Origin of the sequence: Aeromonas sobria (assembly GCF_000820145.1) — a bacterium.
Classification (GTDB): Bacteria; Pseudomonadota; Gammaproteobacteria; order Enterobacterales; family Aeromonadaceae; genus Aeromonas; species Aeromonas sobria.
Map to the genome: position 1 here is coordinate 1 of NZ_CDBW01000026.1, position 57,671 is coordinate 57,671.

Here is a 57,671-nt window from a genome sequence, read left to right on the forward strand (position 1 = left end):
GGCGTTGTTTCCCAAATCAGCCAGCAAGTCATGACTTCCCCAGCCCCGGGTGACCGCTACACTCGGGGCTTTCTTACAGGCAGACCAAGGGTGTTCAGTTTATTTATCGCGCTCACATACGCAATCACTTCTCCCACTTGACCATTGTATTTTCGCAGGGTGATTTGGCCTGCCATTAACTGTTTGAACCGGAACATCGCTGTCTCTGCCAGCGAACGACGGTGATACCCCGATATCTTCTTCCAGTGCGCCAGCCCTTCCTTGCACATCACCTGCACCGCCTCATTTCTCGGATGGCCCTTTTTCCATAGCCCTGCGTTCTTGCGAGGCGGGATACACGCCGTCGCCCCTTTACGCGCAATCAACCGATGGCTGGCTTTGTTGTCATAGGCGCCATCCGCGTAAACACGCCCCAGCTTGCGACGCAGAGGATTGAGCAAGGTCGGCAACACCTCTGCGTCATGCACATTCTCCAGCGACACTTCTGCCGCCATGATATCGTGAGTCACCGGATCTACCGCCAGATGCAACTTGCGCCAGACTCGACGTTTCTCAGCGCCGTGTTTTCTGACTTTCCACTCGCCTTCACCAAACACTTTCAGACCTGTCGAGTCGATAACCAGGTCGGTAATGCGCCCCTTAGGGGGCTGCCGATAGGCCACCTTCACTGTGCGTGCACGCTTGCTGACACAGCTGTAGTCCGGGGCACACAGCGGCACATTCATCAGCTCGAACAGGGAGTCGAGTAGCCCCTGAGTGGCTCGCAGCGTGAGGCTGAAAATCCCTTTGAGCATCAGAAAGGTACCTATGCTCTGGTCGGTGTAGAGCTGGCTGCGTCCCCGCCGCCCATGATGGTCGTGGTGAAACCAGTTGCTCATGGCCTCGGCATCAACCCAGAAGGTGAGTGAACCACGGTTAATCAAAGACTTGTTGTATTGAGGCCAGTTGGTGATGGGGTGAAGCGACTTGCCCATGATGCAGACTTGAAGAGGATGGTGGTGATCAGATCACTGGGTTTCCAATTAGTTCCATTCAAGCTGCATCGATTTAGGAAACAACGCCCTCAGCACCTACAACCGCCATTCGCCAGAATACCGCCCCGCACACGCCCGTCTTTATCCTTGGTAAAGCTGGTGATTCGCTCGCTCAGCAGTTGGCCTGTCATGGTCTCGTTGAAACCGTTCAGGCCATTGCGCAGGGCCGCGAACTCATCGTCTTGCGGCGTTTGGGGTGTGGTTAATTGCATACGGGTTCCTGCAGTACGGGGTCGTGGCTCCGTCAAAGGGTTAAAGTAATACCCATTTGGACTCAATTTGCTCAAGTTTTCTCGTCTACTGTGGCAAAAGTTCATTGCATTGCGGCCAGCCAATATCCCTTGCGACTTGCATCACCCAATCATGAGGCGCAGACTGTTTGGCCTTGTTTTTATGCGATTCGATTCAAGGCAACCATCATGACTCCAGCCATCAACCTGCTGAAGAAGCTCAAAATTCCCCACAAGCTCTACCCCTACGAGTGCGAAGCCCACGACGATTTCGGCAAGCATGCCGCGACCCAGCTCGGGCTGCCGGAGGCGCAGGTGTTCAAGACTCTGGTTGCCCATCACGACAAGCAGGCGGTGGTGGCCATCGTTCCCTCATCCGGCATGTGCAGCCTGAAGCAGCTGGCCAAGGCGACCGGCCTCAAGAAGGTGGAGATGATGAAGCCGGCGGAGGCGGAGAAGCTGACCGGTTACAAGGTGGGTGGTATCAGCCCGCTGGCTCAGAAGAAGCTGCTGCCCACCGTGCTCGATGAGTCGGCCCTGCAGTTTGACGAGATCCTGGTGAGCGGCGGCAAGCGCGGCCTCTCGGTCGGGGTGGCGCCACAGGATATGCTGACCTTGATGAAGTGGATCGCTGCCCCTATCGGTGAAGAGTGAGATGGGCGAGCAGTAAGAGGAGTCATGAGCAGAGCCACGCTACCGCTCAGGCTCTGAGCCCTCCCATTATCGTACTGTGTTCAAGGGGATACGGGCAGGTCTATACTGGATAGACCTTGTTGTGTGAGCTTGGCCAACATGTCGCGACTGCTGTTCTGCCTCTTATTGTTCCCTGCTGTTTTGCTGGCCGCAACCCGTTACACCTATGTCAGCCCGGAGAGCGAGCGGGATCCGCGCACCACCTATGACCGGGAGTTGCTGCGCCTCGCCCTCGACAAGACCCGTGATCAGTTTGGTGACTATCTGCTGGAGCCTGCGCCGCCTATGACCAAGGCGCGCGAGCGGCTCAGCCTGCAGCTCGACAGTTTTCCCAACTTCTTTGTGATGGACAGCTACAGCCGGACCCGCGAGCGGTTGGGGTTGGCCTATGTCCGCTTTCCCATCCATCTGGGCATCGTCAGTTACCGGATCTGTTTTGTCAGCCCGCAGCAACAGGCGGCAGTGGCCAGGGTGACCGACCTCAAGGGGCTGCGTCAGTTCACCTTCGGCCAGGGTCGGGGCTGGCTGGATGTGGATATCTTGCGTCACGCCGGGCTCGAAGTGGTGGATATCGAGGGATATGAGCTGCTGTTCAAGATGGTGGCGCGGGGCCGTTTCGATCTCTTCTGTCGCGGGGTGAGCGAGCTGCGCAGCGAGCAGCTCACTCATCAGGAGATTGAGGGGCTCAAGGTCGATGATGCCCTGATGCTCTACTACCCCTTGCCGCGAGTCTTCTACACCAACCCCCACAATCGCGAGGCGCTCAAGCGGGTCGAGCAGGGGTTGCAGTTGGCGTGGCAGGATGGCTCGCTCCAGGCGCTGTGGCGCAAGAGCTTTGGCCCAGCCATCGCCTTTGCCAAGCTGCCAGAGCGACGCCTCATTCGGCTGGAAAACCCCTTTCTCAAGGGAATAAGCTTCGATTACCGCCCCTACTTCTACAATCCGCAAACCGATCGCTTCGGTGATCAGTGAGGCTGCTGCCGCTGGCGGCAGAGATCCAGCCAGGCTTCGGCGGTGCGCGACAGATAGCGCTCGCTCGGCCAGATCACCCCGAGTTGCCAGCTCAGTTCGGGCTCCAGCGGCCGCAGTACCAGCCCGTCCGGGGTCAGCCGGTTGCAGACCGGCTCCGGTAAAAAGGCGATCCCCATGCCGCTGCGTACCATGGCGGTGAGAAAATCCCACTGGCTGCTGCGCGCCGCCACTTGCGGCACAAAGCCCGCGTTCTGACATGCCTGCTCCAGTCGCTCGCTCAGGGTGAAGGCCTGGGTATAGAGCAGGAAGGGCTCCTCCTGCAGGGACTCCAGCCGCAGCGGCGTATCGCCGCGCCAGCGGGGTTGATCCGGCAGTACCACCCTAATCGGGTATTGATCCAGCTCCAGCGCGCTGAGGGCGCCCCCCTCTTTGGTCGGCAGCATGGTGATGGCCAGATCCAGCTCACCTTCCAGCACCGCCTGCTCGATGCGGCGACCGCCGTACTCCACCAGCGTCAGCTCCACCTTGGGATAGCGGGTACGATAGGCGCGGATCAGATCCGCATAGACGTGGCCGACCATGGGGGGAATGCCGAGGGTGAGGCGACCGTGTTGCAGGCTCTGCAGATCCGCCAGTTCAGCCTCCAGCTGCTGCATCTCCGCCAGAATGGTCTGGGCGCGGTTGAACAGTACCTGGCCGCTGTCGGTCAGGGTGAAGCGGCGCCCCTCCCGGTTGAGCAGGGGCTGGCCCAGCTCCTCCTCGATATTGCGGATCATCTTGCTGATGGTGGGCTGGGTGACAAACAGTTTTTCAGAGGCGCGGGTAAAGCTCTGCTCTCGCACCAGCTCGACAAAATAGCGCAGGGCACGAATATCCATGGACTCTCTCGACTCGTGTGGGCGGGTATGGGATGAAGCATGCCTTTTTGGCATGAATTTGATAATTTTAATTCATTATTTGAAGGTTTGGCGCATCTCTATACTGTGAACCGGTTCACAGAAAGACGATGTTCATGAAAACCCTCTGCTTGCGCTGGTTACAGACTCCCTTCCAGATTGTGTTGCTGGCGGCCATCTGGCTGTTGGCCGATACCGCGGTGCGCACCCTTCATCTGCCACTCCCGGCCAACCTTACCGGCATGCTGTTGCTGCTGGCCTGCATCCTGCTTGGGGTGGTCAAGGTCGAGTGGTTCCGTGCTGGGGCCCGCTGGCTGCTGGCGGAGATGCTGCTGTTCTTCGTTCCTGCCGTGGTGGCGGTGGTCAACTATCAGGATCTGCTGTTGCAGGAGGGGTGGCGGATCATGGTGGTGCTGCTGGTGAGCACCACGCTAGTGCTGGGCACCACAGCGCTGGTGGTGGATCGGGTCTATCGCCTTGAACTGAAACTGGCCCGCCGGAGTCGCCGTCATGTCTGATACCCTGCTCGGGCTGCTCTGCTTCGCCCTCACCCTGATCTTCTACTACGCCAGCAAGTGGCTCTATGGCAAGAAGCGCATCCTGCCGCTGATGCCGCTGCTGCTGGCGCCGACCCTGCTGGTGGCCATGGTGCTGCTGTTCCACATCCCCTATCAGGATTACATGGCCCAATCTCACTGGCTGCTTTGGCTGCTGGGACCGGCCACCGTCGCCTTCGCGGTACCGGTGCACGAGAATCGCCAGCTCATTCGTCGCCACTGGCTGTCGCTGTCGGTGGGGGTGGTCGCCTCGGTCATCATGGCGGTTGGTAGCACAGTGCTGCTGGCCCGCTGGCTGGATCTTTCCGACATGCTGCAACGCAGTCTGGCGATGCGCTCTATCACCACCCCCTTTGCGGTGGAGGCGACCCGCGCCATCGGTGGCCAGAGCGATCTCACCGCCCTGTTTGTGGTGCTGACCGGAGTGATCGGCATGGCAGTGGGGGAGAGCGTGCTCACCGTGTTGGCTATTCGCAGCCGTCTCGGCAAGGGGGCGGGTTTTGGTGCCTCGGCCCACGGTGCTGGCACCGCAAAGGCCTATCAGATGGGGAACGAAGAGGGGGTGGTCTCCAGCATGGTGATGATGATCGCCGGTATGGTGACCGTGTTGCTGGCGCCCCTGCTGGGGCGGGTGTTCTGGTAATCCCCGATAGCGGTTGGCGCACTACACTCAAACCATCAGGTTGTATGGATACTGTTTATGACTCTTTGCTGGCGCTTGCTATTTTGCTTGTTGGGTGGCGTTTTGTTACCAATGCCCGCCCTGCAGGCCGCCGCTATTTTTACTCATCCCAGCCCTGAAAGTGATCAGGATACACGGGCACTCTACTACCGTGATGTGCTGCAGCTGGCGCTGGAGAAAACCCTCGATAGCCATGGTGACTACCAGTTGCGGCCTGCCCCGCAGATGAACCGGGTTCGACTTCGTCTTGAAGTCCGGCTGGGCACTTATCCCAACTTCTTCTCGGCCGATAGCCAGCGCACCCCTGATGAAATGCTATTCCTTGATTATGTGCCTTTCCCCGCCGAGCTTGGCATCTTGGGTTATCGCATCTGTTTTGTCAGCCCCCAGCGGGAGCGTGAGGTCGCCAATATCACCCGATTGGAGCAGTTACAAGCACTGCAGCATGGACAGGGACGTGGCTGGCAGGATGTGTTTATTTTGCACCATGCGGGTATGCAGGTGCAGGAGGTAGACAGTTATGAGCGGTTGTTCAAGTTAGTGTCGCGTGGGCGGATAGACCTGTTTTGTCGTGGTGCCAACGAGCTGTATACCGAGCTGGAACAGCGCCCGGAGCTGGGGCTGCGGGTCGACAAGCAGGTGCTGATCCATTATCCCTTCCCCCATCTTTTCTACACCAACAAGGATAACAAGCAGGGGGTTATCCGTATTACCAAGGGGTTGCAATTAGCTTGGCTTGATGGATCTTTGCAAAAGCTCTGGGCGAGTTATTTCAGAGCCGGCCTTGAGCGGGCCAATTTGCCGGCCCGTCAGCTGTTTGAGCTGGAAAATCCGCTATTAACCCCCCTCGGCGTTGACCTTACCCCCTACCAGTATGACCCCATTCGTCAGCAATTCGGCAAGGGGACGCCCTGAGCGAGCAGGCAAAGAAAGGGGAACCTCACGGTTCCCCTTTTGCATGCCAGAGCAGCGGCAAGAGCTTACAACATCTGCTTGAGGCGATAGAGCAGGTCGAGCGCCTGACGGGGGGTCAGCTCGTCCGGGTGCACCCCTGCCAGCTCTTCCACCACCGGATGGGGCTGCGGGGCGAGGGTCACCGGGGCCGGGCGGGTTTCACCGGCGGCCACCGGGGTGGCGCTTTCCAGCTCGTGCAGTTTGTGACGGGCCTGCTGGATCACCGATTTCGGTACCCCCGCCAGCGCGGCGACTTGCAGACCGTAGGAGCGGCTGGCCGCCCCCTCCTGCACCGCATGCATAAAGGCGATGGTGTCGCCGTGCTCCACCGCATCCAGATGGACGTTGGCCAGCCCCTCCATCAGCTCCGGCAAGCGGGTCAACTCGAAGTAGTGGGTGGCGAACAGGGTGTAGGCGCCAATCTTGCTCGCCAGCTGTTCGGCGCAGGCCCACGCCAGCGAGAGGCCGTCGTAGGTGCTGGTGCCGCGACCAATCTCGTCCATCAGCACCAGACTGCGGGCGGTGGCGTTGTTGAGGATATTGGCGGTCTCGGTCATCTCCACCATAAAGGTGGAGCGGCCGGAGGCGAGATCGTCCGATGCCCCGATGCGGGTGAAGATGCGGTCGATGGGGCCGATGCGGGCGCTGTCGGCGGGCACGAAGGCGCCGATATGGGCCAGCAGCACGATCAGCGCGGTCTGGCGCATGTAGGTGGATTTACCGCCCATGTTGGGACCTGTGATGATCAGCATGCGGCGGCTACGCTGCAAATTGATCGGGTTGGCGATAAAGGGATCGCTCATCACCTGCTCCACCACTGGATGGCGGCCCGCCTCGATCAGGATCTGATCCTCGTCGATGAGGGTTGGGCAGCGGTAGTCGAGGCTCTCGGCCCGCTCCGCCAGATTGGCCAGCACATCCAGCTCTGCCAGTGCGGCAGCGGACTCCTGCAGATCGCCGAGGTGAGGCAGCAGGCTATCGAGCAGTTCTTCGTAGAGCCGCTTCTCCAGCGCCAGCGCCTGGGACTGGGCGGTGAGCACCTTGTCCTCGTACTTTTTCAGCTCGTCGATGATGTAGCGTTCGTTGTTCTTGAGGGTCTGGCGGCGGATGTAGTGGGCTGGCACCAGATGGCTGTTGGCGCGACTCACTTCGATGTAGAAGCCGTGTACCCGGTTGTAGCCCACCTTGAGGGTGTTGATGCCAGTCAGCAGCTTCTCCCGCTCCTCGATACGGGCCAGGCTGGCCGTGGCCCCGTCGGCCAGATCCCGCAGCTCGTCCAGCTCCTGATTAAAGCCGTCACGGATGACGCCGCCATCGCGGATCAGCACCGGCGGTACCTCCATCACCGCGCGCTCCAGCAGGTCGAGCAGCTCGGGGAAGGTGCTGGCGCGCTCGGCCAGTTGCTGCACCGCTTCGTGTTCGTTGTCCGCCAGCAGGCGCTGCAACTCGGGCAACTGGGCGAAGGCCTGACGCAGGCGGGTGAGGTCGCGCGGACGTGCTGAACGCAGGGCCAGACGAGCCAGTACCCGCTCCACGTCGCCGACTTGGCGCAGCAGACCGCCCAACTCGTCGTAGAGGTTCTGCTCGATGAGCTCCTTGATGGTGCTCTGGCGACCTTTCAGGATCACCCGATCGCGGATCGGCTGGTGGATCCAGCGCTTGAGCAAGCGGCTGCCCATGGGGGTGGCGGTGCGATCCAGCACCTCGGCCAGGGTATTTTCATAGCCCCCCGCCAGATTCTGGGTCAGCTCCAGATTGCGGCGGGTGGCGGCATCCATGATGACTGCGTGATCGGGCTGCTCGAGGCGCACGCTGCGGATGTGGGGCAGGGCAGTGCGCTGGGTGTCTTTCACGTATTGCATCAGGCAACCGGCGGCGCACAGGGCAGTCTCGCTCTTGTCGACGCCAAAGCCCACCAGATCCTGGGTGCCGAACTGCTGGCAGAGCAGCTTGCGGGCGGTGCCCAGCTCAAACTCCCACTCAGGGCGGCGACGCAGGCCACGACGACCCTCGATATGGTGCAGGAACTCGAACGATTCGGGATAGAGCAGCTCCGCCGGATTGGTGCGTTGCAGCTCCGCCAGTAACGTCTCTTCCTTGTCGAACTGGTTGATGAAGAAGCGGCCGGAGCCGATGTCCATGGTGCCATAGCCGAAGCGGCGGCCATCGTGGTAGACGGCAGCGATCAGGTTGTCCTGTCGTTCACTGAGCAGCGCCTCATCGGAGACGGTGCCCGGGGTGATGATGCGGATCACCTTGCGCTCCACCGGCCCCTTGCTGGTGGCGGGATCCCCCACCTGCTCGCAGATGGCGGCAGATTCGCCGAGCTGCACCAGCTTGGCCAGATAGCCTTCGATGGCGTGATAGGGCACTCCCGCCATCGGGATGGGGCTACCCGCCGACTGGCCGCGCTTGGTCAGGGAGATATCGAGCAGCTGGGAGGCCTTGCGGGCATCGTCATAGAACAGCTCGTAGAAGTCGCCCATCCGGTAGAACAGCAGGATCTCCGGGTTCTCGGCCTTGAGGCCAAGGTACTGCTGCATCATGGGCGTGTGGGCGCTCAGATTGGCGCCGGAAGCGGAGCCAGTGGCGCCGCTGGCTTGGTGTTGTGCGGTCATGTTCTGTTCCAGAAGGGGCCTCTGCGGGCCAGTGTCTGCGGTGATGAGCCTTGAGCTTGATGGCGCCATTCTACACATAAGCGCCGCGACGGGGGAGCGGGTGTTCCGGGCGCGGCAGCTCTGTGGTGTTGAAGGCGTGACACCGGAGCGACCCCCCATTGCTGCAGGCAAGCGCGGTCTGCCGTGGTTGCGGGGGGCGGTAGCGGGATCGCATAATGTGCCTCTTGAGTGGATCAGCAGGAGTCGTGATGAAACTGGATACAGAGATAGAGCAGCTTGCCATCGAACTGGGGCGTGCCCTCGGTCAGCGGGGCTGGCTGGCGGCGACCGCCGAATCCTGTACTGGCGGCGGGGTGGCCAGCGCCATCACCGATATAGCGGGCAGCTCCGGCTGGTTTGATCGCGGTTTTGTCACCTACACCAACGAAGCCAAGCAGCAGATGCTGGGGGTGAGCGGCGAGACTCTTGCACAGCATGGCGCGGTGAGCGAAGCCGTGGTGCTGGAGATGGCCCGTGGCGCGCTGGCTCACTCGTCGGCTGCCATCAGTGTGGCCATCAGCGGCATCGCCGGCCCCGGTGGCGCCACCGAAGACAAGCCGGTCGGCACCGTCTGGTTCGCCTGGGCTGACCGCAACGGCCGTCACCACTCCCTGCTTGCCCGCTTCGACGGGGATCGCCGACAGGTGCGCCAGCAGGCGGTGAGACAGGCCTTGTCGGGTCTGTTGGCCCTGCTCAGATAAATTGGGCTTGATACTGTATGAATAGACAGTATACTTAGCCCAACTTCACTTCTTACTCACGATTTCCAGCGGAGATTGGCATGGATCAGAACAAACAGAAGGCACTGGCGGCTGCGCTGGGTCAGATTGAAAAGCAGTTCGGCAAAGGTTCCATCATGCGTCTGGGCGACAGCAAGACCATGGATATCGAAGCCATCTCTACCGGTTCCCTCTCGCTGGACGTGGCGCTGGGCATTGGCGGCCTGCCGTGTGGCCGTATCGTCGAGATCTACGGCCCGGAATCTTCCGGTAAAACCACCCTCACCCTGCAGGTGATCGCGGAAGCCCAGAAGAAAGGCAAGGTCTGTGCCTTTATCGATGCGGAACACGCCCTCGACCCTATCTATGCTGCCAAGCTGGGCGTCAATGTTGACGACCTGCTGATCTCCCAGCCGGATACCGGTGAACAGGCGCTGGAAATCTGCGACATGCTGGTACGCTCCAACGCCGTTGACGTCATCATCGTCGACTCCGTGGCGGCCCTGACCCCGAAAGCAGAAATCGAAGGGGAGATGGGTGATTCCCACGTCGGCCTGCAGGCTCGTCTGATGTCTCAGGCGCTGCGCAAGCTGACCGCCAACATCAAGAACGCCAACTGCCTGTGCATCTTCATCAACCAGATCCGGATGAAGATCGGCGTGATGTTCGGTAGCCCGGAGACCACCACTGGTGGTAACGCGCTCAAGTTCTACGCCTCCGTGCGTCTGGATATCCGTCGTATCGGCGCTATCAAGGAAGGCGACGAAGTGGTCGGTAACGAGACCCGCGTCAAAGTGGTCAAGAACAAGGTAGCTCCGCCCTTCAAGCAGGCTGAATTCCAGATTTTCTACGGTGTCGGTATCTCCAAAGAGGGCGAGCTGGTGGATCTGGGGGTCAAGCACAAGCTGATCGACAAAGCCGGTGCCTGGTACAGCTACAACGGCGAGAAGATTGGTCAGGGCAAGGCCAACGTCATGAAGCTGTTTGCCGAGAACAAGACGATGGCCGCCGAGATCGAGGTGCGCTTGCGTGAGCTGCTGCTATCCGGTGCGGCTCCCGCCGAAAAGCCGGTAGTGGCTGACGAAGAGCTCGAAGATGAAAGCGAACAAGAGTTCGAATAAGGTATAAGGAGGCCGGGTTGATACCCGGCCTTGTCATTTATGGTCGATGAATCTCTCCCTGAACCCGTTGAACTCTCCTTTGAAGAGCTGTTTGCTGCCGCCCGCGCTTTTGCCATGCGCAGTCTGGCCCGCCGCGAGAGCGCCGAGTCTGAGCTGGCCAACCGGCTGCGCCAGCAGGGCTTCAAGGAAGAGGTGATTGCGGCGGTGGTTGACTACTGCCGCGGTTACAACTGGGTCAACGACGAACGTTACGGCTGCATGGCGGTACGGGCCGGTGCGGCCAAGGGGCATGGCCCCATCAAGATCCGCTTTGATCTGCGCCGCAAGGGGCTCGACGATATGCAGATCGATGCCGCCTTCGATCAGCCGGAGCTGGACTGGTTCGAGCTGGCGTTTGCCCTGCTCGAACGGCGCGCCCGGGTGGCTGATCTGGCGGATTTCAAGCTGCGGATGAAGTGGCTCAAGTATCTGCTGGGGCGTGGCTTTACCCAGGATCAGGCGCGCTATGCGATCTCAGCCCTGCAAGAGTCGGCCGCAGAGTAGCGGGGCCGGTGCCTTGTCGCGTGATGCAAGGTCGTGAGACAACGCGGTGCCCGCCCTATTGTTAGACATATTGATCACGGGATGGTGTTGCTGTTTCGGCATCGCGCTGATGGAGAGCCGCAGGCCGTGCCGCTCGTCACGGTTACGGCGTTCCGGCATCTCTCTTTCCTTTTCCTGGCACCATGCAGTGATGCCCCTTATGTTGCCTCTATAGGATTTTTCCAGCCCATTCAGTGGCTTGGGTGTCGGGTATGGCAAAAGGCCGATTCTTCCGTGCCACTCGCCTATTTTCCTCTGCTTTTGGCTTGATCTCTGGCTCAAAAAGCCGCTGTTTGCCTCCCTTTTCTCTTCGTATCCGTTTATGCGCGCTTTTTCGCCCGTGACAGGCTGGTACGTTTTACTTTGCCCCGCAGAAAACTTACATTAATGCGATTAAAAGTCCGTATTCGAATCAAGCAGGGTTTTCCATGTATATGTCCACGTCAGAGATACGCGCGGCGTTTCTCGAGTATTTCCGTTCCCAGGAACACCAGGTTGTCTCCTCCAGCTCGCTGGTACCGCATAACGACCCGACTCTGTTGTTTACCAACGCGGGTATGAACCAGTTCAAGGATGTGTTCCTTGGCGCCGAGAAGCGTGCCTACAACCGCGCCACCACGTCCCAGCGTTGTGTCCGTGCCGGTGGTAAACACAATGACCTGGAAAACGTCGGCTATACCGCCCGTCACCACACTTTCTTCGAAATGCTGGGTAACTTCAGCTTCGGCGATTACTTCAAGCATGACGCCATCAAGTTTGCCTGGGCGTTTCTGACCGAAGTGCTGCAGCTGCCGAAAGAGCGCCTGTTGGTGACTGTCTACGCGACTGACGATGAAGCGTTCGATATCTGGGAAAAAGAGGTCGGTGTACCGGCCGATCGCATCGTGCGCATCGGTGACAACAAGGGTGCACCTTATGCGTCCGACAACTTCTGGGCTATGGGGGATACCGGCCCGTGCGGTCCTTGTACCGAGATCTTCTATGACCACGGCGATCACATCTGGGGTGGCCGTCCCGGCTCACCGGAAGAGGATGGTGACCGTTTCATCGAGATCTGGAACGTGGTGTTCATGCAGTTCAACCGTCAGGCTGACGGCACCATGGAGCCGCTGCCCCGTCCGTCCGTGGATACCGGTATGGGTCTGGAGCGTATCTCCGCCATCATGCAGGGTGTGCACTCCAACTACGAAATCGACATCTTCCAGGCGCTGATCAAGAAAGCGGCCGAGATCGTCGGTACCACTGATCTCAGCAACCAGTCTCTGCGCGTCATCGCCGACCACATTCGTTCTTGTGCCTTCCTGATCGCAGATGGCGTGATGCCCTCCAACGAAGGTCGTGGCTATGTGCTGCGCCGCATCATCCGTCGCGCCGTGCGCCACGGTCGCAAGCTGGGCGCTACCGAGGTCTTCTTCTTCAAACTGGCTGCCGAACTGGCGGTGCAGATGAAGGATGTGGGTGCCGAGCTGATAGCCCAACTGCCGCTGGTCGAGCGCGTGCTGCGCATCGAGGAAGAGCAGTTTGTCCGCACCCTGGATCGCGGTCTGCTGCTGCTGGAAGATGTGCTGGCCAACCTGGGCGACGCCAAAGTCGTGCCGGGTGAGGTGGTGTTCAAGCTGTATGACACCTACGGCTTCCCGGCCGATCTGACTGCTGACGTGGTGCGCGAGCGCGACATCAGCATCGATGAAGAGGGCTTCACCGTCGAGATGCAGAAGCAGCGTGCTCGTGCCAAAGAGGCATCCAGCTTCGGCGTGAACTACAACGAGATGCTCAAGCTCGACTTCGAAACGCCGTTTACCGGTTACCAGAACCTGAGCGAGCGCACCCGCGTGCTCGGCATTTACAAGGGCACCGAAGAGGTGAGTGGTCTGATAGCCGGTGACGAAGCCGTCATCGTGCTGGAGCAGACCCCCTTCTACGCCGAATCCGGTGGTCAGGTAGGTGACAGCGGTACCCTGAAAGTGGACGACGGCATCTTTGCCGTGACCGATACCCTGAAGGCGGGTAAGGCGATCATCCATAAGGGTTACATGGAGCTGGGCACCCTGGAGAAGGGCGCCGAGGTTGAAGCTGTGGTTGATGATGCTCGTCGTCAGGACGTGGCGTTGAACCACTCGGTGACGCACCTGTTGCATGCCGCCCTGCGTCAGTCGCTGGGGGATCACGTGACCCAGAAAGGTTCTCTGGTGGGGGCTGAGCGTATGCGCTTTGACTTCTCTCACTTCGAAGGGCTGACCATGGCGACCATTCGTCGCATCGAAGAGCTGGTCAACGCCCAGATCCGTGCCAACCATGAGATCGACACTCAGGTGATGGATCTGGATGCAGCCAAGTCTGCCGGTGCCATGGCGCTGTTTGGTGAAAAGTACGAAGATGACGTGCGTGTCGTGCGCATGGGCGACTACTCCACCGAGCTGTGTGGTGGTACTCACGCCAAGCGCACCGGTGATATCGGCTTCTTCAAGATCATCGCCGAGAGTGGTATCGCGGCAGGCATTCGCCGTATCGAAGCGGTGACTGGTAAGGGCGCTATCGACTTCATGCACCAGCTGGCCGAGCAGTTTGAAGAGGCTGCCGCGCTGGTGAAAGGCGATCAGTTCTCCATCGGCAGCAAGGTGCGCCAGATGTTGGATAAATCCAAGATGATGGAGCGCGAGCTGGAGCAGCTCAAGGCCAAACTGGCGGCTCAGGCCGGTAGTGACTTGCTGAGCCAGGTGATCGAGATTAACGGTCAGAAAGTACTGATTGCCGCGCTGGAAGGGGCCGATCCAAAAGCCCTGCGTGGCATACTGGACGAGCTGAAAAACCGCATGAAGTCCGGTGTCGTCTTACTGGCAACCAGCGGTGATGACAAGGTCAACCTGATCGCCGGTGTCACCAGCGATTTGACCAGCAAGGTCAAGGCTGGTGAGCTGGTCAATCTGGTTGCCCTGCAGGTGGGTGGCAAGGGCGGTGGCCGTCCAGACATGGCTCAGGCGGGTGGTACTCTGCCGGAAGCTGTGCCTGCGGCGCTGCAATCTGTTCACTCCTGGCTGGAAGAGCGCCTGTAAGCAGGTGAGGTGATCTGTGGCACTCTATGTACAGAAGTACGGCGGCACGTCGGTCGGCACTCTCGAGCGGATCGCGGCGGTAGCGGAGCGGGTTCAACAGACCCGCGCCCAAGGACATGATGTGGTGGTGGTTGTCTCTGCCATGTCGGGCGAAACCAACCGGTTGCTGGGCATGGCCCAGCAGCTGGACCCTGATGCCAACCGGCGCGAGATGGATGTGCTGGTCTCCACCGGTGAGCAGGTCACCATAGCGCTGCTGGCGATCGCCTTGAATCAGCGTGGTTGCCCGGCGGTCTCAATGACCGGTGATCAGGTGCGTATTCATACCGATTCCGCCTATGGCAAGGCGCGTATCACCCACATTGACACCGAACGGGTTCAGACTGAGCTGGGGGCGGGCAAGGTGGTGGTGATCGCCGGTTTCCAGGGCCGTGACGAGCATAACGCCATCACGACGCTGGGCCGCGGTGGCTCGGACACCACTGCGGTTGCGGTGGCGGCGGCCATCAAGGCCGATGAGTGCCAGATATTTACCGATGTGGATGGGGTGTACACCACGGATCCGCGCATCGAACCCAAGGCCCGGCGTCTCGATACCATCACCTTCGAGGAGATGCTGGAGATGGCCAGTCTGGGGGCCAAGGTGCTGCAGATCCGCTCGGTGGAGTTTGCGGGCAAGTACCGTGTCCCGCTGCGGGTGCTGTCGAGCTTTATCGCTGGAGAGGGAACCTTAATCACATATGGAGGTGAAAGGATGGAAGCTCCCCTGGTATCCGGGATCGCTTTTAACCGCAACGAGGCCAGCCTGACCATTCTGGGCGTGCCTGACAGACCAACCGTTGCCGCGCAGATCCTCAATCCGATCAGCGACGCCAACATTGATGTCGACATGATTGTGCAGAACACCCTGGGTGATGGCACTGCCGACTTCACCTTTACGGTGAATCGTGATGACTATCGTCGTGCCCGGGCATTGCTGGAGGAGACCGCCACTGCGCTGGGCGCCTCCTGTGTCCAAGGGAATGGCGAGATAGCCAAAGTCTCCATTGTCGGTGTCGGCATGTGGAACCACCCCGGGGTTGCTCGCACCATGTTCAAGGTATTGGGCGAGGAGGGGATCAACATGCAGTTGATCTCGACCTCTGAAATCAAGATCTCTGTGGTGATTGACGAGAAGTACCTGGAGCTGGCAGTGCGGGCCCTGCACGCGGCTTTCGGGTTGGATCAGGCACCCCAGGAGCAGCCCTTGGGCTAACAATCTCTGATTGATTTAGTTTCAACCATTTACCATATCGGTATCTTTGTAAGATAATGTCGCATATCGATATAAAAACAAAACAAGATACAGGAGCAAGCGAATGCTTATTTTGACTCGTCGTGTTGGGGAAACCCTGATGATTGGTGATGAAGTGACTGTCACCGTATTGGGCGTTAAAGGTAACCAGGTCCGTATCGGTGTCAACGCACCGAAAGAGGTCTCTGTTCACCGTGAAGAGATTTACCAGCGTATTCAGGCTGAAAAAGTGCCGGCACAACCCAACTTCTAAGTAGCGGTTGATGACTGTGACAAGGCGACACCTTATGTGTCGCCTTTTGTTTTTCTGATAGCTGACATTGCCTTGCAACGGGCAAAACGGCGCCCTAAGTAGTGATATTGCTTGAATATTCCACGCTTTGACCAAATGCTGAGCGAACGCGCTTTTTTCTCCAAAAAAGTGTTTGACTAAAAATCCCTGTGAAGTATTATCAGCCCCGCAAACGGAGAGGTGGCCGAGAGGCTGAAGGCGCTCCCCTGCTAAGGGAGTATGCGGCTTATACCCGCATCGGGGGTTCGAATCCCCCCTTCTCCGCCATTTGCGCCCGTAGCTCAGCTGGATAGAGTACCTGGCTACGAACCAGGTGGTCGGAGGTTCGAATCCTCCCGGGCGCACCATATTTAGACTCAAGCAAGAGTCATGTGTTGACCATCAGCAAGTCGGCACTTTGAAAAAGGCTTACTGATAAGTAAGCTTTTTTTATCGTTTTAAAACAGAGCGCCCGTAGCTCAGCTGGATAGAGTACCTGGCTACGAACCAGGTGGTCGGAGGTTCGAATCCTCCCGGGCGCACCATATTTGAAAGCAGTATCAAAAAGTTTGTGAGCGCCCGTAGCTCAGCTGGATAGAGTACCTGGCTACGAACCAGGTGGTCGGAGGTTCGAATCCTCCCGGGCGCACCATTTTTGAAAGCAGTACTAAAAAGTTTGTGAGCGCCCGTAGCTCAGCTGGATAGAGTACCTGGCTACGAACCAGGTGGTCGGAGGTTCGAATCCTCCCGGGCGCACCATATTTGAAAGCAGTATTAAAAAGTTTATGAGCGCCCGTAGCTCAGCTGGATAGAGTACCTGGCTACGAACCAGGTGGTCGGAGGTTCGAATCCTCCCGGGCGCACCATATAGACAGCCTCGACTCAGGTCGGGGCTGTTTTTTTATATGCGAAATTCACCTCTGCGGTGCGGATCTGCTTCCGTGGTGACGGGTCGTCCACTGTGCTGTCGATCTGCTCTTGCCATCTCTTCTGCTTCGCTTCCCGCTATTGGGTACCGGTTTTCTGACCAGGGTTACCCCCTATCTCTATTACCGCTTCTGCCTGCGCTCTGTATGTCTGTTGCTGCAACGGCGGATAGCGTGCCATGTCATCGCTCAGGGCGTAACAGCCAACCCCTTGTACCGCCAGCAGTGGTGTTTTACGGGTAATAAAAAAGGATGCCGCAGCATCCTTTTGACGTGAGAAGGTCAACTCAGCTTTTCAGCCACTTGCGAATACGATTGGCATCGCCGATCGGGGTGCGTTTGCCCACCGAGTTGAGCAGCACAATGGCAAGCTCCTGGCGGTCGGGCTTGGCGCGCATCACCAGACAGCGGCCCGCTTCATCGGTAAAACCGGTTTTGGAGAGGCGCACATCCCAATCCGAGTTTTTCACCAGCGGGTTGGTGTTGTTGAACATCAGGCTGTAAGCCGGTGAGCTGAACCGCATTTCCCGGTTCTCATCCTGGGTGAACTGGCGGATCAGTGGTTGGCGATAGGCCGCTGCTGCCAGCTTGCCCAGATCCTGGGCGGTAGAGACGTTACGGGTCGAGAGGCCGGTGGAGTCGTAGAAGTGGGTATTGCGCATCCCGAGCGCTCTGGCCTTGTTGTTCATCGCCCGCACAAAGGCACTGCGGCCACCCGGATAGTGACGCGCCAGTGCGGAGGCCATCCGGTTCTCTGAGGACATTAGCGCCAGATGCAGCGCATCGCGGCGGGTCACCTTGGTGCCCATGCGGATGCGTGAATGGGTGTGTTTGACCCGATCCAGATCGTTCTTGTCAACCGTCAGGGTCTGACTGAGATTCTGTTTGGCATCCAGCACTACCAACGCGGTCATCAGCTTGGTGAGGGAGGCAATGGGGCGCACCTTGGTGGCATTTTTTTGATAGAGCGTCTTGCCCGTGTTGACATCAAGAACCAGCGCGCTGCTGGAGCGAACATCCAGTTTGGCAGGGTTGGGGGCGGCGTTGACCCCAGGCAATCCCAGCATTCCCATCAAGCCGACAACCAGCGCTACTGCGCGAATCCGATACCGCATACAACCGACTCCATTCCCATCCAAAAAAGGCGCTAGATTCACTCATTTTTGCCCCTGCTTTACAAGGGCCTTTCGAGACTATTTATCCTGTTTGCGCAAAAGCGCGATCAAAAAAGCCCTCGGGTGAGGGCTTTTAGGTTTGGGTGACAGATCAATCTCGTGGCTGTACTGCCCTGCGTTTGCTGATCCAGCGCCAGACCAGTGCCACCATGCCACCCACCAGCAGCACCACCGGCAGATAGATGATGATGTTGAGGAACTGGGTCTGGTATTCCGCTGCCAGCTTGGTATGGCTCAGATAATAACCGAAACCGACCAGCGGGCAGATCCACATGATGGAGCTGATCAGGTTGACGATGAGAAAGCGCCCCTGCGGCAGCTCGGTGGCACCGACGATATAGGGGTAGGCGGTGCGCACGAAGGCGATATAGCGAGCGGTGATCAGGGTGATGATCCCGTACTTGTCCAGCAGGTGGTAAACCTTCTGCTGGTGTCGCTCTTCCACATGGGACATCAGCCGATGGTACATCTGGGTGTGGCCGAGGACGCGCCCTTGCATATAGCCAAGCCAGGTGCCGACAAAGGTGGCCATGATCAACAGCGGGATCACCCCGAGGGACAATACGTCTTGATAAATCAGCACGCCGGTGAGGATCAGCAGGCTGTCACCGGGTAGAAAGGCGGTAGGGATGAATCCGTTTTCCAATACCAGAAACGTCAAAATCACACCACAGATCATGAAGGCCATCTTGGGATCGGAAAGGGTGTTCAGATCATGATTCATAAAGGCGTGAGCCAGTTGGTAAAACTGCTCCATCTTGCAAACTCCGCAGGTTAGCTGGGTTGATCGGTCAAGGGCATGGCAAGCACCTTGTCGATGCGCAGACCATCCATGTCAACTATCTCCAGTTGCCACTGTTCCAGTGTCACCAGATCTCCGGTTTTTGGAACACGACCAAGGAGCAGCATGATAAGCCCTCCAAGGGTGTGATAGTGATGTTTTTCTTCTTCTGGCAGCCGAACCAGCTCCAGGCAGTCCTTCAACTCCGGCAGCGGGATCAGGCCGTCGAGCAGCCAGCTGCCATCGGCACGCTGGAATGCCCAGTTATCAGAGCCATCCTCCTGCTGGAAATCCCCCGCCAGTGCCTCCAGCAGATCCTGCTGGGTGACCAGACCTTGCAGCTCGCCATATTCATCAACCACCAGCACCATGTGCTCGGCATGGGAACGAAAATGGTTGAGCAGCTCCAGGCCGTCCAGGGTCTCGGGCAGCAGGCTACCCTCCTCGGTCAGGGCCGCCAGATCGATGGGCTCGCCCTTGATATAGGCCAGCAGCAGGGTGTTCACGTTGATGATCCCCACCAGTTCCGACAGGCTGCCATTGCAGACCGGGAAGAAGTTGTGGCGGTATTCCACCAGTCGTTGCAGGTTGACCGCCAGCGGCTGGGCCAGATCCAAATAGTGGATATCGCTGCGTGGCACCATCAGTGAGGAGAGGCTGCGTTCGTCAAGCCGAAACACGTTGCGCAGCATAGTGTGCTCGTGGTCTTCGATCACCCCGGCTTCCGACCCTTCCACCAGCATGGCGTGGATCTCCTCCTCGGTGACGTTGCTATTGCCATTCTGGTTGACCCGCAGCAGCCGCAGGCCGGCATTGGTCGAGGCTGACAGCAGCCAGACGAAGGGGCGGGTCAGGGTGGCGAGCCAGTGCATGGGGCGAGCCACCAGACAGGCGATGCGCTCGGCATTCAGCTGCCCCAGCCGTTTGGGCACCAACTCCCCCACCACGATGGAGAGGTAGGTGACAACCACAATGACGATAACGGTAGCGAGCAGGCCACTACTTTTAGCCGAGAGTCCCCACTCCTGCAGCCAGAGCGAGAAGGGCTGAGCCAGCAGGGACTCGCCATAGATACCGTTGAGCAGGCCGATACTGGTGATGCCGATCTGCACAGCGGAGAGAAAGTTGGTTGGATCTTCGCCCAGCTTGAGGGCGATAGCGGCGGAACGGTTGCCTTCACTGGCCAGCTTGCCAAGGCGCGCTTTGCGAGCGGTGACGATGGCGATTTCTGACATGGCAAAAATGCCATTAAGCAAAATCAATCCCAACAGGATCAAGATTTCCATACTGCAGTCGTGCCTCTTAGAGAGAGAGAAGATCGTGGGCAGTGTAATGAATTTGGCGCAGATGTGCTTGTGAAAGCAGGTGTTGCAGCAGGTTCATTTTATGACGTTGGCTTGGCATGGCTGGCAGAGATGATCCGGATGGGGTGGGCTGATGCAAAAGGGCGGGAAATCCCGCCCTTGGTATGGTCTGTCAGGCTGATCTGATCAGAACTGCTGGAACCAGCGCTGGATCTGGGCCGGATCCTTGCTCTGGGTCAGAGAGAGCATCAGCAGGATGCGGGATTTTTGCGGGTTGAGGGTGCCAGAGGCCACAAAGCCGTATTTGGCATCATCGATCTCGGCATCCAGAGTGGTGGCGCCAGTCGGTACACGGGCAGAGCGCACCACGCGGATACCATCCTTGCTCGCCTGGGTCAGGGTATCGAACAGGGTGTGGTAGAGGTTGCCGTTACCCACGCCAGCACTGACGATGCCGTCGAATTTGGCATCGACCATTGCCTTGGCCGGCAGATCGGTGGCGTTGGCATAGTTGTAGACGATGCCCACTTGCGGCAGCTTGTCGAGCTTGCTCACATCGAACGGGGTCTTGCTGGTGTGCAGGCGGGCCGGGGTGCGCTGATAGTCGATCTTGCCGTTGTGGATGTAACCCAGCGGGCCGAAGTTGGGAGAGGCGAAGGTCTGCACCCCGGTGGTGTTGGTTTTGGTGACGTCGCGGGCATCCAGCACGGTATCGTTCATCGCTACCATCACGCCACGGCCCTTGGAGCTCGGGTCGGAGGCGGTGACCACGGCGTTATAGAGGTTTAGCGGGCCATCGGCACTCATGGCTGTGGAGGGGCGCATGGCGCCAACCAGCACCACCGGCTTGTCGCTCTTGACGGTCAGGTTGAGGAAGTAGGCGGTCTCTTCCATGGTGTCGGTGCCGTGGGTGATGACGATGCCGTCCACGTCATCCTTGGCCAGCAGCTCGTTGACCCGCTTGGCCAGCTTGAGCCACACCTCGTCGTTCATGTCCTGGGAGCCGATCTTGACCACTTGCTCACCCTGGACATCGGCCACGTTTTTCATCTCGGGCACGGCGGCAATCAGGGTTTCGATGGCGACTTTACCCGCCTCGTAGTTGGATTGGGTGGCAGACTGACCCGCACCGGCGATGGTGCCGCCAGTGGCCAGAATGTGGACGCTGGGCAGGGCCATCGCCATGGGGGAGAGGGTCAGGCCAACAACGGCGGCGATCAGGGTCTTGCGGATCGGTAAGGTCATGCGGCAAATCCTTCTGATAGGGGAAATTGCAGCGATTTTGCGCTTTCTGTAGCGGTTTGTTGTGATAAAACTCACCAAAAGACAGGTGAGTACAGATTTTTAACCTGTTTTATACCTCTATAGAGATAAATTAACCTACCTGAAAGCCCTGGGCTTCGATCAGAGCGATCAGCGTTGCTTTGCTCAGATCACTTTCGATAACGGCCTTGCTGCTGGCGAAATCGACGGTAGCTGTAGCGACAGCGCTCTGGGCCAGCAGGGCTTTTTGCAGGCTGGCGGCGCAGCCACCACAGGACATGCCGGACACGGTGAGTTCGATGGTCATGGTGTATCTCCTCTGTTGATGAACGCCAGCCTAAAGCTGCCGCCTCCGGCAAGGTCAAGATGTCAGTACATCAACCCGGATAGTTCATCAGGGTTGCCTCCAGACTTGCAGTGACCTGCGAGTCCGGGGTCGTGGTGGCGATGATGATATTGAGTGCCTGCACCTAGCCGACTCCGGCAAGGCAAAGATATCAGTACATCAGTCCCAGATAGTTCATCAGGGTTGCCCCCAGGCTGGTGGTGACCAGTGAGCCGAGAGTCGTGACGGCAATGATATTGGCTGCCAATGCACTGTCGCCTCCCATGGCACGGGTCATCACATAGCTGGCTGCGGCGGTCGGGGTGGCGCTGATCAGAAACAGGATGCCCAGCTCTAGATGACTGAAGCCGAGCAGGGCCGCCCCCATGGTGAAGGCGGCCGGGATCAGGCACAGGCGCATCACCGCAGCCCAACCAGCCAGCGCTGCCCCACCGCGCAGGGCATCAAGGCTGAGGGAGGCACCGGTACAGAGCAGTGCCAGCGGCAGCGTCATGTTGGCGAAGTAGCTGCCGGTGGTGAGCAGCAGTTGCGGCATCTTGATGCCGAGCAGGGTAAATGGCAGCGCTGCCACAATGGCGATGATCAGCGGATTCTTGATGATGCCGAGCAGGATGGGGCGGATACCGGTGGCGCCGCCTAGGCTGCGGGTGAGGGTGATCACCGCGAGAATGTTGTAGAGCACGGTCACCGCGCCTACATAGAAGGCTGCCGCCCCCAGCCCGTCATGGCCGTAGGCGTTTTGCACATAGGCGAGCCCGATGATGGCGCTGTTGCCGCGAAAGCTCCCCTGCACGAAGATGCCGCGCAGCCGCTGCGCCGTGATAAAACGCCCGGCCAACAATTCGAGCAGCAGGTAGCTGATGACGGTGGCGAGCAGGCCATAGCCGATAAACCAGAGGCTTGGCATGGTGGCGAAATTGGTACCGAGAATGCTCAAAAAGAGCAGGGCGGGCAGGGTGACCTGAAACACCAGCCGGGAGGCCGACTCGATAAAAGGATCCGGCAGCAATCCCAGCCGCTTGAGCCAGATCCCGAGCAACAGCACCACGCAGATGGGGCCTGTGATGGAGAGGGAGAAGAGCAGACTGGCCAGCAGATCCATGATAGCGTCCTGTGCTGTGCCCACACGCCCTGGTGGCGGGGCAAGAGTGCATTCTAACGCCATGGGCTTGTATTCGCAGGGGTTAATCACAACAATGTGGGCATTTCCACCGCCTAGCCTCCTGTGAGCCAATTCATGGACAAGAAACTGACCATCCTCGATATCGCCCGACTGAGTGGCGTCGGCAAGTCGACCGTCTCCCGGGTGCTTAATCAGGATCCCAAGGTGAAGCAGGAGACCCGCGAGCGGGTGGAGCAGATCATCGCCGAACACGGCTTTGTGCCGAGCAAGTCGGCGCGGGCCATGCGCAGCCAGAGTCAGCAGGTGGTGGGGATCATCGTCTCGCGGCTCGATTCCAGCTCTGAGAATCAGGCGGTGCGCGGCATGCTGGAGACCCTCTACCAGCGCGGCTACGATGCGGTGCTGATGGAGAGCAAGTTCTCCCCTGCCAAGGTGCAGGAGCATCTGGCGGTGCTGGAGCGACGCGGGGTGGATGGCATCATCCTGTTCGCCTTCAATGACTTGGACTATGCCGCCATGGCCCCGCTGAAAGATAAGCTGGTGCTGGTCGCCCGTGAATATCCCGATTTCTCCTCGGTCTGCTTCGATGACGCCGGTGCGGTGCGCACCATGCTGGCGCAGCTGGCCAGCCGTGGCGCCCGCGACATCGCCTATCTGGGGGTGGATGCCTCGGATCTCACCACCGGCCAGCGTCGCCTCGACGCCTATCTCGCTTACTGCGCAGAGCAGGGGTTGAGCCCGCGCAGCGCCCTCGGCGATCTCAGCCTGCAGAGTGGCTACCGGCTGGCTGCCGAGCTGCTTACTCCTGCCACCCAGGCGCTGGTTTGCGCCAGCGACACCCTCGCCATCGGCGCAGCAAAATACCTGCAAGAACAAGGGCGTAGTGAGGTGTTGGTGACCGGCCTTGGCAACAACCCCATGCTCAGCTTCCTCTTCCCCAACGCCCTTAGTCTCGATCTGGGCTACAAGGGGGCGGGGGAGCAGGCAGCGCGCCAGCTGCTCGGTCAGATTGAGCAGGAGCAGCCTCCGTTGGTGACCATAGCCCCCTGCCGAACCCTGTGAGCCCCATCACTTCCGACTGAACAAAAAACGCGCTTTTTGTGACGCTGGCCACGAAATGGGAACGTTCCCATCTCGATCTGGCCAGATTGTCGGCATGCTAAATGGGAACGATACCAAAAACGCTCCGGCCGACAGACTGGCTCAAAAGGGCGATACAGACCACTATTCAATGGCGTCACAGAGGGAAGACCCATGTCCAAGATCAACGCACAACAGCTTGCCACCCTGATCGACAAGATCGGCGGCAAGGAGAACATCGCCACCGTCAGCCACTGCCTGACCCGGTTGCGCTTCGTCCTGAACGATCCGGCCAAAGCCGACAGCAAGGCCATCGAAACCATCCCAGCAGTGAAGGGGAGCTTCACCCAGGGCGGTCAGTTCCAGGTGGTGATCGGCAACGAGGTAGAGCAGTGGTACAAGGCGCTGACCGAAGAGATCGGCGTCAGCGGCGGCAGCAAGGAGGCCGCCAAGCAGGCTGCCCGTCATAACATGAATCCGCTGGAGCGGGGCATCTCCCATCTGGCGGAGATCTTTGTCCCCTTGTTGCCCGCCATCATCACCGGCGGTCTGATCCTGGGCTTTCGCAACGTCATCGGCGACATCAAGATGTTCGACGACGGCACTCACACCCTCACCGAGATCAGCCAGTTCTGGGCTCAGGTACACGCCTTCCTCTGGCTGCTGGGCGAGGCGATCTTCCACTTCCTGCCGGTGGGTGTCTGCTGGTCTGCGGTAAAGAAGATGGGCGGCTCCGAGATCCTGGGTATCGTGCTGGGGGTGACGCTGGTGTCGCCACAGTTGATGAACGCCTACGGCATTGGTCAGCAGACCCCCGAGGTGTGGGACTTCGGACTGTTCGTCATCCAGAAGGTGGGTTATCAGGCGCAGGTTATTCCGGCGCTGTTGGCGGGGGTATTCCTGGCCTGGGTGGAGACCAACCTCAAGCGGATCATTCCGGCCTACCTCTATCTGGTGATTGTGCCGTTTGTCTCGCTGCTGCTGGCGGTGATCGTGGCCCACGCCTTTATCGGCCCGTTCGGTCGCTGGATTGGTGAGGGCGTCGGCTTCGCTGCCAAGGCCGCCATGACCGGCTCATTTGCTCCTATCGGTGCCGCCCTGTTCGGCTTCTTCTATGCGCCGCTGGTCATCACCGGTATCCACCACACCACCAACGCGGTGGATCTGCAACTGATGCAGAGCATGGGTGGCACGCCGATCTGGCCGATCATTGCGCTCTCCAACATCGCTCAGGCTTCTGCCGTGGTGGGCATCATCCTGATTAGCCGCAAGGAGAACGAACGGGAGATCTCGGTGCCTGCCGCCATCTCGGCTTACTTGGGCGTGACCGAACCGGCCATGTACGGTATCAACCTCAAGTACAAGTTCCCCATGCTGTGCGCCATGGTGGGTTCCAGCCTCGCGGCCCTTATCTGCGGCTTCGCCGGGGTGATGGCCAACGGCATCGGAGTGGGCGGCCTGCCGGGCATCCTCTCCATCCAGCCGCAATATTGGGCCATCTACTCAGTCGCCATGCTGGTTGCCATCGTGGTGCCGGTGGTACTGACCCTGTTGGTCTACAAGCGCCAGCAAGCCGCTGGCAAGTTGGCCCAAGCCAGCGCCTGAACATAGTTATCAGGGCGACCGATGGGTCGCCCTCTCCATTTTCTATTCGAGACAAGAGAAAGACCCATGAGCCAAACACCCTGGTGGCAGAGTGCCGTGATTTACCAGATCTACCCCAAGAGCTTTCAGGATTCCGCTGCCCGTGGCACCGGTGATCTCAAGGGGATCATGGCCCGCCTCGACTATCTCAAGACCCTGGGCGTTGACGCCCTCTGGCTGACCCCGGTCTACGTTTCCCCGCAGGTGGACAACGGTTACGACATTGCCGACTACTACGCCATCGACCCCGCCTACGGCACCATGGAAGACTTCGAGGCGCTGCTGGCTGCCGCTCACGCGCGGGACATCCGTATCGTGATGGATATCGTGGTCAACCACACCTCCACCGAGCACGCCTGGTTCAAGTCGGCGCTGGGGGATAAAAACAGCCCCTATCGCGACTACTACATCTGGCAGGATCCGGTGGCGGGCGGTGTGCCCAACAACTGGCAATCCAAGTTTGGCGGCAGCGCCTGGGCGCTGGATGAGATTACCGGTCAGTACTACCTGCACCTGTTTGCCCGCGAGCAGGCGGACCTCAACTGGGAGAACCCGGCGGTGCGCGCCGAGGTGAAAAACATCATCCACTTCTGGGCGAAAAAGGGGGTAGACGGTTTCCGCCTCGACGTCATCAACCTTATCTCCAAGGATCAGGCATTCCCCAACGACGAGATTGGCGATGGCCGCCGCTTCTACACCGACGGGCCGCGCATCCACGAATTTTTGCAGGATGTGAGCCGCGATGTGTTCGCGCCGGTGGGGGCCATGACGGTGGGGGAGATGTCATCGACCAGTCTGGAACATTGCCAGCGCTACGGTGCACTGGATGGCTCCGAGCTCTCTATGGTGTTCAACTTCCACCATCTGAAGGTGGATTACCCCAACGGTGACAAGTGGACCAAGGCACCGTTCGATTTCCTCGAACTCAAGCGCATCTTCAACCACTGGCAGAGCGGCATGCACGGCAAGGGGTGGTCGGCGCTGTTCTGGTGCAACCACGATCAGCCGCGCATCGTCTCCCGCTTCGGCGACGAGGGCGAGCATCGGGTGGTAGCCGCCAAGATGTTGGCCAGTACCCTGCACGGCCTGCAGGGCACCCCCTACATCTATCAGGGGGAGGAGATCGGCATGACCAACCCCGGCTATCAGAGCATCAATGACTATCAGGATGTAGAGAGCCGCAACATCTTCGCCATCAAGCAGGCGGAAGGGATGAACGAGGCCGAGATCCTGGCGATTCTGGGGGCCAAGTCCCGCGATAACTCCCGTACTCCGATGCAGTGGAGCGCCGCGCCTAACGCCGGTTTTACGGCAGGCACTCCGTGGCTCACGCCTGCGGCCAACTACCCCGAGATCAATGCCGAGGCGGCGCTGGCCGACCAGAACTCGGTGTTCTGGCACTATCGGGATTTGATTCGCCTGCGTAAGGATTACCCCATCTTCACGCAAGGGGATTATCAGGAGCTGCTGGCGGGGCATGAGAAAGTCTGGGCCTATACCCGCAGTGCCAACGGCCAGACCCTGCTGGTGGTGAGCAACTTCTACGGCGAGCCGGTTGAATTTACCTTGCCTGCCGAGCTGCAAGCTGCTGCAGGTCGGCTGCTGCTGGGTAACTACCCCGATAGCCCGGTCCCACCGCAATCGGGTATGCTGCGCCCTTATGAATCCCTGATCTGGCTGATGGAGTAGTGGATGAGCGAGGTGATTACGAAGGCGGCGGCTGTGGTGCGTGGCCCCGAGTGGCAGAAGATGGTGGCGGGGGAGCCTTATGATGCGGGGGATCCCGCGCTGGTTGCTGCACGCGAGCAGTGTCGTGCATTGCTGGGTGAACTGAACCGGGAGTCGACCAATTCCCCTGGGTGGGATGAGCGTCTCACGCGTTTGCTCGGTAGCCGTGCTGAAAGCTGCTTTATTACCCCGCCATTTTTTTGCGACTACGGCACCAATATCCATGTGGGGAAGAATTTTTACGCCAACTTTAACTGCACCATCCTCGACGTGTGCGAGGTGCATATCGGTGACAACGTGCTGCTGGCGCCCGGGGTGCAGATCTACACTGCGGCTCACCCCGTTGCCGTCGCACCGCGCATCAAGGGGGTGGAGTTTGGCAAGCCGGTGCGGATCGGTCACAACGTCTGGATCGGCGGCAGCACGGTGATTTGTCCCGGCGTCACTATCGGTGACAACAGCGTGATTGGCGCAGGCTCGGTGGTGACCAAAGACGTGCCCGCCAATGTGGTGGCGGTAGGTAATCCCTGCAAGGTATTGCGGCCCATGACAGCAGAGGAGTTGATGGAGGGGTAAGCTACGGGGGGTTTAACCGAGATAATGGATGAAGTGGGTAAGTCACCCCCTCAAACGAAAAATGCCCCACCGGAAGGTGGGGCATTTTTATAACAGCAACTAACGTGCTGGCGCGTGTTGATAGCCGCGAGTGTTAGATGGCCCAGCCACCGGCATAGAAGACCACCAGTGCCACGGCGATGATGACGGTACCGACGTTGAGTTTCTTCCACTCGGCGGCAAACAGACGACCAACGACCAGCGCCACGAAGCCCAGCATGATACCGGTGACGATGTTGCAGGTGAGCACGATGAAGACGGCGCACAGCATACCGGCCAGCGCATCGACCGAGTCACTGAAGTCCAGCTTGGTGACGTTGCCCAGCATCAGCAGGCCGACGTACATCAGGGCTGGTGCGGTGGCGTAGGCCGGTACCAGATAGCTCAGTGGCGACAGGAAAATCATCATCAGGAACAGCACGCCGACCAGCGCCGCGGTCAGACCGGTCTTGCCACCGGCGGCAGTGCCTGCGGCAGATTCGATGTAGACGGCCGCTGGAGCACCACCCACCACGCCAGCGACCATGCTGCTAACAGAGTCGGCTGTCAGGGCCTTGCCGCCGCTGATGATGTGGCCACGTTCATTGATGAGGCCCGCCTGACCGGCCACAGCACGGATGGTACCGGTAGCGTCAAATACGGCAGTCATCACCAGCGCCAGCACGGTGGGGATCACCACCGGATTGAGGGCGCCCAGCAGATCCATGCTGCCCACCAGCGAACCGTTGGTACCGGTCAGGCTCGGCATGGCGAAGAAGCCCTGCCAGGTCACTTGCGGATCAAAGATGAGACCGAGGATGGAGATGGCGATGATCACCATCAGGATACCGCCCGGCACCTTGCGACGTTCCAGACCGAAGATGGCGGCCAGACCCAGCACCGTCATGATGACCGGGAAGGAGGTCACTTCACCCAGTTGAACCGGCAGACCGGCCCCTTCGTTCTTGATCACCATGCCGACGCCGTTGGTGGCGATCAGCAGCAGGAACAGACCGATACCTATGCCGGTGCCGTGGGCAATGCCGGAGGGGAGGTTATCGAGGATCCACTGGCGCACGCCAGTGATGCTGATCAGGGTGAACAGCACACCCATCAGGAAGATGGCGCCGAGGGCGACAGGAATACTCAGTCCCTGACCGAGTACCAGACTGAACGCGGTAAAGGCGGTGAGGGAGATGGCACAACCGATAGCCATCGGCAGCTTGGCCCACAGCCCCATCAGCAGGGAGCCGAAGGCGGCGATCAAACAGGTGGCCACAAAGACCGGGCCCTGCTCAAAACCGGCGGCACCCAGCATATTCGGCACAACTATGATGCTGTAGACCATGGCCAGGAAGGTGGTCAAACCGGCCAACAGTTCCTGGCGCACACTACTACCGCGCGCAGAAATGGAAAAATAAGAATCCAAAAAGCCACCGGTGGTGCCGTTGGCGGCCATATCTTGCTTTGCCATAACTTATCCTAAAAGTGTGAAGGAAATCGTTTGCTTTTGTGGCGCGCAAAATAGCAAGAATTCGCGGAAAATGCAGTGGGTAACCTGACTTTTTCATCAATATTTTGCATAAAGGGCCCATTCGGAGTTCAAGTGCAGACTCAAAAGGGAGGAAAGTCAGTGTGAAGTGTTTCTGAGGAGGGGAATAGGTGAGAAAAATGGAACAACAAAAAACCCGCCTGAAGCGGGTTTTTTAAATTCTTGCTGAGCGATTAGCGAATGGCATTAGCCACAAGCAATATGCTCAAGCTTGAATTACAGACCAACTACGTTGGCTGCAGCCGGGCCTTTCTGGCCTTGCTCGATGGTGAACTCAACGCGCTGACCTTCGTCCAGGGTTTTGAAGCTGGTGGACTGGATAGCGGAGAAGTGTACGAACACGTCTTTGCTGCCGTCAGCCGGGGAGATGAAGCCAAAACCTTTTTCAGCGTTGAAGAACTTAACGGTACCAGTCATTTTGTTAGACATAATAATTTCCTTAAATAGTATTTGAAATGCTACAAAATGTAGCAATCGGTGATTTTTCGTCAGCAATACGTATGGGGAGCACTAAAGAAGGAGAATTATTTTGTAAGAATTATCCTAGGATAACGCTTACACTAATCACTGCTTTACTAAAATGACTGCCTAACATAATCAGGTCTGAACTGCCGAACCATCGAGAGAGATTAAAACACGCTCTCATTGTTAAAGCAAACCTTATCTCTATATTAATTTTTTGTAACGAACGTGAGGTTGGTTGTTTTTTGGTAAAAGCTATTTATTTCAAGTGTATAGAATGTCCCATTTTAACGGGAACCGCTTCTAAGGAAGCTCGCTTGCGCTTTTTTGTATCACTAATGTAGCCAGGTTTGGCAGTAAAGATGACGCTCATGATCAGATTGAAATGCTTCACGCTTGTGGGCAGTGCGCGCTCGGGGCTATAAATGAAAATGCCCGCTCAGCACCAAGTGCGAGCGGGCATTTTCACTAAGCAGGGAATTAGCGTTTGCTGCGAAACTTGTTGCTGACTGAATCTATCCAGCTAAAGGTTTCTGGCAGTACCTGATTCTTGGCGCGCTCTTTTGCTTTCTCGCGAGCAAGCTTGGAGGCCGCTTTGGCTGCTTCGGCGCGATCTGCCACAATTTTCAGGCGACCCTCTTCACGGATTTTGTTCCGCTCTCCGTTGGTCAGCTGGTGGTCTGCATTGGCTTGCGCTTTCTGCAATAACAAGGCTATTTCAGCTTTTTCAGCCTCGGTCAGATCTTTCATTTCCAGCTTTTTCACAGCGCGCTCCTGCGGCAGGGGGGTTAGATACCCTAACACAGTTGTGCCGATCACTTCTTATGCAATCGGCATTCCAGCAGCAAAAACACCAGTTAGAGCCAGGTTCCCGAGATTTCGCGGCAACTTTAGCGCTTGTTTACCGCATGTCAGGTGATGGCCAGTGGAGATAGCGCCATCTGCTCGTCTGGCTCGACATGGATCAACACAATGGCGTGAGGCAGTTGCTCTATGATCTCATGTTCGATGCGGTCACATATATCGTGAGCTTCACCAATAGTCATCTCGGTTGGCAGGGTGAGGTGAAAATCAATATGGCGACGACGACCAGCACGGCGGCTGCGCAAATCGTGAAAACCGCTGGCGGCAGGGCAACATTTAGTGATGATGCGGCTGGTCGTCTCCAGCTCCTCGTGGCTCATGCTATGGTCGAGCAGGGGGTGGAAGGCTTCATTGAGCATGCCGATCGCCTCCCTGACAATAAAGATGGCGACAGCAATTGCCACCAGTGGATCGAGGATGGCGAGTGAGTGGCCAAACAGACTGGCCAGCCAGATACCGCCAAGACCGATGGCCACTCCGGCGGAGGTGAGAACATCGGCCTTCAGATGAAGTGCATCTGCAGCCAGCGCGACGGACTCCTCTTCTTTCGCCACCTTATATAAGTAGGCAGATACGCCACTGTTAACTACCGCTGAAATCACCATGACAAGCACGCCCCAGCCGATACTTTCGATGGCTGCTGGGTGGATCAGTTTGTCGACCGCCTCGAAAATAATCCACCCTGCAGCCAGCAAGATCAGCAGGGCCTCTATAACACCAGAGACATTTTCAATTTTGTCGTGGCCATAAGGGTGGCGCTCATCGGGAGGAAGGTCTGACTTTTTCACAGCGAACAGGGCGATCAGGGCCGCCACCAGATCCATCGCGGAGTGGATGGCTTCCGAGATGATACTGACCGAGCCACTGGCGATACCTGCCATTACCTTCATGATGATCAGGCTGATATTGGAGCAGACGGATACCATGGCTGCTCTGGTTTTTCTGTTCATGTCACAGCTTCCTGAATAAAAACGAATATTTCGGTGCGGCGCGCATTATATCTGGCTGACCGGAAATAACCTATTCGGTGTTGTAACCTGATGTTTCTGGTGATATTGCGAATGCTTATTAAAATGGTGGCCGCTTAAACAGAAATAAATAATGAGAGAGATTTATATTTATCCGTGAAAATATCTCGGAAGTGCTGCCTTAATATAAGCGTGACAACATTTAATAATGCAAATCACTCTTTTTTGGTTTTTCGTATCGAGCCCATTAGGCTTGATGTTCCAAGGGACTGCTCGTAGCTATTTTTTGGTGAGAATGAGGCTGGATTCGGATACGAGTGGAGGGTATGCTGGTTCTGTTGATGGCCCCTGCCATCACACCAAGCGTACTGAAGTTGATGATTCGGATGGCATGCTGGATCCCTTGCGGCTCCAACTGTCTAGATAACATTTTTGGAGTTTGATGATGAGTAACAAAGAACATCACAACGGCAAAGATGCCAAGAAAAAACCGCAGCTGTCACTGAAAGAGAAACGCGAAGCCAAACGTCAGAAAGCAGATCTGAAAAACGGCAGCGCAATGAAGTAACGCTCCTCTACTGCTGTTCCTTCGGAGCCAGTACAAAGCCAGCCCTTACCGGCTGGCTTTTATGTTTGTGGCTCACGGCGTGGCGCCGTAAGCCGCGAAAATCTGGCGATAGCGACCATCCTGGCGCATTGCCTCAAGGCGTTCATCAAACAGGTTGCGGACATCGGTCGCACGGAAGGCAAAGTGATAGACGGTGGGTGGGAAGAGGTCCGCCTGCCTGACCTGATTGCGCTGGTAGCGCTCGCCAGTCTGGGCTGCGGCGATCAGCTGGTCCAGATAGTAGTAGAACACCCGCTCCTCCAGTACCACGGCATCGACCCTGCCGCGCATCAGCTGATGCACCTGCCCCTGCTGCTTGGCTACCTCCTCATAGTGGGGATTCTGGTTGGCCATGGTGGCGAACGCGCCCCCCAGAATGATCCTTGCCCGTTGAAAGGCGGTGACTCGCTTTGTATGCAGATCGTCCAGGGTGCTGATATGGGTGCTGCGCAGGGTGAAGATCCGGTTATGGAACGTAATGACGGGCCGGGTCAGAAAGTGGGGATCAACCATGCCGGGTCTGACATTGATGATGGCATCCAGCTTTCCTGACTCGAACAGACGGAAGGTTCGCTCCAGCGGCAGAAATTCAAAGCTGGGCTCATAGGCGCTACCGGCGAACGCCTCTTTCAGCAGATCCAGCTCGATGCCACGGTGAGCGTCTTTGATGACATAGGGGGGAATGGCAAAGCTGACCCCAACCTTGAGTGGCTTGGCCAGTAACTGGCCGGGCAACAAGCTGGCCAGCAGTAGCAATAAAGGGGTGATCAGCTGCATTACACCTTTCACAAAGCGCTCCTGTCGAGAATATCCATCACTGTAAGAGAGGCCGCCATAAAACGTCATATTCCTTTCTGGCTGACAGGTTCAGCCTTGAATACATAAAAAAAGACCCTGATTTATCAGGGCCTTTTCAATATTTCTGTTCTTAAAAAGGAAGGGCAGGAACATTTCAGTGTAACTGCCACTGTGTGTGTGAGTTGGTTGAGTACAAGCCAAGTAACCACAGGTTCTATCCACCTTGCTATCTCACCCACACGTCCTTAAATCGCATTAAACCTATCATTAATGCAGTTCGTGTCAACATCTCATGCATTTACGATAAAAAAGTTTACACAATTTTTCGAACGTCTTTCTCTGCGTATAGAGGACATACTACACCAGTTCTGATGTCTCGGGGCTGTGAAGTTGCAATCCTTAACGGCAACTACCCCTCCCTCAACTGCATGCCACCCGATCTCTTGGTCTGCTACCAGGTGTGGGTCGAAGATACTGAGCTGAACCGAATAGCAAGTGAACGCATGAGAGAACGTCAGTGGAGCGCGGAATGACCTATGACTGTGTGGGTTGGAAAGTAACAGACTGCCGCTTGGTTTAACCCTACCGTGCAACAGCCGCTGTAATCACCCTACTACACGTCTTCACCATCAGGTTTACATCAGAATGAAGTCATGGGCTGCTGGATTGGTACATGCTATCAGAGCTTTGTCGCCCATGGGGGAAAGCAATGACAGTTCAAACAATAGTCAAGGGAAAAAATGAGTCCAGATGTTAGTTCTAATTGAATCTTGATGAAGTTCAAAACCTGGAAACAGAAATATATATTTTTTTACGAAAATATTGTAGTAGATCTTTTTCTATTCAGCCTTGCGAGAGATTTGCTAATGCTAGAAGGAAATCAAGAGTCCATCGAATTGATAAGGGCCTTATACCCAAATTTCGAAATAACGGGTGTACCTAAGGCATCTGGTCAAAGGGCTGTATACTTTGGCATTTTTACTGGTCGTTCAGATATTGAACCTGAAAATTGTGATAAGTGGGGAGAGGTTGTTCTTAAAATGTCGAGTGTGACATCAAGAACAACTATCTCATACATGGAAAAAGAAGTTGAGGTTCTTAATCAAATCCGAAGTCCATCATTTCCTCGATTATTTTTTCATGAAGCAATCACTCTCCACCCAGAAACTGAGGAACCACTGAATCCGATTAAGTTCGTGAGTATAGAGCAAAGAATGAATGCTCAGCCATTAACGAATTTAATGAGTGGCTATAATAATGAGCCAGCAGTTATCTCATTTTTAGAAAAAATACTTATTGCAATGGATTGCTTATGGGGCCATCCACAAAAATTAGTACATAGGGACTTAAAACCAGACAACATTTTAGTTAAAGATGATGGTTCTCTTGTCATTATAGATCTTGGTCTATTACGGCAAGAAGGCTCTGCTGGTGTAACTTATAGCTTCTGTGATTTTGGCCCCTGTACGCCTGCCTATGCGAGCCCTGAGCAAGCTAAAAATGCAAAGAGAGATATCTCATTCAAGAGTGATCTATTTTCTATCGGCATTATTTGTTACCAGATGCTAACTGGACAGCACCCATTTATGGTTTCTGATGGCACAAACTATAATGATGAAATATTAGAGCGAGTATGCAGCCACACTCCTGATGCTTTACATACAAAGGGTGTTGATAGAGATTTATCAAATATAATTGAGAAAATGATGAGCAAGGAGCCATATCTGAGATATCGTGTTCCAAGTAAAATCATCAATGAATTGAATGCAATTAAGGAGCGGATATGAGTTTACGTTTATTTCATCAATCTGGACACTGTGCTAACTGGAACAGAGATTCTTTCGAAAAGGATAAAATCGGTGATGGAATAATTTTTAGTCCAGTTCATGAGACATGTAAAAATGTTTCTGACTATAGTAAAAAACTAAAGTCAGTATCATTATTTGATCCACAATTTTACTTACCTAGCTCTCAAAAACAAAAATTACAATCATATAGCTTCTTCCCCAATTCGATTATGGGGGAAAAAGGCTTTTCAACAATTGATTTTATGGCTGTATCTTATGAAGCAGCAAAAAGATGTATTGAGTTCCAATTGGAGAATGATTTTTTGGAGCTGATCATACCTGCAAGGTTTTATGAATACTTTGATGAAAAATATATCGATGGTCAATCTCAACAATTTGTACACCCATTTCTTGAGCAGATCAAGAAGCAAGACCCACTTGGTAGTAAAAAGGTATTGCTGACTGTTCCCATGACTTCATCAATGGTGAACAGTAATGAGTATCGAAATAAGGTTCTAAACTGGATTACAAGCTACCCTGAAATTGATGGTGTATATATGTTCTGCCAACATGATAGGGGTACAAAGCAAATAAATGACCTAACATTTTTGACTCAGTACATGGATGTTATTAAGGCATCTTATGATGCAGACTTAGAGGTTCTTGTTGGGTATTCAAACACTGAGTCATTGTTGTATACACTCGCTGGTGAAATTAGCCTAACTATAGGCGCATTCGAAAATACCAGAATGTTTTCTCTAGATAAATTCATCGTAACGGATGGGGATAGAAGGGGGCCAAAAGCCAGAATTTATCTTCCTAAACTGTTGAACTGGATCAACTTTGATGAGGCTAAAATTCTAAAGGATAGATACCCTCATATTTGGAGTAAGATATATACCGCATCAGATGAATCTGATGAGGCATTTGAGCTGACAAAAGACCCTGCATTTAATTCAGCAATATTGTATAAGCACTATTTTAAAGCGTTTAGTGACCAAATAGATGAGCTTTCATCCTTGAGCATTCAAGGGCGGTATAAAAAGCTGAATGAATGGATTGATGAAGCTATAGACCTACATGATGAAATCAGTAAACATGCATTGAAGCTTGATAAACACGGCAATGGGGATCATCTGAACACTTGGAGCAATGCAATTCGCATATTTGCACAATCCAATGGTTTAGTTTAATAAGGATTGCGCAATCATCGCATTGGCTTTCCAGTAGGCGATTTCAGAAAAGTGCGTTTCTTCAACAGGGGAGAAATGCACTAAGTAATCACCTTCTATAGAGATGGTTGCCAATCCAACATTATAACGTTTAAATTCATCAATGTTTTTTATTGCGGGGTTTGCATGCTTTTTGTCAAGTACAACCCAACTTTCATTAGCAAAAGTTTTATAACGACTCGCTTGCCAAAGAGCTCGCTTCCAATCTTTCAGCTTTGCTTCTACGGCCTTTATTGTATCTACAATATTCTCAGGTTCTTTTACTTTTACATAGATACCATTTTCTTTTTGTTTGCAGTAACCTGCATCAACAAATTCTTTGATCGCTTTTTTCGATAATGAGAGAGATGCGCCTGAAATTTTAGAGATGTGCTCGGCATCAAAGTTGGTTTTTAATGGCAACTGTTTTAGTGTGTATGCCCAAGAAGGTGTGATCTGCCCCAAATTTAAGGCTGCTTTCCTTCTCTTATACTCGAAGATGATTGCATCAGCTATGCCAAAACCACAGTCGAACTCTCTTTCAAAACCAATATTTTTCTTAAATTGCTTTCTCACAAGAGATTGCAAGCTGTTTACAAGAGCAAACTCTGAGTCGAACGCATCTTGCGAGGTATCAACGTTCGCCAATGAAGCTGATTTTATTGTAATTAGAGGACTCATATTCAACTCTTGCTCTTTATCATATACAATAAAACATTATATAGTATTATGTTTAAGTATTCCATATTTTTTTGGTGGCTGCAATGAGTGGAATGAATATTATAACTCACAAGATACTCAAGAAAAATAATCTGGGGACAGATTACTTTATTGGTGACTTACATGGGCACATTACTTCTTTGAAGCGCATTCTGTCTGTGGTGAACTTTGATCCTGATATTGATAGGGTAATTTGCACGGGCGATTTAGTTGATCGTGGGGCATGTTCACTAGAGTGTTTGAGGTTAACGGCCCAAGGTTGGTTCTATTCTGTTGTAGGTAACCATGAGGAATTCATTCTGGATGAAGATAATTCATCACCATATAAACGCTCTATTTGGGAAAGAAACGGTGGGGGGTGGTGGTTTTCACTTACAGATGAGGAGCGCCAGGAGTGTCGAGCCCTTATAGTGAACAATATGAGCTTCACTTTATCAGTAGAGCTTGAGGATTATCATATTGGTGTTATTCACTCAGAGGTTCCAATGAAGACATGGCCAATCTGTGACTCTGTTTTAAATGAATGTCGGCGTGAGATCCTGTGGGGGCGAAGTGTCATTTCATCTGAGGAAGAAAACTCCATCTCAGGAGTTGACTTTATTATTTCTGGACATACCCCTGTGGACTACCCCCGATTTGTCGGGAATCAACTATTTCTAGATACCGGTTCTGGTTACTCTCCAAGTGAGCGCATTAATAACCCACATCTCACAGCTTGTAAAATTAGAAAAGGAGTGTTTGATTTCATACATGCCACTGCGTTCACATGTACCACTTCACAAATTATTGTGACCTAAAAGTAATATATTTATTATGCTATAAACTTTTTAATCAATAGTTTCATTAGTGGGTAGATATGGCAAGAATCCTGATGACTCGTGCTCTTGACGACAACGGCCACATCGTTGATGTCAAAGACGTTGTTAGTGGCAAAGGATGCAATTGCACATGCATAGGTTGTCAGGGCGCTGTCTGGGCAATGAAGGGGCAAGTTAAAGCCCATTATTTCTCTCATGAGCCTAATTCAGTCGAACAGAATGCCTGTACCTGGAAGCCGGAAACGGAAATACATATCCTAGCTAAAGAGGTTTTAGCAACGGATAGGCAGTTGTTACTGCCTATTGGAACTATAAATACAATACATCAAAATATATCCTTTGATGAGATGGTATGTGAGGTTTATGAGGGCAGAGTTATACCTGATGTTATTGGGTTCATCGAGGGAGAGAAGGTTCTCATCGAAATTGCAGTTACGCACTTTTGTGATCGAGGGAAAGTTAAAGAATTAAAGAGGGTGAATGCAACCTGCATTGAACTTGACCTGAGTGGATTTCGTGTGAAAGGAGAGATAATCTCAAAAGATGAGATTAGAGATTATCTTAAAAAATGCCCTAAAAAATGGGTGTCTGTAGCCCCTGTTGGCAACTTCTCCGAAATGATTTACTCCCATAATAGACAACAATTATTATCTTTACAGCATCAGTATTCATCTTTGAGTTCAAAGCACCAGACAGAGGTTAAAAAACTTAATGCAGAATTCGAAGCGATAAAAAATACGCGCGAATCAGAACTAAGCGATATGCAAAGAGTGATTCAACAGTCTCGGCATGCAGAAGGCAAGGCTAACGCCATTTTAAAAAGATGGGAGAGAGTGTTAAAAGAAAAAGAGTCGTCCATTTTAGAGGCACAGGAAAAAATAATCCTATTGGAAGATCAATACAGAAGCTTTGAAATGGAATTGAAAGACCGTCTCTATCATATACAAGATGAAGTTGATCAAAAGCAAGATTTACTACGTGACCTTCTTAATTTAGATGAACTTAAGGCAGAGTTTTATTCACAGGTTGATGATGTAAATAGAACAATTAAAGCTAAAGAGGCTCAGCTTGATGCTGGTGAAGTCGAAATGCGTAGGCGTTCAGCTTCCTTAGATCTAATACAGAAAAATTTAAATGATAGCCTCATCTCACTACAAGCACGAGAAAATGCCTTAACAGAAAAATCCAAAGACTTGGCAAACATCGTGGATATTAAAGCAAGAGAGCAGGCTAAAGTAATGTTTGAGCAGTTGCTAAAAGAAAAATCAAATGAGATAAAAGCACTGGAGGAAAAAGAAAGGAAAGCAAAAAAAGATATTGATGATTTAAGGCGAAAATATAGTTCATATATCAAAATCCCATGATTTTCACATATAGATTGTACAGATCTAGTTATCACCTTGCACAAATCTCAAACAGGTGTCTTGTTCACGCTACTTTCGTGCGCCCTTCCTTTGGTATCAATTTCAGAAGCTTCTTCAAATAATAGGGTAAGCTCGTCTATTGGGACAACGTCCGTAGGCATGGCAAGGGCATCGTTTCCAAATCGATGCAGCTTGAAAGAACTAACTGAGGGTGATCACCACCATCCCCTTCAAGTCTATATCATGTGTATGTCGCTTCCACCATCACCAACTAACTGGTCTCAATACAGCAAGTCTCTGATTAACCGTGGCTCACTCACCTGCTGGATTGATGCCGAGGCCATGAGCAACTCTGGTTTCACCGCGACCATCACGGGTGATGAGGGCCTGCCAGCTCTACACCGGCCAGACCATTTGCACCTTTCTGATGCTCAAGTTTTTCCGTCTCACTCTGCGAACGCCCTAGCGGCTACTCGATTCCCTGTTCGAGCTGATGAACGTACCGCTTTGTACCCCCGATTACAGTTGTGTCAGCAAGCGGACCTGCACGGTAACAGTGGCCTATTGGCAGCCAGCTAAGGGGCGTATCACCGACCTGGTTAACGTTGCTCAATCCCCTGCGACGCAAGTTGGGTAACATGTATGCGGATGGTGCCTATGACAGCAAATCCAGCCATCAGCTTATTTCGCACAAAGTGGCGACAACCTGCATTCCACCTTGCAATAACGCGGGGCGATGGAAATGGGACACCCAAGAAATGAGGCTGAGCTGGTGATGCGAAGGGATGGGCTGACGCACTGGAAGAAGATATCGGGGTATCACTGTCGTTCGCTGGTAGAAACGGCGATGTATCGCTTTAAGTCGTTGCTGGCGGGGAAAGTCAATCTGCGTAACTACAACAGCCAAGTGGAAGAAGTCATGGCGTATATATGCGCCATAAGCAAACTGAATACCCTCGGCCTATCTGTAATAAATCCCCAAGTGTAATGGTTACTTGGGGCTGGGGACGTTGTAACTTGGCAGCAGATTTGGGAAACAATGTAGATTGGCCCCTTGAAGATCCAGACACTTCGCCCCTCTTAACTTAAGAGGTAGTCTTGGAACTATGTTCAGTACTAGTCGCAACGAGAAGATGGTCGAAGTGTTAACAGGGGCTGAGCGCCGTCGACGCCGGACTCCGCAGGAAAAGATCTCCATCGTGCAGCAGACCTTTGAGCCCGGAATGACCGTCTCTCATGTCGCTCGCTTGCACGACGTCAACGCCAACCAGCTTTTCAAATGGCGTAAGCAATTCCAGGAAGGGTCTCTCACGGCGATCACCGCCGGTGAGGATGTTGTTCCTGCCTCAGAGTTGGCTGCTGCCATCAAGCAGATCCGAGAGCTCCAGCGTCTGCTCGGGAAGAAGACCATGGAGAACGAGATCCTCAAAGAAGCCGTGGAGTATGGTCGAGCAAAAAAATGGATTGCGCATGCGCCCTTGTTGCCGGGGGACGACGATTAAGTGCTGTGAGCCAGGCCCTTAATGTATCGCGTGCGCAGCTATCCGTTCGTGTTCATCGAAAACCAGGTTGGCAAGATGGTCGTCATCATCGCCAGCATGATGATGCTGCCTTACTTGGCCGGATCATGGAGGCGATGGCTGAGCTTCCCTCCTATGGCTATCGCCGAGTCTGGGCGCTGTTACGGCGTCAGTCAGAGGCAACACGACAGCCTGTGGTAAACGCCAAACGGGTATATCGCGTCATGCGCGATCATGGACTGCTGCTGGAAAGAAAACCGGCTGCACCATTGACCCAGCGGGCACATAAGGGGCGTGTTGCCGTCAAAGAGAGCAATCGACGTTGGTGCTCAGATGGCTTCGAGTTTCGCTGCGATAACGGTGAAAAACTACGAGTCACGTTCGCCATGGACTGCTGTGACAGGGAAACCTTGGACTGGGCTGCTAGTACCGGGGGTTACGACAGTGCCACGGTGCAAGATGTCATGCTGAGGTCTGTTGAACGTCGCTTCGGGGATTCGTTGCCGGCATCACCGGTGGAGTGGCTGACTGATAATGGCTCGGCGTATCGAGCCCATGAGACCCGCGTATTTGCACGAGAGCTCGGGTTGGAGCCCAGAACGACTGCGGTGAGAAGCCCACAGAGCAACGGTATAGCGGAGAGCTTCGTGAAGACGATGAAGCGAGACTATATCGAGATGATGCCGAAACCAGATAGCCGAACAGCGGTAGGCAATTTGGCCATCGCGTTTGAGCATTATAACGAGCACCACCCGCACAGCGCCTTGGGATACCGTTCACCCCGGGAATTTCTGCGCAGTCGGGTATCACAACCCTAAGCGGGAAAAAGTGTCTGGATCTATGGGGTCAAATCCACAATGCTATTACAAGTCATCAGAATACGGCCAATATTAACTCAATCACATCATCAAAAATGCCAATAAAATAAAACAACATAGATATGGTGCATGAATAAATAAGAATAAATACATTTATTACTGTTGAAAACTTCATTTCTATATCCTAGATAACTTTTAAATATGTCTTATGGGTTTTTTTACATGAAATCACGTCTAAAATGCACATGGTATAATTAAAATAAGAATAATGAAAACTTTCCTGATTGGAGAACACCCATGATTGTCTGAACCTCACGCGATAAGCTAAATCGCATATACATATATGGCCCAATGAAAAAAAATACGTAAGAAATCGTAAATAATTTTCGCAATCATGTTGTATCCAGCACGCCAATTTATCTTGCGGCTTGTAGCTCCCATAATTACTTGGCTATTCACTGCATGTGGCACACGATGAAACTCTTAATTTCATGGTTGCTGATTGCTCGGCATTCCTTGTATTAAAGTGCTGTTCCTATTAGGTGAATTGTCTTGCCGGAGTATATGTAGTATGAGCAATCTTATCTATGGGGGAAAAGTCAGATACAACAATACTCAATCCACAATGAGTGCTCAATCTCACCTCGAGATACGACAAAAGCGCCGTGAACTACTATTCGGCATAGCTATTCAGGTCATTCCTGACTGAATAGCTATAAGTGACTGAAAGGAGGGGCATATAGCCCCTCCCCTTTCGAAAATCCATTCGATACCGCTCAATCCATAATACATACTTGGTTAAATGCAGAGCTACCATTTCCTCCATTGGCGGCAGAACCAACTGGTAATAGATAGGCCAAATGATCGACGCCCGACATATCCGATATCCAACTTGGGAACGTCGTATCCCATCCAAGTACAGTACTTATCTGATTACTAGGGTAAGCGCTGTACAATGTATCCATCTCTGCTCTTGTAGGCATACGCCAGGAAGAGCTACCACCAATATTAAGGTTTAAGCAATCCGTATCTGTGATCGTAAAGGACGCCTTACTCAAAATTACGAATCTAGCACCAGTACTCCCTGATACGACAACCTCATTGGTATTTACTGACGTCAATTCATTGCCAACTTTCGGGGCACCTGTAGCAGCTACAGGGGTCACAGAAAAAGAAATAACATTTTTCTGATCTGCTGCTGTCACCGTGTAGGTTTTGGCTGTTGCACCGCTGATCTCGGCACCATTACGATACCACTTGTAGGTACTTGCACCTTCGGCATCATTGTCTGCATCGCTGTAGACATAGCTACCGGTCAGCACATCCCCCACCGTCGGGCTGGTGTTGTCAATCGTGACACCTGCTGCCTGTGGCGCACTGCCTACCAAGGGGTTAACCGCATTGGTATCAGCCGACGTCACCTCGGTACCAGTTGTCGGGGTGCCCGTTACAGCAACCGGCGTCACCGCAAACGCAATAACATTGCCTTCGTCTGCGGTTGTCAGCGTGTAGGTTTTGGCTGTTGCACCGCTGATCTCGGCACCATTACGATACCACTTGTAGGTACTTGTACCTTCAACATCACTGTCTGCATCGCTGTAGGTATAGCTGCCGGTCAGCACATCCCCCACCGTCGGGCTGGTGTTGTCAATCGTGACACCCGCTGCCTGTGGCGCACTGCCTACCAAGGGGTTAACCGCATTGGTATCAGCCGACGTCACCTCGGTACCGGTTGTCGGGGTGCCCGTTACAGCAACCGGCGTCACCGCAAACGCAATAACATTGCCTTCGTCTGCGATTGTCAGTGTGTAGGTTTTGGCTGTTGCACCGCTGATCTCGGCACCATTACGATACCACTTGTAGGTACTTGTACCTTCAACATCACTGTCTGCATCGCTGTAGGTATAGCTACCGGTCAGCACATCCCCCACCGTCGGGCTGGTGTTGTCAATCGTGACACCCGCTGCCTGTGGCGCACTGCCTACCAAGGGGTTAACCGCATTGGTATCAGCCGACTTCACCTCGGCACCGGTTGTCGGGGTGCCCGTCGCAGCAACCGGCGTCACCGCAAACGCAATAACATTGCCTTCGTCTGCGGTTGTCAGCGTGTAGGTTTTGGCTGTTGCACCGCTGATCTCGGCACCATTACGATACCACTTGTAGGTACTTGTACCTTCAACATCACTGTCTGCATCGCTGTAGGTATAGCTGCCGGTCAGCACATCCCCCACCGTCGGGCTGGTGTTGTCAATCGTGACACTCGTAGCCTGCGGTGCATTAGTACCCATAAAGGTGACTTGCTTGCTTTGACCAGCCCCATTCGACAAAACAGCTGAAATAGTGCTAACCCCAGGCCTCAAGCTGGTTAGCTCAATCATGGCGAGACCTGCCGCATCTGAACTAATAGCACTCGACCCAACCAGAGTTGCGCCATTGTCTGCGGTAAAGGTCACAAGCTCGCCTTCCACAGGGGTCTGACCATCAGCTCTAGTCACCTTGACTTGCACTTTGTTTCTCGCAGTGCCATCAGCTTGGGCATTATCGACTTCAACTGTCATATTATCCGTAGTGATAAGTGTCTCTCCTGGGGATACCATTAAATTTGTTGTCACTCGCTCTGATGCATTTCCCTTTACATCATAAGCAATGGCACCCAGCAAATATGTGTTGATATCCTGAGCCCCTTTAGCTGCCTGACTTTGGTAGGCTGGTAGTGTAATTTTTACTTTATCAACCTCGATTTCTTCTAATGAACCACCCGCAGCAATTAATGCTGTAGCATCCCACATAACATCTTTCAGGCCATACTTAGAAGTGGTTGTAAGCGTTACTAATAAATTATTCCCAGCATTACCAGTCACGCTAGGTGGTAATGAAGCTGTGATAATATCTTGTTTGCGATACTCCAACACAATTTTGTTATTTCTATCGACTAGATCTAGTCTGTTTCCAGCAAGTACTCTGTTAGAAGCAACATTATTACCATTTAACTGTTTTTCAATTGGCACCCCGAGCTGGTAGTTCAATGTAAGACCAATATTTGTATCGTTCTCACCCCCGCTTCCCATACGGTGACCCACGGCGGCCGTCAACATAGGAAATGGTGTATAGTTTATCTCTGTCGTGATGGCGTGAGGATCCTTCTGTCTTGCTGATTCTCCATTACCAAAGAGAGCGACCTCATTCCCAAAGTACTGCTCGAAAATCAGCTTTCCACCAAGTTGTGGTAGCTGAGGAATGTATGCTTCACTTCGTAAGTCAAAACCATCAGCAGGACGTTCATCATAATCATCAAAGTCTCTTGACTGATGCCAATCGGTCAAGCCATGGTATAAATTTCCCGTAAGTTTCAAATAATCAGTCCAAGCTTCCGCGCCCACACCGATTCGACGATTATGACCCGTGAGGTCATTATCAATAAACATGTTACTGCCCAGCATCCAGTTGTCGATTTTAAAGAAACGAACACCGATCCCTGCATTGAAAGTGGTACGCTCGTCAATATGCCTTAAACCAGATTGAGCAAACCACAACTGATTTCCATCGTCGTACATGGGGACTAATAAGTCGAGCTCTGTTCCTTCCAGTGAAAAGTCCTCGTTGACTCCAATTTTTACACGAGCTGTACCGAATTGCTCCAACCACTGTTGAGATGTTTTGCTTACGGCTTGTACTGCGGCGTCATGCACCATTTGAGACGCGACTTTACCACCACCATCACTATTTTGAGCATTACCAAATTGACTCGCCAAGCTAGCTATCGTGCTTTCATCCAACGATGATTTATCGAGCTCATCATTGAAGTGAAAGGTTGATGCCGGAATTAAAATATCATCACCTGATTTATACTCTGATGTTAAATCAATAGTGCCTTTTGAATTATTAAGAACAATCAGAGAATCTAGACTAACCCCTAGCTTTTGGGCAACATCTGCTAATGTCTCTCCATCCTTTAGATGATACTTTTTGATGTGATTTACAGGGGGGGATTGAACCAAAATATTTTCGCCATCCACATTCGCTAGCACCATTGGCGAAAATGTGGTTGCGATTGGGAAGCCAGATTGAAAAATCAGGTTTATCCACACTATACGCTTCGAGATGGACATCATATTTTCTTTCTCTCACTTTGCTGCGCCGTTGTAGGTTTCTCCCTACAACATAGAACGAATTACCATACAGACAACAACTCTTAAGGCCAGATATGATAGCCATCACAACATATCTTCATAGTTACTATTTTTGAAAAAAGATGAAACCATAACCAATTGATTTTATTGTGTTTAATTTGATAACCTCAACTTTTGAAGGCGTTATCCTCCAAATCAAAGCCGCTTTAATGGGACTAACTGAGGGGATAGTGATCTGGTCACCACCATCCCCTTCAAGTCCGCATCATGCGCATGTAGCTTCCCCCATCACCAACTGGCCTCAATACAGCAAGTCTCTGATTAACCGTGGCTTACTCACCGTCTGGCTTGATGCCGAGACCATGAGCAACTGGTTTCACCACGACCATCTGCACCGTCTTGATGCTCAAGGGGTTGTTCAGTCTCACTCTGCGAACGCCCCAGGGGCTACTCGATTCCCTGTTCGAGCTGATGAACGTGCCGCTGTATGCACCGGACTACAACTGTATCCGCAAGCGCGCTCGCACGGTGAAAGTGGCCAATAGACAACCCGTCAAGGGGCATATCAGAGGCTTGGTTATCGATTCGACGGGCCTCAAGGTATTTGGTGAGGGTGAGTGGAAAGTCAGAAAACATGGCGCCGAGAAGCGACGCGTCTGGCGCAAGTTGCATCTGGCAATAGACCCCGCAACTCGCGATATTGTGGCAATGAAGGTGTCGTTGGAAAATATCCATGATGTCGAGGTGTTGCCAACTTGGCTCAATCTACTGAGGCTCAAGCTGGGGGTGTGTTTATGCAGACGGTGCCTATGACAGCAAAGCCAGCCATCAGTTGATAACACGCAAATGGACGATAGCCTGTATCCAGCCTCGCAAGAACGAGGGGGGGCGCCCAAGAAATGAGGCCGTGCTAATGATGCGCAAGGAAGGGCTGGCGCACTGGAAGAAGATATCGAGGTATCACCGTCGCTCGCTGGCAGGGAAAATCCGTCTGCGTAACTACAACGGCCAAGTGGGAGAAGTGATGGCGTATGGAAGCGCCATAAACAAACAGAATACTCTGGGCCTACTTGTAAGAAAACAACAAGTGTAGTGGTCACTTGGGGTTGGGAACGTTGTAACCTGATGGCTGATTTGGGAAACAACACCAAGAAGGCCATTAAAAAACAATTATTATCCAATAATCAAATGAGCTAAGAAATCAATTAAAACCATACAGAACCTTCATTTTTCATATGCATTCAGATTTTTTCACAACCTCTGTGACTTTGAAAATGATATGATTATTTTTATTTTAAGGGCATACGCCATCCACATTTAAATTCAAGTACAGGATAGATGTCATATGGTTTTTAGAATGCGCGCGGTTCTTATAGGTGAAGCTCCTATCCTTGAGATGACGCTGAAATTAATATTTAAAGAATTTAAAGACCCAGACGTTGTACTTGATGTTGTTGGTCGCGCTGATAATGGGTGCGATGGCATAAAACTAATTCATGCATTGCGCCCAGGCCTTATTATAGTTGATGCTGATAAAATCTCCACAAATACATTTGAAATGTTCAAAAAAATAAAGGGCATCAGTGAAAATGCTAAAGTTGTTTTATTTAGCACATTAAACCCTGAACACCTAAAAAATCAACTTTTTGTAGTGGCGTTAGATAGACGAAACAGTATAGAAAAATGTATTAAGCAATTTAAACTGGCTCTCAGCACATCATTTTCACACCCAAAAAATAGGTTAATACAATCAAAGTATCATAACGCTATAAACAATCCATATTCTCTAGCCTTGTTATCCGCTCGTGAAACACTTGTATTGAAACACTTAGCGCTAGGTGAAAAGAATCATGAAATCGCAGAAAAATATAATTTGAGCCCCAAGACCATTAGTACATACAAATACAGAATTACTAAGAAGTTAGGCGCTCAAACTATTTTTGACCTCAGAGATTTCGCAATAATAAATAATTTAATATAATAAACTGAAACAGTCATTCATGGCGTTGTCGCCAAAATCGATGTGGCTTTAATGAAACTGACTGAGGGCACGACCAGTCAAGGTCAACTGTGATATTCATACAGTCACACCAACACTAGGAATGCTTAAATACTGGCTGAAGTCGTTCGCACACTCATTTTTAGCATTTACGGTTGCTCTTTATAATGATAATTTTTTAAATGTCAGCCATCTGAAATGAATATAACTACCAGTGGAGTAATTATGTTTACAGGTATAGTCAAGGCCGTCGCTAAAATTGTTAATGTGACAGATCTAAATGGAATTCGGACTTTTATTATAGATTTTCCAGAAGGTTTTTGTGATGACCTGGAAATTGGTGCAAGCATAGCTATCGATGGTGTGTGCTTGACGGTAACTGAAATACTCTCAGATACCCTAGTTAAGTTTGACGTGATGCTTCAAAGTCTTTTAATAACGACTTTGAGTCAGTATTTCCCGTACCAATTAGTTAATGCGGAGAGAGCTGCGAAAGATGGTACTGAAATCGGTGGCCACCCACTATCTGGTCATGTTGACTTTAATGTAGCCATCATCAAAGTTACGCAGATTGAAGATAACTATTGTATTCGTTTAGCGCTTCCAGATGCATGGAAAAGATATGTTTTCCCAAAAGGATACATAGCACTTAACGGAGCAAGTTTGACTGTTTTTGAGGTCAGTAAGCAAGACGGTTGGTTTGAGGTTTGGCTTATCCCTGAGACCCGTCGAATGACGAGTTTTGAATCAAAAGTTAGTGGTGACTTAATCAACATTGAAATCGAGCGTGGCACACAAGTTGTTGTCGATACGGTTCGTGACACATTAAACGAAAAACTGGGGCCGTTATTGCCTTTTTTTGAAGATCTTCTTTTGAAACAAGGTGTTGACTTAGATTCATTAGGTTACAAACAGGCGTTGTTGCCCAAATCAGCCAGCAAATCATGATTTCCCCAGCCCCAAGTGACCGTTACACTCGGGGCTTTCTGACAGGCAGACCAAGGGTGTTCAGTTTGTTTATCGCGCTCACATACGCCATCACTTCTCCCACTTGACCATTGTATTTTCGCAGGGTGATTTGGCCTGCCATTAACTGTTTGAACCGGAACATCGCTGTCTCTGCCAGCGAACGACGGTGATACCCCGATATCTTCTTCCAGTGCGCCAGCCCTTCCTTGCGCATCACCTGCACCGCCTCATTTCTCGGATGGACCTTTTTCCATAGCCCTGCGTTCTTGCGAGGCGGGATACACGCCGTCGCCCCTTTACGCGCAACCAACCGATGGCTGGCTTTGCTGTCATAGGCGCCATCCGCGTAAACACGCCCCAGCTTGCGACGCAGAGGATTGAGCAAGGTCGGCAACACCTCTGCGTCATGCACATTCTCCAGCGACACTTCTGCCGCCACGATATCGTGAGTCACCGGATCTACCGCCAGATGCAACTTGCGCCAGACTCGACGTTTCTCAGCGCCGTGTTTTCTGACTTTCCACTCACCCTCACCAAATACCTTGAGGCCCGTCGAATCGATAACCAAGCCTCTGATATGCCCCTTGACGGGTTGTCTATTGGCCACTTTCACCGTGCGAGCGCGCTTGCGGATACAGTTGTAGTCCGGTGCATACAGCGGTACGTTCATCAGCTCGAACAGGGAATCGAGTAGCCCCTGGGGCGTTCGCAGAGTGAGACTGAACAACCCCTTGAGCATCAAGACGGTGCAGATGGTCGTGGTGAAACCAGTTGCTCATGGTCTCGGCATCAAGCCAGACGGTGAGTAAGCCACGGTTAATCAGAGACTTGCTGTATTGAGGCCAGTTGGTGATGGGGTGAAGCGCTTTACCCATGATGCAGACTTGAGGGGGATGGTGGTGCTCAGATCACTGGGTTTTCAATTAGTTCCATTCAAGCTGCATCGATTTAGGAAACAACGCCTTACAAACATCAACAACTAACTGGAGCATTATATCAATTGAGTTTTTGCATTAAAGGTTCAAAGGAAGCTGATAGAGATAGGGCTCAAGTTCAGACCTAATAAACCGGAGTCTCCCCATCTGAATCGGAAGGTCTAGCGGTAACAAAAAACAGATAAGCTTGAATTTTATGCAATTGTTGATACTCAGTCTTAGGTCATTCATGACCAGTTAGCAGAGTGGCAACACTACTACTGGGACAGAGCACAAATACGCTCATGGGGGCAAAGGCCCCATGGAGCACTTTTTTAATTGATTCACTAAACACCATTCTCTGATGAAGTGGATAGCCACTACGCCCCAGAAAAAATCGAATTCGCGATTCCAATTACAGATTAGATTTACAGTTTAGTAAATTGAAATGATCACTATGAATCGTACACTCAACAACAGAGTTTCTAGAAAACCTAGGACGATGCAGGCAGACGAAACCGTGAGAAATGTGCCATGTAAACAGCGCTTTTTCGCATTGTGCTTCGGTTCCATAGTTTTTGAAAACTTAAACAGGCTGTAGCCTATCTGCATTTGGACGTTGTTTCTTGACCATGATTTCGCACTTCGATGACTGCGTATAAGATCAGTGTGGTTCGCGGTGACAGCTAATCATGGGTAATCAGAAGCAGCAATGTATCGGCTCAAGCAGTTTCTGGCGGGGAAATCGGTCTGCATAGCTACAACGACCAAGTGGGAGAGGTAATGGCGTAGACAATTGAATACCCTGAGCCTGCTTGTCAGAAGCCGTCACCTGGGACTGGGGAAATCATTACTTGATGGCAGATTTTGGCCACAACGCCGATCTATACTGATAGCGACAACAACAAATATCAAAGAGTAAGGAACTACATATGCAAAGCATAAAAGATAATGCTCTCACGAGGCTTGCCATATTCACATTTGTATTAGCAGCTTCTTTTCTTATTTTGAGTTCATTGATGTACAAAGCCTTTATCTCGGACACTGAAAAATGGATTCAGTCATCAGCAAAAAAGACATCAGACTCTATAGAGTCAATTCTTGACTATGGTGAGATGTCAAATATATCCGCTCTGAGAGTCAAAGGCCTGCCTTGCAAAGAGGCCGCATTAGAACTTAGACGTCTAGTGGCAGTAGTTCCATACATTAGGTCGGTTAATCTTGCAAAGAGTGATAGGATATACTGCACCTCAATATTCGGAGACAGTGATTTTAGAGATAGCAGAGAACATTATAAAGATGGTAAGCTATTGCTAATGCCAGGAAATAGAGTTCAAGCAAATCATCCGATAATAGCAATTAGAAATGAAGAAGGGGAAAGTGCTTCTATTAGTGGTATTGATAGTGTCTATTTCTCGAAGCTATTGGCTCAGCAGGAAGGGGACTATCTCCTTCTGTCTTTATATATCAATGATGAGTGGCTTACAGAAAACGGGTTGTTTTCACATATAAGCCCTAGCCAATATTTGGTTATGAGTCAGCATTCAAAATCAGATAAGTATCCCTTCACAGTATATGCTGGTTTAAAGTTCAGAACCACATTCGATGCCTTCTGGAAGGAAGACCAAAACTATATAATTAGTTTATTCATTCTTCTTTTATCTTTTGCAACAGTGATGTGGTGGCAATTGAATAGACCACGTTCATTTACATCTGAATTATCACGAGCATTGAAAAAGCACGAGTTCGTTCCATATGCACAACCGCTGGTTGATTCAGTGTCTAGGGAGATTATTGGAATAGAAATTTTGATGCGCTGGAAGCACCCAGTTCAAGGGTTAGTCAGGCCAGATTTGTTTATCCCACAGGCAGAAGAGTCAGGACTGATTGTTCCAATGACCGCATCCCTTCTCAAGGATACGGCCAATATATTAAAGCAGCACGTTCAGCTTATCCCTAAGGACTTCCATGTTGGAGTGAATATTACAGCTCAACATTGCAAGGGTATGAAGTTACTTTTTGATTCACAGGAATTCTTGGCTGAATTGAAAAGTTCCGGAGTTCATCTCGTTCTTGAATTAACCGAGAGACAGGAATTGGAAACCACAACTCATGTGTTAGAACTCTTCGCCAGACTTAACAATATGGGTGTATTGCTAGCTATTGATGACTTTGGAACTGGGCATTCTAGTCTGAGTTATCTTAAAGACTTTAAGGTTGGCTGTTTAAAAATTGATATGTCATTCATCAAGCAGATTGGTGAAGGTTCCATATCAGAGCATTTAATTGACAATATTATAGACTTAGGTAAACGACTATCACTGACATTAGTTGCAGAGGGGGTTGAAAATGAGGCGCAAGCCGATTTCCTTGAAGAAAAGGGTGTGACATATCTTCAGGGATATATGTTTGGAAAGCCAATGCCACTAAGCGATGCTTTGCTAAAGATCGCAAGGAACCAATAGTCTTGTAGTTAAGTGTAAAAAGCCCCTCCTACAATTGCATGGCACGGGATAAATAAACCTGCAAATAAATATAGGAGGGGAAGCTCGTTCAGGCTTAAATATAGGCTCTAGAAACCTATGATTAAATGTTAACTTATAAGTAGCAGTATGTAACCTGAAAAAAAATGAAAATACCTGAAATTTTATATTTCTCAGCTAGTCACGTAAGATTATCCATGGTTCATGAACTATGATTATGAGCTTGAATTATTGAGGATCAGTATACTGAAGTCTATCACTTGACTAGATGCACCACCTATATTAGGAGTATCATTAAAAATATCATGCTATACTTAGGCCGTGTTGATACGAGGTGCTTGCGATGATAAAAGTAGCGATGATAATGATATTACTAACTGTAAGCCTATCAGTTCAAGCTAGTAACATGACTAGATATTTAAACGAATCAGAGTTGCATAAGAAGATCGCTGATGTGTATGGTGAGCGCGCGGTCTTGAGAGTCAAATCATTTGCTCGAATTATGTCACCCAGAGTCGGGATTTCAGAGCGACAAAAGCTTACGCTAGTAAATAATTACTTCAATAACCTAACTTACAGTGAAGATAATTTTTTATGGGGGCAGAGCGACTATTGGGCGAATCCATTAGAATTCATCGGTGCCAAGGGGGGCGATTGTGAGGATTATAGCATTTCAAAATATTATGCACTGATGGAGTTAGGCGTTGATGAGAAGAAACTAAGAATGGCTTATGTTAAAGCTATAAAATACAATCAATTTCATATGGTAGTATTGTACTATGGGACGCCAAAATCAGACCCTTTAGTTCTTGATAACATCAAGGCTACAATATACACCGGTTCTCAGCGTATAGATCTGTTACCTGTTTATAGTTTTAATGCCAAAAGCCTGTGGATCATGAAATCTAGAAAAGAAGGCACCTTTTCAGGTTCATCTGAACGGTTGTCCAAGTGGAAGGATTTTCAAACACGATTTTCTGATGAGTATTTGAAAATCCCTCGAAAGACTTTATAGAATATAAAATTGTCTACATATCCGATAAGCATCAAGATAACATAAAATTGATGCATCCACGTTATAGTAAGTACTGTCGATGATATCTATTATGTGTATTTTGTGAAAGCAGGTGTGAACCAGAAACGAACGATTGTATCTGGCCCACATCATAATCTGGCAGTTATAAATCAAGGGCCTATAAGTGCAGCAAAAGCGTCAAATGTTGCAACGATGGTCTGTACTTTTGCTAACTCAGGCTGTACAGCTGTGCTGTCAGCAGCAGGATCTGCTCCCTAGGTGACAACAGAACCATCCTGTTTAAGTGCCGCAAAGGCAAGATAGGCACTAAAAATACTCTCTATATTAGTCAGCTGCGCTTGAACAGCACTACTATCGCCTCCGGAAGATGGATCTCCCCAAGTTATAACGGTACCATCTTGCTTGTTTTAGGGCTGCAAAAGCCAAACCTGTCGTATAGATCGTTTGAACATTTGTCAGTTGAGATTGTACAGCACTGCTGTCCCCCTCAGCCCCTATTCCCCAAGTGACGACCGTACCGTCTTGCTTCAGGGCTGCAAATGCGTTATTGGAACTAAAAAGTTGTTTTACATTCACCAACTGCGACTGTACTGCGCTACTATCTGCACCCGCAGCAGGATCGCCCCAGCTTACTACAGTGCCATCCTGCTTGAGAGCTGCTAATGCTTCACTAGAACCTACTATTTCACGCACATTGACCAGTTGAGCTTGCACCGCACTACTGTCACCCCCATTATCTGCATCTCCCCATGTAACGACTGTGCCATCAGACTTGAGAGCGGCAAACACATTTCCAATACTATAAATTTTCATCACATTGGTAAGTTGTGCTTGTACTGAACTGCTATCCCCCCCCAGCAATTGGATCGCCCCACGTTACAACCGTCCCATCTTGTTTTACTGCTGCAAAGGCCCCATTTTTTGCTGAAATGATCTTCGTAACATTTACCAGCTGTGATTGTACTAAGCTACTATCACCGCCAGAATTCGTATTTCCCCAAGTAACGACACTCCCATCACCTTTGAGGGCTGCAAATGCATAGTTTGTGCTTACAATTTCTTGCACATTTGTTAGTTGACTCTGAACAGAACTACTATCACCACCACTAGTTAAATCACCCCACGTAACAACAGTGCCATCGCTCCTCATTGCAGCAAACGCACGAAGGTTACCTGTGATCTCATCTACATTACTAAGTTGAGGCTGTACAGCGCTGCTGTCGCCGCCATAATTCATATCGCCCCAAGTAACAACTGAGCCATCTTGCTTTACCGCAGCGAATGCGTACTCATTGCTAAAAAGCTTCGCGATACCAAATAGCTGCGATTGTACTGCCGTGCTATCGCCACCATCATTCTGATCACCCCAGGTAACGACAGTACCTTCCGCTGTTACGGTTAAGCTAGCGCTTGCATTTTTATCCAAAAAGGTAGCTGTTATAGTTATCATGCCCTTATCAAGGGCCTTTGCAAGGCCACTAGCGTTTATGGTTGCAATATTTAGAGCACTGCTCGTCCATGATGCAAGTGCCGTCACATCCATAATAGTGCCATTACTGTATGTGCCCTGAACTGTGTAAACTTGACTAGCACCTTCTGGTATTGTGGCTGTGGCAGGACTGAGCAATATCCCAGTCAAGGCAGCTTCTTCTACTTGTAATGGACGCTCACCTCTCAGACCATCTCAATACCTTGAACTCAGCCTGTATAGCCTGCTGTTATATTGCTATTGGCTAAGGCTGGATAATCTGCTTTCATTTTACCAAAATAGTTATATCCTGCCTCTAATGCTAACCAATCGCTGAGCTCGTAGCCAGCAAACACCCCACCGCCAAGAGCATCGTTATCGCATGCCAGCCGATGGCTTTCGCATGCATTTGTGCCATGAACCCACCCCGTTTTGGCTCCTATATAAAAGTTTTCATTTGCCAAGGCTGACATCGGCGACATTATGAATGTGCAGAACAATGCAATGTGTGTGTTTTTTTCATTTTCAAGCATTCCACATATGAATTTTTTAAAATTATTTGCATTTAAATATAGCTGTGTATTTATGTAACATCAACCTCAAGAGCATGTTTCTTTCTTACTTGCCACCTCGTAATTCACCCAGAATTTTCTCTAAATATTGTGACATTTCCAATGCGAATTTTATAATGAAAACTCATGACCACCTCCGACTCGCTGTCAGCTAACAAGTTGATATTTAAGGGCATTTAATTTCAAAACATTTCACTTCATGTTTAACTACCGCATGATGCAATCTTAACCTCACCCAAGGATGGTTGACGCACTGGGTGTCACTCAGTGACAAGCTCGTTATTTAGCAACGGATAAACGGATAATTGTTGTTTTACGTTAAACAAACTGAGGCTTTTTGACATGATAAAAAATAAATGTGGAACTATATTCGTGCTCGGTACACTGTCTTTGTTGACCGCATGTGTTCCATTTAAAAAGCTAGAGAATGAATCGGATATCCATAACAAAATTGGTGGTAGCTGGACCGTAATGCATGATGGTCATAGAAAAATTGAGAATATAACACCACCGGCATTCATTGAATTCAATGAGAATAATAATATATCAGGTTTTGATGGCTGTAATAAATTCAGTGGAACTTACAGAATGGATTATGGTGTGCTGAAGGCGTCAATAAAGTCTAGTCGTATGGCATGCAACAACTCGATAGTGAAAGAAGTTAGCAACAACATGCATTTTTTGCTGAAAAATGGTGCCAGAGTTGTTTCTATCGATTTTATGGGTGCAAAAGCAATTCAGTTAGCCAATAAAGATAATAATGTAGAGTTAAGATTTGGAAGAACAGAGCAACTCAACAAAGATAAGAATAACTAATACTTTATTTTTTTCAAAAGCATGGTCTTTAAATCATGGGGGATTCATTGTCAAAAAATACAACCATTAGTGGTGTACACATACCAGATGATGTCTACGTTTATTCAAATCGAAAGAATTACATTAGTTATTTTTATATAAATAATAATGGGTTTCTCTATGTGTTTGACAAGGATGTAGTAAAGCTACAGTCTTTATGCAAGTCTAAACTTAAGGTGTATATAAATAAAGAGTTTTCAGTTTATACAAAAATTGCGAAGGATAAAATCTTGTTAAGAGGGTTGATGTTTAATACTGCGCTGGTAGAAACAGCTTGGGGATATGAACAATATTATGAGAACATGTAAATATGGTTATCGAATTTCAGAAAATTGAAACATTTTTTGTATAATGAAGAGGTCCAGCTTCCAGGAAGTAGCCCTGTCACACCTTGTTATAACTAAGTGTGCCACCCCATTATATTAAATATAAAATTAAGGATGTGTTATGTTGAGGATTATTGGAACAAGCATTTTTTTGTTATCGGCCAGCCAGGCCTATGGTAATCTGGATATTGGCTGTAAGGCTCGTCATCAAGCTGTAACTGAATAGCTAACATTTGCTAAAGCACACCATAACAATGATCAAGTCGTTGGGTTGGAACAGGCATTACGCAATATAGAATTACACTGTACAAATGCAAATTTACTCGAAGAGCTGCAAGTGAAAATATATGAGCAAAGTGAGCGGGTGCAGGAGCGTCGTCTAAATAGCTGTTCCGAATAGTAGGTCACGGTACTCGTACCGCTTCTACAGGTGACATGGAGCACACATCGTCACTGAGCCTTGTCACTTCAGGCTTTGCCGTCAGATTGCACAAATTCCTTACACCACAAGGCTTCCGGCAAGATGTAGCACTATTAGGATCAGTTATTTAGAGTTTAAACAAGCGCAGCAATCTAGTAATGTAGATAAAGCTGCCAAAAAACAAAATAAATTGAACGACGCTGAATTCAAGTTAAAGATGCTCCAGGATGAATTAGTTGCGTTAAATACCATGATTGATTTGTGAAAAAAATGGGCGTTGTTGACTAAATCTGGAACTTTCAGCGCATCAGGGGATCTGATCATCTGAGTCAACCAACCGGCGTTAATGGGGTGATCGCCCCCCCAAAAAGGCTATGTCCCAATTACGTGTTGCATGGGGGGCCCAGCGCCTCATGCAAACTCGCTTTGATATTTACGCCCCTTCCGTAACGATCCAACATCCTGCGCCAACCCAGGTAGTTCTTCAGGTCGTGCGTCGCCACGCCATGGAACCGCTCCATCCACTCTTTCAACCGATGGTGATACGCACCAACCACCCGTTTGCCTTGGCGATTGTGCACTACCTGATGGGTTACGCCCTGCGCTTGGCTAAAACTGGCATACACACCCTCACCATCGCTACACAGTACTGCATCCGGTGACACCAGCGGCTTCGAAACCGCGATGACCGCCTCGGCATTTATCTTCTCCAGCTGAAAAGCTGGCGTTGATAGCGGAACCAGCCAGCGAATTCCATCAGGGATAGAGGAAGTAGCCTCGATCAAAATCCGGATCTATGGCTGCAATCTTCACCTGACTCACTTTTTATGGATTGAGGGCTTGGCAAACTGAGGCGACCATCTATGTTTCCAAAATCTGCCATCACGGCACAACTTCCTCTGCCTCCAGTGACAGTTACTTCTGAGGCTCTACCACAGGCAGACAAAAGGCTTATCGCTCCCCACCTGACTGCTGTAGTTACGCAAGCTTGCGGTGATTAAACGATCAATGTAACCTGTCGTAGTAAGACACAGTTACTATAATTACTATAATTATGGTCAAATCAGAGCGTAAGATGAAAAAAATAGTCTTTGATAAATTCTCTCGCACACTATCACGAGATGAGGTTAAAAAGAAAATTGGAAATAAAGATGCTCTTGTCTTAGAGTTTCTATTTATTTCCGGGCCTGGCGGGGCGACAAAAAGTGACATTCTTGCATATGCTTGGCAAGGTCTTGTTGTAACTGATGCTTCATTGTCAAAGAGCATCTCTACTCTTCGCTCCGTATTGACAGAACTTAATCCAGATGAAGATATAATTATAACCATT

At 51.7% G+C, this 57,671-nt stretch carries 48 protein-coding genes, 6 tRNA genes and 6 pseudogenes (1 of these 60 running past the window's edge); 36 read left to right on the forward strand and 24 right to left on the reverse strand.

Annotation, left to right across the window (positions count from 1 at the left end; genetic code table 11):
* Positions 1-56: 56 nt before the first annotated feature.
* Positions 57-974: an IS5 family transposase gene (locus BN1135_RS12290; RefSeq protein WP_042021493.1), complete on the reverse strand. Its 918-nt coding sequence runs from the start codon at positions 972-974 to the stop codon at positions 57-59.
* A gap of 89 nt (positions 975-1,063) precedes the next feature.
* On the reverse strand, positions 1,064-1,246 hold the full coding sequence (locus tag BN1135_RS12295) for a hypothetical protein (protein WP_223290126.1): 183 nt from the start codon (positions 1,244-1,246) through the stop codon (positions 1,064-1,066).
* Positions 1,247-1,453: 207 nt separating this feature from the next.
* Here BN1135_RS12295 and ybaK point away from each other — a divergent pair, with 207 nt between their 5' ends.
* Positions 1,454-1,918 (forward strand): Cys-tRNA(Pro) deacylase, encoded by a 465-nt coding sequence (gene ybaK, locus BN1135_RS12300; RefSeq protein WP_005336092.1) that lies wholly within the window; start codon positions 1,454-1,456, stop codon positions 1,916-1,918.
* Positions 1,919-2,056: 138 nt separating this feature from the next.
* Positions 2,057-2,929, forward strand: a complete 873-nt coding sequence (locus tag BN1135_RS12305; protein ID WP_042021495.1) for an ABC transporter substrate-binding protein — start codon at positions 2,057-2,059, stop codon at positions 2,927-2,929.
* On the opposite strand, the gene BN1135_RS12310 is transcribed toward BN1135_RS12305, so the two are convergent.
* On the reverse strand, positions 2,923-3,807 hold the full coding sequence (locus BN1135_RS12310; protein ID WP_042021496.1) for a LysR family transcriptional regulator: 885 nt from the start codon (positions 3,805-3,807) through the stop codon (positions 2,923-2,925). The two genes, BN1135_RS12305 and BN1135_RS12310, sit on opposite strands and share 7 nt — an antisense overlap.
* Before the next feature lie 134 nt (positions 3,808-3,941).
* Between BN1135_RS12310 and BN1135_RS12315 the strand changes: the two genes are divergently transcribed.
* The 3 genes from BN1135_RS12315 to BN1135_RS12325 are packed head-to-tail and all read left to right on the forward strand — an operon-like array spanning position 3,942 to position 5,979.
* Positions 3,942-4,343, forward strand: a complete 402-nt coding sequence (locus BN1135_RS12315; RefSeq protein ID WP_042021599.1) for a CidA/LrgA family protein — start codon at positions 3,942-3,944, stop codon at positions 4,341-4,343.
* A complete protein-coding gene (locus tag BN1135_RS12320) occupies positions 4,336-5,025 on the forward strand; it encodes an LrgB family protein (protein WP_042021498.1) in 690 nt (229 codons plus the stop codon). The genes BN1135_RS12315 and BN1135_RS12320 overlap by 8 nt, the downstream gene beginning before the upstream one ends.
* 57 nt (positions 5,026-5,082) lie before the next feature.
* Positions 5,083-5,979: a type 2 periplasmic-binding domain-containing protein gene (locus tag BN1135_RS12325; protein ID WP_042021500.1), complete on the forward strand. Its 897-nt coding sequence runs from the start codon at positions 5,083-5,085 to the stop codon at positions 5,977-5,979.
* A 65-nt stretch (positions 5,980-6,044) separates the two neighbouring features.
* On the opposite strand, the gene mutS is transcribed toward BN1135_RS12325, so the two are convergent.
* The gene (gene mutS, locus BN1135_RS12330) at positions 6,045-8,636 is read right to left on the reverse strand and encodes a DNA mismatch repair protein MutS (protein WP_042021501.1); all 2,592 of its coding nucleotides are present in this window, start codon (positions 8,634-8,636) and stop codon (positions 6,045-6,047) included.
* 248 nt (positions 8,637-8,884) lie between these two features.
* On the opposite strand from mutS, the gene pncC reads away from it, so the two are divergent.
* The 3 genes from pncC (at position 8,885) to BN1135_RS12345 (ending at position 11,058) form a co-directional block, all read left to right on the forward strand.
* Complete coding sequence (gene pncC / locus BN1135_RS12335; protein ID WP_042021502.1) at positions 8,885-9,376, forward strand: nicotinamide-nucleotide amidase; 492 nt, start codon at positions 8,885-8,887, stop codon at positions 9,374-9,376.
* A gap of 80 nt (positions 9,377-9,456) precedes the next feature.
* Positions 9,457-10,515: a recombinase RecA gene (gene recA / locus BN1135_RS12340; protein ID WP_042021503.1), complete on the forward strand. Its 1,059-nt coding sequence runs from the start codon at positions 9,457-9,459 to the stop codon at positions 10,513-10,515.
* Between the two features lie 39 nt (positions 10,516-10,554).
* Positions 10,555-11,058, forward strand: coding sequence for a regulatory protein RecX (locus tag BN1135_RS12345; RefSeq protein WP_042021505.1), 504 nt, complete (start codon positions 10,555-10,557; stop codon positions 11,056-11,058).
* Here BN1135_RS12345 and BN1135_RS22155 read toward each other — a convergent pair.
* Positions 11,029-11,217, reverse strand: a complete 189-nt coding sequence (locus BN1135_RS22155) for a hypothetical protein (protein WP_139245260.1) — start codon at positions 11,215-11,217, stop codon at positions 11,029-11,031. The genes BN1135_RS12345 and BN1135_RS22155 overlap by 30 nt on opposite strands.
* Before the next feature lie 308 nt (positions 11,218-11,525).
* On the opposite strand from BN1135_RS22155, the gene alaS reads away from it, so the two are divergent.
* The 9 genes from alaS to BN1135_RS12390 all read left to right on the forward strand — a co-directional run bounded on the left by alaS (position 11,526) and on the right by BN1135_RS12390 (position 16,581).
* Positions 11,526-14,150 carry an alanine--tRNA ligase gene (gene alaS / locus BN1135_RS12350; RefSeq protein WP_042021508.1) on the forward strand — a complete coding sequence of 875 codons (2,625 nt, stop codon included), beginning with the start codon at positions 11,526-11,528 and terminating at the stop codon, positions 14,148-14,150.
* Positions 14,151-14,166: 16 nt separating this feature from the next.
* Positions 14,167-15,405: an aspartate kinase gene (locus BN1135_RS12355; protein WP_042021511.1), complete on the forward strand. Its 1,239-nt coding sequence runs from the start codon at positions 14,167-14,169 to the stop codon at positions 15,403-15,405.
* Positions 15,406-15,508: 103 nt separating this feature from the next.
* Positions 15,509-15,697, forward strand: coding sequence for a carbon storage regulator CsrA (csrA, locus tag BN1135_RS12360; protein ID WP_042021513.1), 189 nt, complete (start codon positions 15,509-15,511; stop codon positions 15,695-15,697).
* 213 nt (positions 15,698-15,910) lie between these two features.
* Positions 15,911-16,003, forward strand: a tRNA-Ser gene (locus BN1135_RS12365).
* A 3-nt stretch (positions 16,004-16,006) separates the two neighbouring features.
* Positions 16,007-16,083, forward strand: a tRNA-Arg gene (locus tag BN1135_RS12370).
* Positions 16,084-16,183: 100 nt separating this feature from the next.
* Positions 16,184-16,260: transfer RNA gene (locus tag BN1135_RS12375), tRNA-Arg, on the forward strand.
* A gap of 30 nt (positions 16,261-16,290) precedes the next feature.
* A tRNA-Arg gene (locus BN1135_RS12380) sits at positions 16,291-16,367 on the forward strand.
* A 30-nt stretch (positions 16,368-16,397) separates the two neighbouring features.
* Positions 16,398-16,474, forward strand: a tRNA-Arg gene (locus BN1135_RS12385).
* Positions 16,475-16,504: 30 nt separating this feature from the next.
* Positions 16,505-16,581: transfer RNA gene (locus BN1135_RS12390), tRNA-Arg, on the forward strand.
* Between the two features lie 347 nt (positions 16,582-16,928).
* On the opposite strand, the gene pbpG is transcribed toward BN1135_RS12390, so the two are convergent.
* The 6 genes from pbpG to BN1135_RS12420 form a co-directional block, all read right to left on the reverse strand.
* Complete coding sequence (gene pbpG, locus BN1135_RS12395; RefSeq protein ID WP_042021516.1) at positions 16,929-17,756, reverse strand: D-alanyl-D-alanine endopeptidase; 828 nt, start codon at positions 17,754-17,756, stop codon at positions 16,929-16,931.
* 151 nt (positions 17,757-17,907) lie between these two features.
* Complete coding sequence (locus BN1135_RS12400; RefSeq protein ID WP_042021519.1) at positions 17,908-18,573, reverse strand: DedA family protein; 666 nt, start codon at positions 18,571-18,573, stop codon at positions 17,908-17,910.
* Positions 18,574-18,590: 17 nt separating this feature from the next.
* Positions 18,591-19,883: a hemolysin family protein gene (locus BN1135_RS12405; protein WP_042021520.1), complete on the reverse strand. Its 1,293-nt coding sequence runs from the start codon at positions 19,881-19,883 to the stop codon at positions 18,591-18,593.
* A 204-nt stretch (positions 19,884-20,087) separates the two neighbouring features.
* Positions 20,088-21,146, reverse strand: a complete 1,059-nt coding sequence (gene ansB / locus BN1135_RS12410) for an L-asparaginase 2 (protein ID WP_042021521.1) — start codon at positions 21,144-21,146, stop codon at positions 20,088-20,090.
* A gap of 130 nt (positions 21,147-21,276) precedes the next feature.
* On the reverse strand, positions 21,277-21,471 hold the full coding sequence (locus tag BN1135_RS12415) for a heavy-metal-associated domain-containing protein (protein ID WP_042021522.1): 195 nt from the start codon (positions 21,469-21,471) through the stop codon (positions 21,277-21,279).
* Between the two features lie 190 nt (positions 21,472-21,661).
* Positions 21,662-22,612 carry an AEC family transporter gene (locus BN1135_RS12420; protein ID WP_042021523.1) on the reverse strand — a complete coding sequence of 317 codons (951 nt, stop codon included), beginning with the start codon at positions 22,610-22,612 and terminating at the stop codon, positions 21,662-21,664.
* A gap of 135 nt (positions 22,613-22,747) precedes the next feature.
* Between BN1135_RS12420 and treR the strand changes: the two genes are divergently transcribed.
* The 4 genes from treR to BN1135_RS12440 all read left to right on the forward strand — a co-directional run bounded on the left by treR (position 22,748) and on the right by BN1135_RS12440 (position 27,661).
* A complete protein-coding gene (gene treR / locus BN1135_RS12425; RefSeq protein WP_042021524.1) occupies positions 22,748-23,695 on the forward strand; it encodes a trehalose operon repressor TreR in 948 nt (315 codons plus the stop codon).
* Positions 23,696-23,887: 192 nt separating this feature from the next.
* Positions 23,888-25,318 carry a PTS trehalose transporter subunit IIBC gene (gene treB, locus BN1135_RS12430; RefSeq protein WP_042021525.1) on the forward strand — a complete coding sequence of 477 codons (1,431 nt, stop codon included), beginning with the start codon at positions 23,888-23,890 and terminating at the stop codon, positions 25,316-25,318.
* Between the two features lie 66 nt (positions 25,319-25,384).
* Positions 25,385-27,046 (forward strand): alpha,alpha-phosphotrehalase, encoded by a 1,662-nt coding sequence (treC, locus tag BN1135_RS12435; RefSeq protein WP_042021526.1) that lies wholly within the window; start codon positions 25,385-25,387, stop codon positions 27,044-27,046.
* Between the two features lie 3 nt (positions 27,047-27,049).
* The gene (locus tag BN1135_RS12440) at positions 27,050-27,661 is read left to right on the forward strand and encodes a sugar O-acetyltransferase (RefSeq protein WP_042021527.1); all 612 of its coding nucleotides are present in this window, start codon (positions 27,050-27,052) and stop codon (positions 27,659-27,661) included.
* A 133-nt stretch (positions 27,662-27,794) separates the two neighbouring features.
* Here the strand turns inward: BN1135_RS12440 and BN1135_RS12445 are convergent, their stop codons facing one another.
* The 4 genes from BN1135_RS12445 to BN1135_RS12460 all read right to left on the reverse strand — a co-directional run bounded on the left by BN1135_RS12445 (position 27,795) and on the right by BN1135_RS12460 (position 31,507).
* Positions 27,795-29,153, reverse strand: coding sequence for an NCS2 family permease (locus tag BN1135_RS12445; protein ID WP_042021528.1), 1,359 nt, complete (start codon positions 29,151-29,153; stop codon positions 27,795-27,797).
* 294 nt (positions 29,154-29,447) lie between these two features.
* Entirely contained in the window at positions 29,448-29,660 is a 213-nt protein-coding gene (gene cspE / locus BN1135_RS12450) for a transcription antiterminator/RNA stability regulator CspE (RefSeq protein ID WP_005316548.1), read from the reverse strand.
* Between the two features lie 513 nt (positions 29,661-30,173).
* Positions 30,174-30,458 carry a DUF3811 domain-containing protein gene (gene yjbD / locus BN1135_RS12455; protein ID WP_005340165.1) on the reverse strand — a complete coding sequence of 95 codons (285 nt, stop codon included), beginning with the start codon at positions 30,456-30,458 and terminating at the stop codon, positions 30,174-30,176.
* A gap of 146 nt (positions 30,459-30,604) precedes the next feature.
* Positions 30,605-31,507 (reverse strand): cation diffusion facilitator family transporter, encoded by a 903-nt coding sequence (locus BN1135_RS12460; RefSeq protein WP_042021530.1) that lies wholly within the window; start codon positions 31,505-31,507, stop codon positions 30,605-30,607.
* 463 nt (positions 31,508-31,970) lie between these two features.
* Here BN1135_RS12460 and BN1135_RS22560 point away from each other — a divergent pair, with 463 nt between their 5' ends.
* A complete protein-coding gene (locus tag BN1135_RS22560) occupies positions 31,971-32,093 on the forward strand; it encodes a hypothetical protein (protein WP_098970803.1) in 123 nt (40 codons plus the stop codon).
* Positions 32,094-32,165: 72 nt separating this feature from the next.
* On the opposite strand, the gene BN1135_RS12465 is transcribed toward BN1135_RS22560, so the two are convergent.
* Positions 32,166-32,909, reverse strand: a complete 744-nt coding sequence (locus BN1135_RS12465) for a substrate-binding periplasmic protein (protein ID WP_042021532.1) — start codon at positions 32,907-32,909, stop codon at positions 32,166-32,168.
* Positions 32,910-33,703: 794 nt separating this feature from the next.
* Between BN1135_RS12465 and BN1135_RS21180 the strand changes: the two genes are divergently transcribed.
* Together BN1135_RS21180 and BN1135_RS12475 are read left to right on the forward strand one after the other, a co-directional pair.
* Entirely contained in the window at positions 33,704-34,717 is a 1,014-nt protein-coding gene (locus BN1135_RS21180) for a serine/threonine protein kinase (RefSeq protein WP_052443834.1), read from the forward strand.
* Entirely contained in the window at positions 34,714-35,910 is a 1,197-nt protein-coding gene (locus tag BN1135_RS12475) for a hypothetical protein (RefSeq protein WP_139245261.1), read from the forward strand. The genes BN1135_RS21180 and BN1135_RS12475 overlap by 4 nt, the downstream gene beginning before the upstream one ends.
* Here BN1135_RS12475 and BN1135_RS12480 read toward each other — a convergent pair.
* On the reverse strand, positions 35,902-36,609 hold the full coding sequence (locus tag BN1135_RS12480) for a hypothetical protein (RefSeq protein WP_042021536.1): 708 nt from the start codon (positions 36,607-36,609) through the stop codon (positions 35,902-35,904). The genes BN1135_RS12475 and BN1135_RS12480 overlap by 9 nt on opposite strands.
* Positions 36,610-36,701: 92 nt before the next feature.
* Here BN1135_RS12480 and BN1135_RS21620 point away from each other — a divergent pair, with 92 nt between their 5' ends.
* From BN1135_RS21620 to BN1135_RS12500, 4 genes and pseudogenes are all read left to right on the forward strand, one after another.
* Complete coding sequence (locus tag BN1135_RS21620) at positions 36,702-37,445, forward strand: metallophosphoesterase (protein WP_175479122.1); 744 nt, start codon at positions 36,702-36,704, stop codon at positions 37,443-37,445.
* A 74-nt stretch (positions 37,446-37,519) separates the two neighbouring features.
* Positions 37,520-38,830, forward strand: coding sequence for a competence protein CoiA family protein (locus tag BN1135_RS12485; RefSeq protein ID WP_042021537.1), 1,311 nt, complete (start codon positions 37,520-37,522; stop codon positions 38,828-38,830).
* A gap of 243 nt (positions 38,831-39,073) precedes the next feature.
* A pseudogene (locus BN1135_RS21625) lies at positions 39,074-39,818 on the forward strand (transposase).
* Between the two features lie 145 nt (positions 39,819-39,963).
* Positions 39,964-41,168, forward strand: a protein-coding gene (locus tag BN1135_RS12500) for an IS3 family transposase (protein WP_139245262.1) whose coding sequence is annotated in 2 segments (ribosomal slippage) — positions 39,964-40,282 and positions 40,282-41,168 — 1,206 coding nt in all. Because the reading frame shifts where the segments join, the coding sequence is not laid out codon by codon here.
* 776 nt (positions 41,169-41,944) lie between these two features.
* Here BN1135_RS12500 and BN1135_RS21185 read toward each other — a convergent pair.
* Positions 41,945-45,280: an inverse autotransporter beta domain-containing protein gene (locus BN1135_RS21185; RefSeq protein ID WP_082186787.1), complete on the reverse strand. Its 3,336-nt coding sequence runs from the start codon at positions 45,278-45,280 to the stop codon at positions 41,945-41,947.
* Between the two features lie 251 nt (positions 45,281-45,531).
* Between BN1135_RS21185 and BN1135_RS12510 the strand changes: the two are divergent.
* The 3 genes and pseudogenes from BN1135_RS12510 (at position 45,532) to BN1135_RS12525 (ending at position 48,245) form a co-directional block, all read left to right on the forward strand.
* A pseudogene (locus BN1135_RS12510) lies at positions 45,532-46,391 on the forward strand (IS5 family transposase).
* Between the two features lie 264 nt (positions 46,392-46,655).
* Positions 46,656-47,279, forward strand: a complete 624-nt coding sequence (locus BN1135_RS21190; RefSeq protein WP_175479128.1) for a LuxR C-terminal-related transcriptional regulator — start codon at positions 46,656-46,658, stop codon at positions 47,277-47,279.
* Positions 47,280-47,522: 243 nt separating this feature from the next.
* The gene (locus BN1135_RS12525; RefSeq protein WP_042021543.1) at positions 47,523-48,245 is read left to right on the forward strand and encodes a riboflavin synthase; all 723 of its coding nucleotides are present in this window, start codon (positions 47,523-47,525) and stop codon (positions 48,243-48,245) included.
* 22 nt (positions 48,246-48,267) lie between these two features.
* On the opposite strand, the pseudogene BN1135_RS12530 reads toward BN1135_RS12525, so the two are convergent.
* Positions 48,268-49,141: pseudogene (locus BN1135_RS12530) on the reverse strand (IS5 family transposase).
* 547 nt (positions 49,142-49,688) lie between these two features.
* Positions 49,689-49,792 (reverse strand): annotated as a pseudogene (locus BN1135_RS22660) (IS1595 family transposase); the annotation flags it as partial.
* Between the two features lie 320 nt (positions 49,793-50,112).
* Between BN1135_RS22660 and BN1135_RS12535 the strand changes: the two are divergent.
* Both BN1135_RS12535 and BN1135_RS12540 read left to right on the forward strand, forming a co-directional pair.
* The gene (locus tag BN1135_RS12535; protein WP_071287645.1) at positions 50,113-51,645 is read left to right on the forward strand and encodes an EAL domain-containing protein; all 1,533 of its coding nucleotides are present in this window, start codon (positions 50,113-50,115) and stop codon (positions 51,643-51,645) included.
* Between the two features lie 361 nt (positions 51,646-52,006).
* Complete coding sequence (locus tag BN1135_RS12540; protein ID WP_042021545.1) at positions 52,007-52,678, forward strand: transglutaminase-like cysteine peptidase; 672 nt, start codon at positions 52,007-52,009, stop codon at positions 52,676-52,678.
* Positions 52,679-53,050: 372 nt separating this feature from the next.
* Here BN1135_RS12540 and BN1135_RS22160 read toward each other — a convergent pair whose 3' ends face one another.
* The 3 genes from BN1135_RS22160 to BN1135_RS21630 are packed head-to-tail and all read right to left on the reverse strand — an operon-like array spanning position 53,051 to position 54,700.
* Positions 53,051-53,512 (reverse strand): RCC1 domain-containing protein, encoded by a 462-nt coding sequence (locus tag BN1135_RS22160; RefSeq protein ID WP_139245256.1) that lies wholly within the window; start codon positions 53,510-53,512, stop codon positions 53,051-53,053.
* A 31-nt stretch (positions 53,513-53,543) separates the two neighbouring features.
* Positions 53,544-54,338: an Ig-like domain-containing protein gene (locus BN1135_RS21195; RefSeq protein ID WP_139245257.1), complete on the reverse strand. Its 795-nt coding sequence runs from the start codon at positions 54,336-54,338 to the stop codon at positions 53,544-53,546.
* A gap of 59 nt (positions 54,339-54,397) precedes the next feature.
* Positions 54,398-54,700 (reverse strand): outer membrane beta-barrel protein, encoded by a 303-nt coding sequence (locus BN1135_RS21630; RefSeq protein WP_082186789.1) that lies wholly within the window; start codon positions 54,698-54,700, stop codon positions 54,398-54,400.
* Between the two features lie 411 nt (positions 54,701-55,111).
* Between BN1135_RS21630 and BN1135_RS21635 the strand changes: the two genes are divergently transcribed.
* Both BN1135_RS21635 and BN1135_RS22630 read left to right on the forward strand, forming a co-directional pair.
* Positions 55,112-55,555 (forward strand): META domain-containing protein, encoded by a 444-nt coding sequence (locus BN1135_RS21635; RefSeq protein WP_175479121.1) that lies wholly within the window; start codon positions 55,112-55,114, stop codon positions 55,553-55,555.
* 603 nt (positions 55,556-56,158) lie between these two features.
* A pseudogene (locus BN1135_RS22630) lies at positions 56,159-56,320 on the forward strand (DUF1090 family protein); the annotation flags it as partial.
* 393 nt (positions 56,321-56,713) lie between these two features.
* On the opposite strand, the pseudogene BN1135_RS12560 reads toward BN1135_RS22630, so the two are convergent.
* Positions 56,714-57,060: pseudogene (locus tag BN1135_RS12560) on the reverse strand (IS1595 family transposase); the annotation flags it as partial.
* A 356-nt stretch (positions 57,061-57,416) separates the two neighbouring features.
* Here BN1135_RS12560 and BN1135_RS12565 point away from each other — a divergent pair.
* Positions 57,417-57,671: the 5' end (the start) of a winged helix-turn-helix domain-containing protein gene (locus tag BN1135_RS12565; RefSeq protein ID WP_042021553.1), read on the forward strand. Its footprint extends 504 nt past the window's final position; only the first 255 of its 759 coding nucleotides appear in the window; it begins with the start codon at positions 57,417-57,419; its stop codon lies beyond the right edge, outside the window.

Coding starts and splice junctions, on each gene's coding strand:
- BN1135_RS12290 (WP_042021493.1), bottom strand. CDS start 974: ATGGGCAAGTCGCTTCACCCCATCACCAACTGGCCTCAATACAACAAG.
- recA (WP_042021503.1), top strand. CDS start 9,457: ATGGATCAGAACAAACAGAAGGCACTGGCGGCTGCGCTGGGTCAGATT.
- BN1135_RS12525 (WP_042021543.1), top strand. CDS start 47,523: ATGTTTACAGGTATAGTCAAGGCCGTCGCTAAAATTGTTAATGTGACA.
- pbpG (WP_042021516.1), bottom strand. CDS start 17,756: ATGCGGTATCGGATTCGCGCAGTAGCGCTGGTTGTCGGCTTGATGGGA.
- BN1135_RS21185 (WP_082186787.1), bottom strand. CDS start 45,280: ATGATGTCCATCTCGAAGCGTATAGTGTGGATAAACCTGATTTTTCAA.
- BN1135_RS12465 (WP_042021532.1), bottom strand. CDS start 32,909: ATGCAGCTGATCACCCCTTTATTGCTACTGCTGGCCAGCTTGTTGCCC.
- BN1135_RS12445 (WP_042021528.1), bottom strand. CDS start 29,153: ATGGCAAAGCAAGATATGGCCGCCAACGGCACCACCGGTGGCTTTTTG.
- BN1135_RS12440 (WP_042021527.1), top strand. CDS start 27,050: ATGAGCGAGGTGATTACGAAGGCGGCGGCTGTGGTGCGTGGCCCCGAG.
- BN1135_RS12310 (WP_042021496.1), bottom strand. CDS start 3,807: ATGGATATTCGTGCCCTGCGCTATTTTGTCGAGCTGGTGCGAGAGCAG.
- BN1135_RS12535 (WP_071287645.1), top strand. CDS start 50,113: ATGCAAAGCATAAAAGATAATGCTCTCACGAGGCTTGCCATATTCACA.
- BN1135_RS12325 (WP_042021500.1), top strand. CDS start 5,083: ATGACTCTTTGCTGGCGCTTGCTATTTTGCTTGTTGGGTGGCGTTTTG.
- BN1135_RS12345 (WP_042021505.1), top strand. CDS start 10,555: ATGGTCGATGAATCTCTCCCTGAACCCGTTGAACTCTCCTTTGAAGAG.
- mutS (WP_042021501.1), bottom strand. CDS start 8,636: ATGACCGCACAACACCAAGCCAGCGGCGCCACTGGCTCCGCTTCCGGC.
- BN1135_RS12480 (WP_042021536.1), bottom strand. CDS start 36,609: ATGAGTCCTCTAATTACAATAAAATCAGCTTCATTGGCGAACGTTGAT.
- treR (WP_042021524.1), top strand. CDS start 22,748: ATGGACAAGAAACTGACCATCCTCGATATCGCCCGACTGAGTGGCGTC.
- BN1135_RS12295 (WP_223290126.1), bottom strand. CDS start 1,246: ATGCAATTAACCACACCCCAAACGCCGCAAGACGATGAGTTCGCGGCC.
- BN1135_RS12320 (WP_042021498.1), top strand. CDS start 4,336: ATGTCTGATACCCTGCTCGGGCTGCTCTGCTTCGCCCTCACCCTGATC.
- ybaK (WP_005336092.1), top strand. CDS start 1,454: ATGACTCCAGCCATCAACCTGCTGAAGAAGCTCAAAATTCCCCACAAG.
- pncC (WP_042021502.1), top strand. CDS start 8,885: ATGAAACTGGATACAGAGATAGAGCAGCTTGCCATCGAACTGGGGCGT.
- BN1135_RS12485 (WP_042021537.1), top strand. CDS start 37,520: ATGACTCGTGCTCTTGACGACAACGGCCACATCGTTGATGTCAAAGAC.
- alaS (WP_042021508.1), top strand. CDS start 11,526: ATGTATATGTCCACGTCAGAGATACGCGCGGCGTTTCTCGAGTATTTC.
- BN1135_RS12415 (WP_042021522.1), bottom strand. CDS start 21,471: ATGACCATCGAACTCACCGTGTCCGGCATGTCCTGTGGTGGCTGCGCC.
- BN1135_RS12460 (WP_042021530.1), bottom strand. CDS start 31,507: ATGAACAGAAAAACCAGAGCAGCCATGGTATCCGTCTGCTCCAATATC.
- ansB (WP_042021521.1), bottom strand. CDS start 21,146: ATGACCTTACCGATCCGCAAGACCCTGATCGCCGCCGTTGTTGGCCTG.
- BN1135_RS12400 (WP_042021519.1), bottom strand. CDS start 18,573: ATGGAGCAGTTTTACCAACTGGCTCACGCCTTTATGAATCATGATCTG.
- BN1135_RS22160 (WP_139245256.1), bottom strand. CDS start 53,512: ATGAAAATTTATAGTATTGGAAATGTGTTTGCCGCTCTCAAGTCTGAT.
- BN1135_RS12475 (WP_139245261.1), top strand. CDS start 34,714: ATGAGTTTACGTTTATTTCATCAATCTGGACACTGTGCTAACTGGAAC.
- BN1135_RS12540 (WP_042021545.1), top strand. CDS start 52,007: ATGATAAAAGTAGCGATGATAATGATATTACTAACTGTAAGCCTATCA.
- BN1135_RS12315 (WP_042021599.1), top strand. CDS start 3,942: ATGAAAACCCTCTGCTTGCGCTGGTTACAGACTCCCTTCCAGATTGTG.
- BN1135_RS21620 (WP_175479122.1), top strand. CDS start 36,702: ATGAATATTATAACTCACAAGATACTCAAGAAAAATAATCTGGGGACA.
- BN1135_RS21180 (WP_052443834.1), top strand. CDS start 33,704: ATGAAGTTCAAAACCTGGAAACAGAAATATATATTTTTTTACGAAAAT.
- csrA (WP_042021513.1), top strand. CDS start 15,509: ATGCTTATTTTGACTCGTCGTGTTGGGGAAACCCTGATGATTGGTGAT.
- BN1135_RS12305 (WP_042021495.1), top strand. CDS start 2,057: ATGTCGCGACTGCTGTTCTGCCTCTTATTGTTCCCTGCTGTTTTGCTG.
- treC (WP_042021526.1), top strand. CDS start 25,385: ATGAGCCAAACACCCTGGTGGCAGAGTGCCGTGATTTACCAGATCTAC.
- cspE (WP_005316548.1), bottom strand. CDS start 29,660: ATGTCTAACAAAATGACTGGTACCGTTAAGTTCTTCAACGCTGAAAAA.
- BN1135_RS21630 (WP_082186789.1), bottom strand. CDS start 54,700: ATGCTTGAAAATGAAAAAAACACACACATTGCATTGTTCTGCACATTC.
- BN1135_RS22155 (WP_139245260.1), bottom strand. CDS start 11,217: ATGCCGGAACGCCGTAACCGTGACGAGCGGCACGGCCTGCGGCTCTCC.
- BN1135_RS12405 (WP_042021520.1), bottom strand. CDS start 19,883: ATGGAAATCTTGATCCTGTTGGGATTGATTTTGCTTAATGGCATTTTT.
- BN1135_RS22560 (WP_098970803.1), top strand. CDS start 31,971: ATGAGTAACAAAGAACATCACAACGGCAAAGATGCCAAGAAAAAACCG.
- BN1135_RS21190 (WP_175479128.1), top strand. CDS start 46,656: ATGCGCGCGGTTCTTATAGGTGAAGCTCCTATCCTTGAGATGACGCTG.
- BN1135_RS12420 (WP_042021523.1), bottom strand. CDS start 22,612: ATGGATCTGCTGGCCAGTCTGCTCTTCTCCCTCTCCATCACAGGCCCC.
- treB (WP_042021525.1), top strand. CDS start 23,888: ATGTCCAAGATCAACGCACAACAGCTTGCCACCCTGATCGACAAGATC.